General features: G+C 38.6%; 55 protein-coding genes and 1 pseudogene (2 of these 56 cut by a window edge). 29 read left to right on the top strand and 27 right to left on the bottom strand.

Going from position 1 to position 57,671, the window contains the following annotated elements:
* The 6 genes from LS48_RS11825 to LS48_RS11800 form a co-directional block, all read left to right on the top strand.
* Nucleotides 1–767 carry the 3' portion of a glycosyltransferase family 4 protein gene (locus LS48_RS11825; RefSeq protein WP_062622723.1) on the top strand. 370 nt of this gene lie to the left of the window's left edge, so only the last 767 of its 1,137 coding nucleotides appear in the window; its start codon lies off the left edge, out of view; it ends in the stop codon at nucleotides 765–767.
* A 2-nt stretch (nucleotides 768–769) separates the two neighbouring features.
* Nucleotides 770–1,909: a glycosyltransferase gene (locus LS48_RS11820; RefSeq protein ID WP_062622722.1), complete on the top strand. Its 1,140-nt coding sequence runs from the start codon at nucleotides 770–772 to the stop codon at nucleotides 1,907–1,909.
* Entirely contained in the window at nucleotides 1,906–2,928 is a 1,023-nt protein-coding gene (locus LS48_RS11815) for a glycosyltransferase family 4 protein (protein ID WP_062622721.1), read from the top strand. Before LS48_RS11820 ends, LS48_RS11815 begins: the two co-directional genes overlap by 4 nt.
* 400 nt (nucleotides 2,929–3,328) lie before the next feature.
* Entirely contained in the window at nucleotides 3,329–4,180 is an 852-nt protein-coding gene (locus tag LS48_RS11810; protein WP_062622720.1) for a class I SAM-dependent methyltransferase, read from the top strand.
* A 124-nt stretch (nucleotides 4,181–4,304) separates the two neighbouring features.
* Nucleotides 4,305–5,297 (top strand): glycosyltransferase, encoded by a 993-nt coding sequence (locus LS48_RS11805; protein WP_062622719.1) that lies wholly within the window; start codon nucleotides 4,305–4,307, stop codon nucleotides 5,295–5,297.
* Between the two features lie 29 nt (nucleotides 5,298–5,326).
* The gene (locus LS48_RS11800) at nucleotides 5,327–6,583 is read left to right on the top strand and encodes a glycosyltransferase (protein ID WP_062622718.1); all 1,257 of its coding nucleotides are present in this window, start codon (nucleotides 5,327–5,329) and stop codon (nucleotides 6,581–6,583) included.
* A gap of 7 nt (nucleotides 6,584–6,590) precedes the next feature.
* On the opposite strand, the gene LS48_RS11795 is transcribed toward LS48_RS11800, so the two are convergent.
* The gene (locus LS48_RS11795; protein ID WP_076692467.1) at nucleotides 6,591–7,394 is read right to left on the bottom strand and encodes a sulfotransferase family 2 domain-containing protein; all 804 of its coding nucleotides are present in this window, start codon (nucleotides 7,392–7,394) and stop codon (nucleotides 6,591–6,593) included.
* Nucleotides 7,395–7,601: 207 nt separating this feature from the next.
* On the opposite strand from LS48_RS11795, the gene LS48_RS11785 reads away from it, so the two are divergent.
* From LS48_RS11785 to LS48_RS11730, 12 genes are all read left to right on the top strand, one after another.
* On the top strand, nucleotides 7,602–8,543 hold the full coding sequence (locus LS48_RS11785) for a glycosyltransferase family 2 protein (protein WP_062622715.1): 942 nt from the start codon (nucleotides 7,602–7,604) through the stop codon (nucleotides 8,541–8,543).
* Between the two features lie 15 nt (nucleotides 8,544–8,558).
* Entirely contained in the window at nucleotides 8,559–9,941 is a 1,383-nt protein-coding gene (locus LS48_RS11780; protein WP_062622714.1) for an asparagine synthase-related protein, read from the top strand.
* Nucleotides 9,942–10,457: 516 nt separating this feature from the next.
* Complete coding sequence (locus LS48_RS11775; RefSeq protein ID WP_078056432.1) at nucleotides 10,458–11,567, top strand: glycosyltransferase; 1,110 nt, start codon at nucleotides 10,458–10,460, stop codon at nucleotides 11,565–11,567.
* Nucleotides 11,568–11,660: 93 nt separating this feature from the next.
* Nucleotides 11,661–12,842, top strand: coding sequence for a glycosyltransferase family 4 protein (locus LS48_RS11770; RefSeq protein ID WP_131807723.1), 1,182 nt, complete (start codon nucleotides 11,661–11,663; stop codon nucleotides 12,840–12,842).
* Nucleotides 12,839–14,008, top strand: coding sequence for a glycosyltransferase family 4 protein (locus LS48_RS11765; RefSeq protein ID WP_062622712.1), 1,170 nt, complete (start codon nucleotides 12,839–12,841; stop codon nucleotides 14,006–14,008). The genes LS48_RS11770 and LS48_RS11765 overlap by 4 nt, the downstream gene beginning before the upstream one ends.
* Before the next feature lie 582 nt (nucleotides 14,009–14,590).
* The gene (locus LS48_RS11760; RefSeq protein WP_235811032.1) at nucleotides 14,591–15,283 is read left to right on the top strand and encodes an FkbM family methyltransferase; all 693 of its coding nucleotides are present in this window, start codon (nucleotides 14,591–14,593) and stop codon (nucleotides 15,281–15,283) included.
* Entirely contained in the window at nucleotides 15,283–16,623 is a 1,341-nt protein-coding gene (locus tag LS48_RS11755; protein ID WP_062622710.1) for a glycosyltransferase family 2 protein, read from the top strand. Before LS48_RS11760 ends, LS48_RS11755 begins: the two co-directional genes overlap by 1 nt.
* A 118-nt stretch (nucleotides 16,624–16,741) precedes the next feature.
* The gene (locus tag LS48_RS11750; protein WP_062622709.1) at nucleotides 16,742–17,827 is read left to right on the top strand and encodes a glycosyltransferase family 4 protein; all 1,086 of its coding nucleotides are present in this window, start codon (nucleotides 16,742–16,744) and stop codon (nucleotides 17,825–17,827) included.
* A 293-nt stretch (nucleotides 17,828–18,120) separates the two neighbouring features.
* Nucleotides 18,121–19,260, top strand: a complete 1,140-nt coding sequence (locus LS48_RS11745) for a glycosyltransferase family 4 protein (RefSeq protein WP_062622708.1) — start codon at nucleotides 18,121–18,123, stop codon at nucleotides 19,258–19,260.
* Between the two features lie 98 nt (nucleotides 19,261–19,358).
* Nucleotides 19,359–20,624, top strand: coding sequence for an O-antigen ligase family protein (locus tag LS48_RS11740; RefSeq protein ID WP_131807722.1), 1,266 nt, complete (start codon nucleotides 19,359–19,361; stop codon nucleotides 20,622–20,624).
* Complete coding sequence (locus LS48_RS11735) at nucleotides 20,587–21,609, top strand: glycosyltransferase family 4 protein (protein WP_062622707.1); 1,023 nt, start codon at nucleotides 20,587–20,589, stop codon at nucleotides 21,607–21,609. Before LS48_RS11740 ends, LS48_RS11735 begins: the two co-directional genes overlap by 38 nt.
* Nucleotides 21,610–21,975: 366 nt before the next feature.
* Nucleotides 21,976–23,367 carry a sugar transferase gene (locus tag LS48_RS11730; RefSeq protein WP_062622706.1) on the top strand — a complete coding sequence of 464 codons (1,392 nt, stop codon included), beginning with the start codon at nucleotides 21,976–21,978 and terminating at the stop codon, nucleotides 23,365–23,367.
* Between the two features lie 645 nt (nucleotides 23,368–24,012).
* Here the strand turns inward: LS48_RS11730 and LS48_RS11725 are convergent.
* Together LS48_RS11725 and LS48_RS11720 are read right to left on the bottom strand one after the other, a co-directional pair.
* Entirely contained in the window at nucleotides 24,013–25,194 is a 1,182-nt protein-coding gene (locus tag LS48_RS11725) for a lipoprotein N-acyltransferase Lnb domain-containing protein (RefSeq protein WP_062622705.1), read from the bottom strand.
* Nucleotides 25,195–25,307: 113 nt separating this feature from the next.
* Nucleotides 25,308–26,375, bottom strand: a complete 1,068-nt coding sequence (locus LS48_RS11720; protein WP_062622704.1) for a putative type IX sorting system protein PorV2 — start codon at nucleotides 26,373–26,375, stop codon at nucleotides 25,308–25,310.
* A 229-nt stretch (nucleotides 26,376–26,604) separates the two neighbouring features.
* Between LS48_RS11720 and LS48_RS11715 the strand changes: the two genes are divergently transcribed.
* Nucleotides 26,605–27,357, top strand: a complete 753-nt coding sequence (locus tag LS48_RS11715) for a CDP-alcohol phosphatidyltransferase family protein (RefSeq protein WP_062622703.1) — start codon at nucleotides 26,605–26,607, stop codon at nucleotides 27,355–27,357.
* A gap of 104 nt (nucleotides 27,358–27,461) precedes the next feature.
* Here LS48_RS11715 and lptB read toward each other — a convergent pair whose 3' ends face one another.
* The 6 genes from lptB to LS48_RS11690 form a co-directional block, all read right to left on the bottom strand.
* Nucleotides 27,462–28,202, bottom strand: coding sequence for an LPS export ABC transporter ATP-binding protein (lptB, locus tag LS48_RS11710; protein WP_062622702.1), 741 nt, complete (start codon nucleotides 28,200–28,202; stop codon nucleotides 27,462–27,464).
* A gap of 66 nt (nucleotides 28,203–28,268) precedes the next feature.
* Complete coding sequence (locus tag LS48_RS15675) at nucleotides 28,269–28,373, bottom strand: GxxExxY protein (protein WP_317038843.1); 105 nt, start codon at nucleotides 28,371–28,373, stop codon at nucleotides 28,269–28,271.
* A 46-nt stretch (nucleotides 28,374–28,419) separates the two neighbouring features.
* Nucleotides 28,420–28,650 carry a GxxExxY protein gene (locus LS48_RS15670; protein ID WP_317038841.1) on the bottom strand — a complete coding sequence of 77 codons (231 nt, stop codon included), beginning with the start codon at nucleotides 28,648–28,650 and terminating at the stop codon, nucleotides 28,420–28,422.
* Nucleotides 28,651–28,728: 78 nt separating this feature from the next.
* Nucleotides 28,729–29,076, bottom strand: a complete 348-nt coding sequence (locus tag LS48_RS11700; protein WP_062622701.1) for a carboxymuconolactone decarboxylase family protein — start codon at nucleotides 29,074–29,076, stop codon at nucleotides 28,729–28,731.
* Nucleotides 29,077–29,104: 28 nt separating this feature from the next.
* Nucleotides 29,105–29,947: a twin-arginine translocase subunit TatC gene (tatC, locus tag LS48_RS11695; RefSeq protein WP_062622700.1), complete on the bottom strand. Its 843-nt coding sequence runs from the start codon at nucleotides 29,945–29,947 to the stop codon at nucleotides 29,105–29,107.
* Nucleotides 29,947–30,912, bottom strand: a complete 966-nt coding sequence (locus LS48_RS11690) for a KpsF/GutQ family sugar-phosphate isomerase (protein ID WP_062622699.1) — start codon at nucleotides 30,910–30,912, stop codon at nucleotides 29,947–29,949. The genes tatC and LS48_RS11690 overlap by 1 nt, the downstream gene beginning before the upstream one ends.
* Before the next feature lie 203 nt (nucleotides 30,913–31,115).
* Here LS48_RS11690 and recQ point away from each other — a divergent pair, with 203 nt between their 5' ends.
* The gene (gene recQ, locus LS48_RS11685) at nucleotides 31,116–33,308 is read left to right on the top strand and encodes a DNA helicase RecQ (RefSeq protein WP_062622698.1); all 2,193 of its coding nucleotides are present in this window, start codon (nucleotides 31,116–31,118) and stop codon (nucleotides 33,306–33,308) included.
* Between the two features lie 30 nt (nucleotides 33,309–33,338).
* On the opposite strand, the gene LS48_RS11680 is transcribed toward recQ, so the two are convergent.
* The 9 genes from LS48_RS11680 to LS48_RS11640 all read right to left on the bottom strand — a co-directional run bounded on the left by LS48_RS11680 (nucleotide 33,339) and on the right by LS48_RS11640 (nucleotide 41,742).
* Nucleotides 33,339–34,397 carry a nucleoid-associated protein gene (locus LS48_RS11680; protein ID WP_062622697.1) on the bottom strand — a complete coding sequence of 353 codons (1,059 nt, stop codon included), beginning with the start codon at nucleotides 34,395–34,397 and terminating at the stop codon, nucleotides 33,339–33,341.
* A gap of 107 nt (nucleotides 34,398–34,504) precedes the next feature.
* Complete coding sequence (locus tag LS48_RS11675; RefSeq protein ID WP_045081493.1) at nucleotides 34,505–35,020, bottom strand: IS1096 element passenger TnpR family protein; 516 nt, start codon at nucleotides 35,018–35,020, stop codon at nucleotides 34,505–34,507.
* A 78-nt stretch (nucleotides 35,021–35,098) separates the two neighbouring features.
* On the bottom strand, nucleotides 35,099–36,118 hold the full coding sequence (locus tag LS48_RS11670) for a COX15/CtaA family protein (RefSeq protein ID WP_062622696.1): 1,020 nt from the start codon (nucleotides 36,116–36,118) through the stop codon (nucleotides 35,099–35,101).
* 153 nt (nucleotides 36,119–36,271) lie between these two features.
* The gene (locus LS48_RS11665; protein ID WP_062622695.1) at nucleotides 36,272–37,699 is read right to left on the bottom strand and encodes a CCA tRNA nucleotidyltransferase; all 1,428 of its coding nucleotides are present in this window, start codon (nucleotides 37,697–37,699) and stop codon (nucleotides 36,272–36,274) included.
* 217 nt (nucleotides 37,700–37,916) lie between these two features.
* Nucleotides 37,917–38,279 (bottom strand): GxxExxY protein, encoded by a 363-nt coding sequence (locus LS48_RS11660; RefSeq protein WP_317038842.1) that lies wholly within the window; start codon nucleotides 38,277–38,279, stop codon nucleotides 37,917–37,919.
* A gap of 65 nt (nucleotides 38,280–38,344) precedes the next feature.
* Entirely contained in the window at nucleotides 38,345–38,905 is a 561-nt protein-coding gene (locus LS48_RS11655) for an L-threonylcarbamoyladenylate synthase (protein WP_062622694.1), read from the bottom strand.
* Complete coding sequence (locus LS48_RS11650) at nucleotides 38,895–39,806, bottom strand: glycosyltransferase family 2 protein (RefSeq protein WP_076692466.1); 912 nt, start codon at nucleotides 39,804–39,806, stop codon at nucleotides 38,895–38,897. Before LS48_RS11650 ends, LS48_RS11655 begins: the two co-directional genes overlap by 11 nt.
* A gap of 94 nt (nucleotides 39,807–39,900) precedes the next feature.
* Nucleotides 39,901–40,965, bottom strand: coding sequence for a glycosyltransferase family 4 protein (locus LS48_RS11645; RefSeq protein ID WP_062622692.1), 1,065 nt, complete (start codon nucleotides 40,963–40,965; stop codon nucleotides 39,901–39,903).
* 15 nt (nucleotides 40,966–40,980) lie between these two features.
* Nucleotides 40,981–41,742 (bottom strand): glycosyltransferase family 2 protein, encoded by a 762-nt coding sequence (locus LS48_RS11640; protein WP_062622691.1) that lies wholly within the window; start codon nucleotides 41,740–41,742, stop codon nucleotides 40,981–40,983.
* Nucleotides 41,743–41,801: 59 nt separating this feature from the next.
* Here LS48_RS11640 and LS48_RS11635 point away from each other — a divergent pair, with 59 nt between their 5' ends.
* Nucleotides 41,802–42,506: a polysaccharide deacetylase family protein gene (locus LS48_RS11635; protein WP_062622738.1), complete on the top strand. Its 705-nt coding sequence runs from the start codon at nucleotides 41,802–41,804 to the stop codon at nucleotides 42,504–42,506.
* A 3-nt stretch (nucleotides 42,507–42,509) separates the two neighbouring features.
* Here the strand turns inward: LS48_RS11635 and LS48_RS11630 are convergent, their stop codons facing one another.
* The gene (locus LS48_RS11630) at nucleotides 42,510–43,247 is read right to left on the bottom strand and encodes a glycosyltransferase family 2 protein (RefSeq protein WP_062622690.1); all 738 of its coding nucleotides are present in this window, start codon (nucleotides 43,245–43,247) and stop codon (nucleotides 42,510–42,512) included.
* A 55-nt stretch (nucleotides 43,248–43,302) separates the two neighbouring features.
* Here LS48_RS11630 and LS48_RS11625 point away from each other — a divergent pair, with 55 nt between their 5' ends.
* The 3 genes and pseudogenes from LS48_RS11625 (at nucleotide 43,303) to LS48_RS15605 (ending at nucleotide 45,941) form a co-directional block, all read left to right on the top strand.
* Complete coding sequence (locus LS48_RS11625; RefSeq protein ID WP_062622689.1) at nucleotides 43,303–44,262, top strand: class I SAM-dependent methyltransferase; 960 nt, start codon at nucleotides 43,303–43,305, stop codon at nucleotides 44,260–44,262.
* Between the two features lie 17 nt (nucleotides 44,263–44,279).
* Nucleotides 44,280–45,095 (top strand): annotated as a pseudogene (locus LS48_RS15610) (glycosyltransferase family 2 protein); the annotation flags it as partial.
* Nucleotides 45,087–45,941 carry a glycosyltransferase family 2 protein gene (locus LS48_RS15605; RefSeq protein WP_062622737.1) on the top strand — a complete coding sequence of 285 codons (855 nt, stop codon included), beginning with the start codon at nucleotides 45,087–45,089 and terminating at the stop codon, nucleotides 45,939–45,941. The pseudogene LS48_RS15610 and the gene LS48_RS15605, both read left to right, overlap by 9 nt.
* Nucleotides 45,942–45,947: 6 nt before the next feature.
* On the opposite strand, the gene LS48_RS11610 is transcribed toward LS48_RS15605, so the two are convergent.
* Nucleotides 45,948–46,529 carry a class I SAM-dependent methyltransferase gene (locus tag LS48_RS11610; RefSeq protein ID WP_062622688.1) on the bottom strand — a complete coding sequence of 194 codons (582 nt, stop codon included), beginning with the start codon at nucleotides 46,527–46,529 and terminating at the stop codon, nucleotides 45,948–45,950.
* On the bottom strand, nucleotides 46,526–47,599 hold the full coding sequence (locus tag LS48_RS11605; protein WP_062622687.1) for a glycosyltransferase family 9 protein: 1,074 nt from the start codon (nucleotides 47,597–47,599) through the stop codon (nucleotides 46,526–46,528). The genes LS48_RS11610 and LS48_RS11605 overlap by 4 nt, the downstream gene beginning before the upstream one ends.
* 48 nt (nucleotides 47,600–47,647) lie before the next feature.
* On the opposite strand from LS48_RS11605, the gene LS48_RS11600 reads away from it, so the two are divergent.
* On the top strand, nucleotides 47,648–48,397 hold the full coding sequence (locus LS48_RS11600; protein WP_062622736.1) for a lipopolysaccharide kinase InaA family protein: 750 nt from the start codon (nucleotides 47,648–47,650) through the stop codon (nucleotides 48,395–48,397).
* Between the two features lies 1 nt (nucleotide 48,398).
* Here the strand turns inward: LS48_RS11600 and LS48_RS15775 are convergent, their stop codons facing one another.
* From LS48_RS15775 to LS48_RS11580, 4 genes are all read right to left on the bottom strand, one after another.
* Nucleotides 48,399–50,825: an FIDD domain-containing protein gene (locus tag LS48_RS15775; RefSeq protein ID WP_062622686.1), complete on the bottom strand. Its 2,427-nt coding sequence runs from the start codon at nucleotides 50,823–50,825 to the stop codon at nucleotides 48,399–48,401.
* A gap of 60 nt (nucleotides 50,826–50,885) precedes the next feature.
* Nucleotides 50,886–51,722, bottom strand: coding sequence for an ABC transporter permease (locus LS48_RS11590; protein ID WP_062622685.1), 837 nt, complete (start codon nucleotides 51,720–51,722; stop codon nucleotides 50,886–50,888).
* Between the two features lie 7 nt (nucleotides 51,723–51,729).
* On the bottom strand, nucleotides 51,730–52,626 hold the full coding sequence (locus tag LS48_RS11585) for an ABC transporter ATP-binding protein (RefSeq protein WP_062622684.1): 897 nt from the start codon (nucleotides 52,624–52,626) through the stop codon (nucleotides 51,730–51,732).
* 266 nt (nucleotides 52,627–52,892) lie between these two features.
* Complete coding sequence (locus tag LS48_RS11580; protein ID WP_062622683.1) at nucleotides 52,893–53,651, bottom strand: hypothetical protein; 759 nt, start codon at nucleotides 53,649–53,651, stop codon at nucleotides 52,893–52,895.
* A gap of 217 nt (nucleotides 53,652–53,868) precedes the next feature.
* Here LS48_RS11580 and LS48_RS11575 point away from each other — a divergent pair, with 217 nt between their 5' ends.
* Nucleotides 53,869–54,801 carry a peptidylprolyl isomerase gene (locus LS48_RS11575; RefSeq protein WP_062622682.1) on the top strand — a complete coding sequence of 311 codons (933 nt, stop codon included), beginning with the start codon at nucleotides 53,869–53,871 and terminating at the stop codon, nucleotides 54,799–54,801.
* A 68-nt stretch (nucleotides 54,802–54,869) separates the two neighbouring features.
* On the opposite strand, the gene LS48_RS11570 is transcribed toward LS48_RS11575, so the two are convergent.
* Complete coding sequence (locus tag LS48_RS11570) at nucleotides 54,870–55,427, bottom strand: thioredoxin family protein (protein ID WP_062622681.1); 558 nt, start codon at nucleotides 55,425–55,427, stop codon at nucleotides 54,870–54,872.
* 223 nt (nucleotides 55,428–55,650) lie between these two features.
* On the opposite strand from LS48_RS11570, the gene LS48_RS11565 reads away from it, so the two are divergent.
* The 3 genes from LS48_RS11565 to LS48_RS11555 are packed head-to-tail and all read left to right on the top strand — an operon-like array spanning nucleotide 55,651 to nucleotide 56,845.
* Complete coding sequence (locus tag LS48_RS11565) at nucleotides 55,651–55,962, top strand: hypothetical protein (protein ID WP_062622680.1); 312 nt, start codon at nucleotides 55,651–55,653, stop codon at nucleotides 55,960–55,962.
* The gene (locus LS48_RS11560; RefSeq protein WP_062622679.1) at nucleotides 55,952–56,290 is read left to right on the top strand and encodes a tRNA-binding protein; all 339 of its coding nucleotides are present in this window, start codon (nucleotides 55,952–55,954) and stop codon (nucleotides 56,288–56,290) included. The genes LS48_RS11565 and LS48_RS11560 overlap by 11 nt, the downstream gene beginning before the upstream one ends.
* Nucleotides 56,291–56,335: 45 nt before the next feature.
* Entirely contained in the window at nucleotides 56,336–56,845 is a 510-nt protein-coding gene (locus tag LS48_RS11555) for a DUF6265 family protein (RefSeq protein ID WP_062622678.1), read from the top strand.
* On the opposite strand, the gene LS48_RS11550 is transcribed toward LS48_RS11555, so the two are convergent.
* Nucleotides 56,846–57,671: the 3' portion of a SulP family inorganic anion transporter gene (locus LS48_RS11550; protein ID WP_062622677.1), read on the bottom strand. It continues 794 nt past the right edge of the window; 826 of the gene's 1,620 nt are visible here — the last part of the coding sequence; its start codon lies off the right edge, out of view; it ends in the stop codon at nucleotides 56,846–56,848.

Below are 57,671 nucleotides of genomic sequence, written 5' to 3'. Positions count from 1 at the left end.
ACAAAAAGCAGTACATCGCAATGTTGGGCGGACAGCACTATACCGACACCCCCGCCAATAGGGAATATTACAAAAACGCCAATCATATTCTGGTGCATACCCAGCTGCAAAAAAGGGAAATGGAACGCTTGGAACTTTTTAAGGGCTTGGATATCCGAGTGTTTCCCTTGGGCGTAGATTGTGAGGTCTTTTCACCTAAGAAAACAAAAAATAGTTCGCCCCAATTGTTGTACGTGGGAAGAATTGTGGAGTTGAAACGGATCCATTTGGCCATTGAGGCCATTCGTCTTTTAAAAAATAACGGCTTCCCAAAGGCGCATCTAAATATTATCGGACCCATTTTTTCCGAAGCCTATTTTCGCGAATTGAAGAATTTGGTAAAGGATTGTAATCTGGAACCCAACGTTAGCTTTTTGGGCCATAAACCCCATTCCGAGCTTCCGACCTATTTTCAGGAAGCCGACCTCTTCACCTTGCCCAGCGATAAAGAAACCTTCGGAATGGTAATGATAGAGGCCATGGCCTGTGGCACTCCTGTAGCCGGGATAGATTGTCCGGGAGGGCCTGCCGATGTTATTGTCCATTTAAAAAATGGCTTATTGTCCACCCCTGAAAATTATTGCAAAACGGTTTTAGACTATTTCCTGAATCCCGAGCAGGCAAAAAACATAGAAAGCAATGCCCGCAAAAAGGTTTTGGACGAATACAGCATTCAAGCTACCTTTAAGGTTTTAAGGGAATCTGTGCAATCGGCCCTTAAAGTTTGAATATGCCACGCTATACCGTCATCATCCACACCCCTCAGGAACTAAACCATTCCTCCTACATCCAAACCGGCCTTTTCGAGCTGGAGCAGCAAGGGCTACTATTGGTAAAGGTCCAGCTGTCCCTTAAAAAAAACCGCGGAACCCTTACGGTTGATGAAAAAGGAACGATTTCTAAAACCACACGCGCCCAGCCCAAAACTTCTTTTTACACCTTGATCGATACGGCTTCCAAAAAAAGAATGCACTTCGCCACCGATTTATACGACTTTGCCGAACACTTTTCGGAACCGGCCCTGCAACAATGCGATTTTTATTTTAAACGGAATTATGACGAGCGGTACGCCAGTGCATTACGGCCAATAGTAAAAGCTCAAATCCTTCCCTCGGGTTTAACTTTTAGGGTTGCCACTACCCACATATTAAAAGAGAACAAATTTAAAATTGGATTATTTTTAACAACAATTTTGGGAAATATAAAATTTGATCGCTTATTATTAAGAAGACTTATAAATGCTATAAATACCAGCATTCGTCATATAAAAAAATCAAGGGAAAACCGAATTATCGCCCGTTTTGAGACTTTTACACCCTTTTTAGGAGAAATTATTATGTTCCAGACCCGCTGTTTCCTGCATGAAAATACGGCAGACGCAAAACAGATCCATCTGCAACGCTACCGGTTGATTAAATTGCTCAGAAAGCATTTTCCCGAAAATTTTATGGGTGGCTTCATTCCTTCCAAAGTAGCCCGGGAAAACTATGGCGACGCCCTGACCAATGTGCCCACCGAACCGGAGGCCTATCTGGATGCGATGAAAAAGGCAAGGATTGTGGTCTATACCCGCGGGCTGGCAAATTCGCCCGCTTGGAAAATGGCGGAATACCTCTCCCAGGGAAAAGTGATAATCGCCGAACCGCTTACCACCGAATTGCCGGTACCGCTTACGGATGGCAAGGAGGTCTTGTATTTCCACAACGATGCGGAACTGATTGATAACATACAGCGCGTGTTGGCCGACCGCCACTTGGCGGATAGCCTCTCCAAAAACGCCCGTAGCTATTTTGAGGACTACGTACACCCTGTTAAAAATGTAAAGCGTATCTTGGAGCTGATGTTAAACAAACCCCTTTCGCAATCGTGAACGTTTTTTTGGTCCATCATCGCTCCAAGCACCACGCCGCCAATTCCGGTTACGGTAGGGTGGCGGACTATATGGATGCACAAGTAGTTTTTGGCAAAATCCGTTTTCCCTTTCGGCTGGCCAAAGTGTTGGCGCGGCTTCATTCCCAAAAAAAAGGGGAATACAATGCGGGAAGCGTGTTAAAGTCCGTGGAGCTCTACGGCTTGCTCCGTAAACATAAGGAAGAACAAAATGTAGTGCATTTTTTAAACGGCGAGCGCGACATCCGGCATCTGGACTTTTTCAAACGCCGCTTTCCGAATACGAAATTTGTGGCCACCTTCCACAAACCGCCGTCAATTTTACAAGAACGTATCCCCAACCCGGCGGCCCTGCGCCACTTGGACGGGGCCATAGGGGTGGGGGAAAACCAGATTGCATTTTTAAGGTCCCGGTTAGGCTTGGATAGGGTAGCCTATATTCCCCACGGGGTGGACACCCATTTCTTTAAACCCGACCCCACGGTTAAAAAACCCAACACCCTCCTGTTCGTGGGCCAGCACCTGCGCGATTTTGACACTTTTAATAAAACCGTGCCAACGCTTGCCGAGAAAGTAAAGGATTTAAAAGTAAACGTTGTGATCCATCCGGCCTATACCCATAAAATATTTCCCCATAAATGTATCACTATTTTTACGGAGGTAAAGGACGTACAGTTGCGGCATTTTTATCAGGAAGCCTCCTTGCTATTTTTACCCTTGTTGGACAGTACCGCCTGCAACTCGCTGTTGGAGGCAATGGCTTGTGGCCTTCCTATAATAACCAGTGCGGTAGGAGGGAATAGGGCATATTTGAGCGATACCGGAAATGTATTGATTGAAAACAAGAATGTTGAAAGGTTTATTAATGAAACAGTTGCAATCTTGCAGGATGAAGCACGTTTAGAGACACTGGGAAAGGCTTCAAGAGAAAAAGCCTTAGCGATGGAATGGCCAGCTATTGCAGCTGCTATTCAAGAATTTTATAATAAAATAAGTTGATGGAAGCTATTCCGAAAACTTTAAAAAATAGGCATCTCCGAATTTAGTTTTAAATCCACACCCATTATTAAACGGTTTGTAAAAGCAAAAGTCACTAAACAGTAAATTTATATTTTAGAGTTTAATGCTGTCTCCGCATTCCTGTATTTCAAAACCCTTCCTCGCTAATTAATAATAGCTTTTAAATTGAAGATCCCGAAAATTATTCACATCCTTTGAGTATGCTGCTCACTTTATCAGGGTGGCATACTAATTTACGCAATAGGTTAATATGTAAAGTTGAAAAACTATAAGCCTAATTTTTCAAAAGCGAATAGCATTTTATTCAATAAAAAATCTTAATTAAATCCGAGGATTTTAATAATATTTTAATTTAGTTTTATGCAAAATAAATGTAAAAATGCTTTCACCGACTTCAGACGATAACACCACTAAAAATAAACAACATTACGATAAGCGCTATGCGAAAATCGATATTAGCAAAATCCTTAAAATTGTCGAAAATGTTGATAAATATCTCGATGAAGTCACTGTTGTTGATACCTCATGGGTTTGTATGTATTCGAGAAATTTTAGAGAAGAGGTTAAAGGTAAAAAGATATTAGAATTGGGATGTGGTAATTGTTACAATGCTGCTGTAATGGCAGCTTTAGGAGCAGAAGTATATGCTAATGATATCTCTGATAAAAGTGGAGCTATAATAGAAGCCTTGAATGCAAAAACAAATTTTAAATACCCTATTAAATACCTTAAAGGCGATTTTCTTAAAATTGAATTATTGCCTAACGATTTTGATTTGGTAGTAGGAAAGGCTTTTTTACATCATTTAACTCATGAGCAAGAGAGCGAGTTTATGAAAAAAATTGTTGCGAGCTTAAAACCTGAAGGTGGCGCTCGCTTTGTGGAACCGGCAGTAAATAATTTGATTCTCGATAAACTGCGATGGATGATTCCTGTACCAGGGCGGCCATCTTCTCTAAACATCAAAAAATTTAAAGAATGGCAAGCCAATGATCCGCACCCCATTAGGGATAATAGTGGTAAACACTATAAAGCTTTAGGGAATAATAGTTTTAAAGAGGTTGCTATTGAGTCTGTAGGCTCTATTGAGCGCTTACACCGCCTTTTTCCTAATGTTAAATGGAACAGAAAATTTAGATTTCACGCCTTAAAATTTGAACGGTTGCTACCAAAATTTATACTAAATAAATTTGCACGAACGCAAACTATTATTTATAAATTTCCGCGCTAAATACAATATTAGATTATATAAATACATCAAAAATTCAAAAATTCCGTTAATTTTTTTTAAGTTATGTTTTAAGAATAAGCGGATTGTATTTTCGGAACTTTATTAAAGAATCTTTGAGAGATAGATGGATAAAACAATAGATGGAATAAGTGTAATTCTCTGCTGTTATAACAGCGCCAAGCGTTTGCCAGAGACTTTAGCACATTTAGCAAGGCAACAGTTCGTTTGTGGTCTTGATTGGGAATTGATATTGGTTAATAATAATTCCACTGATAATACTGCTTTATTAGCAGAAGAAATCTGGAGCTCTCTTGGCTCACCCACATTGCTTAAAATTATTGACCAGGTAAAATCCGGTTTATCCCACGCTCGAGAGAAAGGTATGCAGATGGCAAAATTTGATTTACTTTTATGGTGTGATGATGATAATTGGCTCTGCGACAACTATATTCAAACTGCTTATACTATCATGAAAGATAATCCGAGCATAGGTGCTTTGGGAGGATGGTGCGAAGCTGCTTTTGAAAAAGAAAAACCTGAGTGGTTTGATGCACAGGCCAAATACTTTGCAGTGTCAAAACAAGGCAGACAAAGTGGTGATATTACAAATAAAAAAGGTTGCGTTTATGGTGCGGGTATGGTATTGCGAAAATCACATTGGATAGAATTAAAAAAACAAGGGTTTAAGCATTTATTATCTGATCGGGTAGGAAAGAAATTAAGTTCAGGTGGAGACACAGAATATTGTTATGCCTTAAGGTTGATGGGTTATAAAATTTGGTTTAATGAGGGGTTATACTTTCAGCATTTTATGAGTAATGAACGATTACATTTAGAGTATGTATCCAGAATGCGTAAAGCTATGGCTCATTCTAATTTTGTGCTTTGGCCTTATCTGGATTTGTTACAAGAACAGGCAAGGAAAAGAGCAGATTTATTAAAGTACACATTTAGAGGAGGTGGTGTTAGACTACTTAAAAAGACTGCAGCCCTATTAATAGGTAATTATGACCAGCGGGAAGTTGCCAAACGTTATTTTAGACAACTGTATTATTGTTTATTTCAATATAAAACATACAAACGAAATTTGGAATTTTTAAGGAGTTGGATACCTTAATCAAACGTTTTAGATTTAACTCTTTAAACATGAGCAACTCTATAAAAAATATTGCATTTGTAGTGAAAAACTTTCCCACTGTATCTGAAACGTTTATTGTTAACCAGATTAATGGAGTTATAGATGCAGGGTATCAGGTGAGTTTGTTTGCTTATAATCGTGTAAATACAAAAGTTATTCATGAGAGTTTAAAACAGTACGACTTGTTAGGCAGGGTTCAGTATTTTAAAAAACCACCAGTGTCAAAGTTAACACGTCTTTTGGTTTTTTTTGGATGGACGCTTAAACATATTTTCAGAATACAATGGCACAGGTTTTTTAAAAGCCTCAATATTTTTAAATACGGGAAGGAAGCTTATACTTTAAAACTGTTTTATGAATCGCAATGGTTCTTGTTAAGTAATGATTTTGATTTAATTCACGCGCATTTTGGAATGAATGGCGAGCGGATTGCTTATTTAAAAGCACACGGTATCATTCCTAAATCGGTTAAAATTATAACTACGTTTCATGGATACGATTTGGAACCCAAAAATTTAGAAGAATATAGAACCACTTATGCCAACTTATTTAAGTATGCCGATGCTTTTACCGTGAACACTCCTTATTTAGAAGGACTATTACAACAAGTAAACTTTTGTAATAAACCGCATTATATTTTGCCTGTTGGGTTGGATACTCAGTTTTTTAAACGCACGAATTCAAAGCTTGACACAGGTTTTTTCGACTTGGTATTTTGTGGCAAGCTTATACCTTTAAAAGGAGCTGACGTAGCTATTGATGTGGTAAGGAAATTACATGATATTGGATATATATCGGTCCGTTTGCATCTAATTGGCGATGGTAAATTACGCGAGCAAATAAAGCTGGAGGTTTATGAGGCTCAATTAGAGGATTATGTTATATTGTATGGAGCGCTATCGCAAGAGGCCATCAAAGTTCGATTTGAGCAAGCAGATGTTCTAATCATGCCCGGCCGTTACGACTCCGAAGGACGTGCCGAAACCCAAGGTTTGGTAATACAGGAAGCACAGGCTATGGAGTTGCCAGTGATGGTTTCAGGCGTTGGGGGGATGAAATATGGATTAATCCACAATGAAAGTGGTTTTGTTGTTGAATCCGAAAATGTGGATGGTTTTGTAAAGGCGGTTGAGATGTTAATACTTGATTCACATTTAAAAGAGGAAATGGGTAAAAGCGGGAGGGTTTTTGTTGAGCGAAACTATGATAATGATATTTTAGGTGCTAAATTATTAGTCATCTATAAAACTACTTTGTACAAATAGAAATTACCTACATTAACTTTCTCTTTATGTTTCCCGCTATTTTCCTTCCAAATTCATTTGAATATATTTTATTGAATAAGGCTAACTTAGCGAGATTCAGATACATATATTCTGTATTTTCTATTAGTTGTGTAATTCGCTTTGCCATTATTTCGTATAATTGATTATCTGCGTTATTATAATGGTTAATGGCAGCAATTGTTTTATCATCAATTTTATCAACCATTGGTCTATTAATTGTTTTATTTTTAACCATATAATATGGTGTTGACCAATGATAAAGATTTTGAAGCAAAATCAAACATTCATTATATTTTTCAGTGATACCCACAAATGAAAAATGTTTTTCAATATTTTCTAAAGCCTTTTCAAGCATTAGTTCTTCTTTATCATCAATACCACTAATCCATCTTACTTGACAATTATTTAAATCTATACTTTCCACTTGAGTGACAAAATCATATAATGTCATTTTATTATCTGTAATAGTTTTATATAACTTATTATTTGGTTTTCGTAAAACATAGTAATAAAATGATGGAATTCGATCTGCTGGTTTGCGAAGGAATGTTATATACTTTGTGTTTTCATTCATATATTCATGCAAGCCAAATAAAGTATGACCTTTCACCAAGTTAATTTTCGCTCTGTCATGAGCAGGCATGTTAACAAAAACTCGCTCATTTGTTTCTGAATTTGTAACAGATTCAATAGTAAATGTGCTGTCTTTTGAATATAATCTATTTAAAATTGAGTGGAATGTTGTCCCGCCATTTTTTGGTAAGTGGAGAAAAATTAGGTTATTGTTCATAAAAATTATAGCGTTGGATTCTAAACAGTATTTTATAAAAGCTAAATAAAAATAAGAAGTAAATATAAATTTAAAAATTTTTATTGTTTTGATATTTTAAGACTTTATATTGCAATTTAATTTTAGGTTGGCTAATCTATTTATTAGAGCAGTAGCTAGTGGTCTAGCATTATTTTAGTCTATTTATTACCTAATGAAAGAAGGCCAATGTCAATCAGTATAATCACCCCGCACTATAACGGACCTGATGGGTTGTTACAGGTTTATAAGTGTTTGTTAGCCCAGACTGAGGCTACTTGGCAATGGGTAATAGTTGACGATTTATCAGAACTAAGTATTCGCAAGAAAATTCAAGACTGGCACGAAGATATAGAGGACGATCGGGTAAAATTAATATTCAATACACATAAGAGAAATGCTTCGGTTTGCCGAAACATAGGAGTAGATTTTGCTTTATACAACCATATTGTTTTTTTGGATGATGACGATATTATTTCATCCAATTTTGTAGCCAATCGTCTAATTAAGTTTCAAGATTTTGCAGTTTTTCAAAATTATTCTATTATAGATAAACACGGAAATATTGAAATAAAAAAGCCTCTTGAAACAAGATATTTAAACTGTTTTTTACAAGCCAAATTTATTTGGCAAACTTCATGTATTCTTTGGAATCGTTCCTTTTTTAATTCCATTGGCCAGTTTCATTCTCAGCTGCCAAGGCTGCAAGATGTGGAGTTAGCTATTCGTGCATTACAACAGAGTTCAGACTATTTGGTTTTAGACAATACAGTTGATTTTTATTATAATGTAATACCTATTCGTGAACGGCAAAACATGCTGAAACCTGTTTGTGAGGCGGTCCATTTGTTTATTTCTGAACTACTAAATACTTCGAGTTTAAATAAGGAACAAATTTCTTTGTTATCTGGGTATTATTATTTGTGTGTGAAGTATTTGGAACGTTCAGGCAGTCTTGAGAATGTGGATTTAGTACAAAGGAACCTTATGCTGTTTTATAAAAAAGGGTATATTGGATTATTGAAGTGTATTTTTGGTCTTACAGTTTTAAAACTGTTTGTTTGGAAAATGCTTTCGCCAAGCTTGTTTTTACGAATTAATCGACGAATTTTTAAACCTTCGGGTACGTAATAATTCAAATGTCTAATGAAAACAATTAAAACCCCAATAATTCCAATTACAAAGACCTTTGCAAATGTTAAAGGGAAACACGAATTACATTTAGAGGCCATCTGTGTTTTTTCGGCAATTGGTTTCTTTTTGGACACAGATACTTATTGGAGAGATAAAATTATACTTTCACCTGGATCTGAATCTATTATAGATGATGAATCTTTTTTGGTGAGCTCTAAAAAATGGTTTGAATGGCACTCTGCTCCACGGGAAATTAGTTTTGAGAATACTCTAAAGGAATTTTCCGAACTCTTTGAGTCTATTATAGAGAAACAAACAACCGGTCAAAAAGTAGTTTTACCTTTATCGGGCGGGCTCGATAGTAGAACACAAGCGGTGGCATTGAGAAATCATCCCAATTTGAATACGTACAGTTATTCTTTTGATGGGGGTTATAATGAGAGTAAGATTGCAAAAAAAATTGCCGATTCTTGTCAATTTCCGTTTCAATCGTTTACCATTCAAAGGGGGTATTTATGGAATGTTATAGAAGAATTGGCTTCTATAAATGAGTGTTATTCCGAATTTACGCATCCTCGTCAGATGGCATTTATTGATGAATACTGCGCAATGGGCGACATTTTTTCGTTAGGACACATGGGCGATTTAATGTTTGATTCCTTTGGATTTCCCCAATTGTCTTTTGAGGAAGAAGTGCAAAAAGCTATTCAACTGCTTATTAAAAAGGGTGGTTTTGAATTGGCAACTGTATTATGGGCTGCTTGGGGTTTGAAAGGTTCCTTTGAAAGTTATTTTGAGTCCCGAATAAGAGCGTTATTAAAGGAAATTAAAATTGAAAATACAAATGCTAAATTACGGGCATTTAAAACGCAATTTTCTGTTGCAAGATGGTCTTCTAATAATTTATCTGTTTTTGAGAAAGTGTTGCCTGTTACATTGCCCTATTATGATTCTAGGATGTGTGAATTTATTTGTACCATTCCGGAGAACTATTTATCAAACAGACAGTTGCAAATTGCCTATATTAAAAAAAATGCTCCTGATTTAGCAAAAATCACCTGGCATGGGCAAAAACCGTTTAATTTAAATAATTATCATTTCAATAAGCCGCCATTTAATATCCCTTATAGAGTAACAGATAAGATTATACGTGAATTTAATGGCTTTATTGGAAAACCACATATCTCTAGGAATTGGGAATTGCAATTTGTTGGAGCGGAAAATGATAAACACTTAAAGAAATGGTTGTTTGAATCTAAACTAATGGAACTTGTACCGAAAGAAATTATCCAACTTTTCTATGATAATTTTAAAGAAAAGAACGCAGTTACTTATTCCCACCCAGTAAGTATGTTATTAACATTAGCCTTGTTTCAAGAGAAGTTTAATGCATAGGTTTAAATTTCATTCTATAAGTGTATACTTCCGGTTTAGGAGCTTGCTGTACAAGATTTGGGTCATTTTTAATGATTATACTCTGTTGCTGATTTCCTAATAGAATGGCCTTTTCAAATTTCTATCTCAAAAACCCCAGGGCTTTACTACATTTTAAATCATTGTTGTCAGATAAAATTGAAACGAATCTGTTAAACTCAAATAAATAAATGTTTTGCTATTTCTGATTAAGGAACTTACTTATAATTAGTATATATAACCAAAACCGAACCTTCGTTTTAACTATTAGTAGTTTTAAATATTTAATTTTCAGTGATTTTCGATTTAAGTCTTAGATCTTTGTTCTTTCAGCGTAGCGGTCTTATCTCTTTGTCCGACAGTATTGATTTAAAATTTTATATTTATTAAATTCCATTACTATAAAATTAGGGTCAAAAGTGTTTATAGATGGCATGAAAATTATTGCAAATAGAAACTTTCTAAGTATAGAATAACCTTATATTTATGGGCAGAAATATGATACAAAAGAAAATAAAAATATTATATACTATTCCTAATTTTGATACTGCCGGAAGTGGGAAGGTTGTATATGATTTGATTAATAATTTGGATCGAACAATTTTTGAACCAGAGATTTGTTGTTTTCATACTAAAGGTTCCTTCATGGAAGAGATTGAAAAACTACAGGTGAAAATCCATGTATTTCCATTTGCCATTAACTATAGACCCTTTTTTTCCTTTCCATTTCGATTGTTGAAAATAATTTTGTTTTTTAAAAATCATCAGTTTGATATCATACATTCTTGGCATTGGAGTTCAGATTTTTCAGAACCTTTAGCCGCCAAATTAGCTGGAATCCCTTGGATATATACTAAAAAAGCTATGGGGTGGGGGAATAAGGCATGGAAATGGAGAAGTGCTTTAAGCGCAAAGATAATTACCATTAATGATGATATGAAGTCATTCTTTGAGGATAGGATGCCTGATAAAATAGAGGCAATACCCTTGGGGGTCGATACACATTATTATGTTCCTCGATTAAAAAATGAGAATACATTATTGGAAGAATTAACAATTGATAAAAATGATTTTATAATTATTTCTGTAGTGAATCTAATTCCAAAAAAAGGGATCGAGATTTTAATAAAAGCTATTATTGAACTGAACAACCCCCAAATTAAACTTTATATAGTTGGAAATAATACAGGCGAATATGCACAAGGACTGCTAGAATTGACAAAGGGAAACCTAAACATCAAATTTTTAGGAAAGAAAATGGATGTTCGACCCTATCATGCCATAGCCGATTTATTTGTTATCCCAACCTTGGAATTAGCTGAAGGTTTACCCATCGCACCTTTAGAGGCTATGGCTTCAGGAAATATTGTAATTGGTTCGAATGTTAGCGGAATTAAGGATATCTTAGAACCTTTTCCTAGCTATTTATTTGAAACTAATAATGTAGAAAGCCTAAAGGCAGCTATTTTGAGAATTTTGAATATGAGTTTAGAAGAACGTGTTCAGTTAGCAAAAGATATGAGAACTCATGTAGAGAACGAATTTTCATTAGAACATTTTATTAAAATGAATTCTAAACTTTATAAGAAAATCTTGAAACGGGAATAATTTTTATTCCATTTGAAATATTGCTATTATAAATTTTTATAAGTAGGATCCATTTTCTAACCAAAACAATATAGTTTTCTACAAAAAGAAATCTTGAGCAAAAGGATTAAAATAGCTATCTATTCCGGTATAGTACCCAGTACAACGTTTATTGAACGATTGTCTCGGGGATTGGCTGCTACAGGTAGCCAGGTTTTTATTTTTGGTTTAAAAAAAGGAAGCGTTCCTTCTCTTCCAAATAGTACCTATATCACATATTCTAATAAGTTAAGTAAGTTGCTTCTATTAATTAGATACACTTTTTTGTTGTTTTTAATAAAACCGAAAGAAAAACGAAAGCTTGATAAGATTATCTCTAGGAGTAAAAAAAGACAATTAGTACTGAGGCTTAAATATTATCCCGTGTTATATCATTGCCCCGATGTTTTTCATCTTCAATGGGCCAAGAGTATAGAAGATTGGATTTGGGTGCAACAATTTGGAATGAAATTGATTATAAGTTTACGAGGTGCCCATATTAATTATTCTCCTTTGGCTGACTCCAAAATAGCTAAAACATATAAGGCCTTATTTCCCAAAGTAGATGGCTTTCACGCCGTTTCAAAGGCCATCTCTTTGGAAGCTATGAAATATAATGCAGCGTTGCATAAAATTAACGTGGTGTATAGCGGTTTAGAATTAGAAAAAATGCCATTTCAATTAAAAATAGTGGAGGTAAATACACCTTTAAAAATTCTTTCAATAGGAAGGGCCCATTGGAAAAAGGGCTACACATACGCTTTAAATAGTGCCTATTTTCTTAAAGTGGCGGGAGTAAATTTTCAATATACCATTGTTGGGGTTGGAACAGATGAAGAACTTATTTATCATCGGTCGCAATTAGAATTAGAAAATGAAGTTTTATTTTTGGAAAAATTGTCTTTTGAAGAGGTGATAGTATCTATACGACAAGCTGACGTTTTATTACTTCCTAGTGTGGAGGAGGGTATTGCAAATGTTGTGCTTGAAGCAATGGCCTTGGGAACCCTAGTGATTTCTACTAATTGTGGTGGCATGAATGAAGTAATTGTTGATAATGAGAATGGTTTTTTAGTGCCAATACGAAATGCTGAAGCTATGGCATCAGCATTAAAGAGGATATCAGAACTCCCTTTGCCTACGTATCAAAAGATTGCAACAAGTGCAAGAAATACAATTGAAGATCAGCATAATCACAAAAGGATGATAGTGGAAATGCTGGATTTATATCAAAAAGTTTTAATTACCGAGCAATGAGAATAGGTTTAGTTTTACCATCCCCCCCCGCCTATTCAGAAACTTTTTTTACCAATAAAATTAAAGGTCTCGAAGCCCATGGGCATACAGTTGTTGTTTTTGTAAATAATTCAAAAAAAGGAACATTTAATACTACAAAATGTAAAGTTGCTCCTAAACTTAGCGGGAGTTTATTAACGGTAGGCTCTATAAGTATATTTACATTAGTTTACTCATTAGTATTTCATTTCAATAAAAGTAAACGATTGTTTTTATTGGATAGAGAAGATGGGCTGGGAGTTATTCAAAGGATTAAAAATGTTATTGGCAATAGCCATATTATTGCTGAACCACTAGATTGGTTGCACTTTGGGTTTGGAACCATGGTATTTAACCGAGAGAATGTGGCTAAGGCTATTGGAGCAAAGATGGCAGTAAGTTTTCGAGGATTTGATATAGGAGTTTATCCTTTAAAAAACCCAGGATGTTATTTAAGACTTTGGGATAAAGTGAATAAAATTCATGTGATTTCCAATGATATTAGAGCTTTACTTTATACTCATGGATATAATGGAAAGGCTGAAATTATAAAAATAACTCCTGCAATTGATACTTTCTATTTTAAAAAAGAAGATTGCCAATTACCTTCCGTTAAAAATAGTTTTATTACAGTTGCCCGTTTGCATTGGAAAAAAGGATTAGAATATACTTTAGAGGCTTTTGCTCTTTTAAAAAAAGAGGGTATCGATTTTCATTATACTATCATTGGAGAGGGTGAAGAATATGAGCGATTGAAATTTGCAGTATATCAATTGGATCTTCTTGATTATATAACTTTTACCGGGAAAATCAAACACGAAAAAATTAAAGATGAATTAAATAATTCTAATATTTATATTCAATATAGTATTCAAGAAGGCTTTTGTAATGCGGTATTAGAGGCACAGGCAATGGGGAAACTTTGTATCGTCAGTGATGCGGAAGGCTTGTCTGAAAATATTCTCGATAACGAAACAGGCTGGGTAGTGCCTAAATATGCTCCAAATATGCTAGCAGAAAGAATCCAAAAAGTAATAGAATTGGATTCTGAACATAAGAAAAGAATAGCTCATAACGCTCAAAGGCGCGTGAGAGAGAAGTTCAATATAGAAAATCAACAAAAGAAGTTTGTTGATTTTTATACATAAAAAATATTGATACTATCCGCCTGAGATGGAAACTAATCCCGAGACTGAGATCAATGTCAATTCAAGTGTTTATTACTTTTGCGAAGCGAAAGGAAAAATAAGCTTTGCTGAGCGTTGTCGAGGTGCCGAAGTTTATCAACAATCAGATAGACTAACGGTTTAATATCCAGAAATATTTTAATTATTAAAATAGAACTCTACTGCCCAAAAATCTAGTATTACATCAACTGTCGCGGATTGCTATTTCAGCATAACATTATAGACTGGAAAAAGCACATGGTGTTGCTACTGACAAAGTGTGATGCCAAGTAGAAAAAAAAGTAAAAGATTTTCAGTAGGCATTATCTAAGAATGATTTAATAGATTTACAGAAATCAAACAAATTTATATGATACAAGATAATGACTTTAGAAGTTTGTTAAGAATTTTTAAATGGTAGGTAGTATTATAAGGAAGTTCTACGTCTGGATACCTAAAGGAGCGCAAAAAATTCTTGGAAAGTCCAAAATATTAAGACCTATCCGCGATTTAATTTTGCGTCCCAAAGGTGCATTTAGAGAAACCTCCGTGTGGGTGAAAAAAATGTATTTGGACTATAAAGTATCCTTTAAATTTTACGCCTCGTTAAAAGTGGCTTCAAAGGCGGAAAAAGCTGGTATTGAAAACACCTTGCTTCGTAATGCAATTACTCTGGTAAAAAGAAGCCCGTGGTTAAATGATACTATCGTGGTCCTGGATGTTGGAGCCAATTTTGGATATTTGAGTTTGGTATGGGCGCAAACAATTGCCCGAAATGGGAAGGTTATAGCGTTCGAACCTAATTTAAATGTCCACAACAGTTTTAAAAACTCCATTCAGGCCAATAACTTGGGAAGTCTTATTGATTTGCACAACCTTGCTGTGGGGAGGGAGGAAGGAAATATACAATTATATTTAAGCCCTACTACTTCAAATACCATTGATCCCGAATCTAAAAATATACACAGTACCAGTATTGAAATGGTCTCTCTCGATATTTTCTTCAAGAGAAATGGCATGGAACATTGTCATTTGGTTAAAATTGATGTGGACGGAATAGAAGTGGATATTTTGAAGGGAGCCGTTCAGTTAATTGAAAGGTGCAAACCAATTTTTATTGTAGAAACAAATGGAAATAAACAAATTCTCGATTTTTTTAGTCAGTATAATTATCAGATACTCGACATGGAATTGAAGACATTCCACATTGGAAATCAACTTCCAGAAAATATTTTTTGTATTCCAAAAACTACATAATGCTTTTTCAATTTCTAAAATACCTTCAACCCACCCACTATTTTCAGTTATATCGAAAAGACGGAACTTCTATTTTTCCAAAGTATATTCAACTTTCTGAAGAAATTTTAGCACAACTACAGCCAGAACCAAATTTCAAAAGTGAAAAAGCAAGCGAATACGATCTCTCTTGGCAGGCGGTTAATAAAGGATATATAGGAAATGCAGAGGTTTATACTTCCTTTGAAAAGGTTCCCCTCGTGGACGAATACCGTTTCCTGCGGAAATACTTCCATCCGGTCTGGGTTTTCTATGTTTTGATGTTGCGGCTCTTTTCTTTTAAAAATCCGTTACGTGAAATTATTGCTTGGAAAAAGAGTAGCGATGTAAAAAGAAGTAATTATCAACTGCATCCTATTATATATTCAGAATGGTATTCTTTTCAGTCATCTTTGGTGTCCCAAAATCCTTTGGTGAGTATCGTTATTCCCACTCTTAATCGTTATGAATATTTAAAGGATGTTCTGGAGGATTTGGAAAAACAGGAGTACACCAATTTTGAGGTAATCATAGTAGATCAATCCACTCCGTTTCAGGCAGATTTCTACAAAAAGTTTAATTTAGAAATTCAACTTGTACAACAAACCGAACGGGCGCTTTGGTTGGCGCGAAACCACGCCATTGAAATTTCAAAAGGGGAATACATTCTCCTTTTTGATGATGACAGTAGGGTAGAACCCAATTGGATTACCAATCACCTTAAGTGTCTCGATTTTTTTAAAGCTGAAATTTCCTCTGGCATTTCCATTTCTGCCGTCGGTGCTGAAGTCCCGAAGAATTATTCCTACTTTAGAATTTCAGATCAAATAGATACAGGTAACGTTCTCATACGAAAGCAGGTTTTTAAAGAGATTGGTCTTTTCGACCGTCAATTTGAAAAACAGCGCATGGGCGATGGTGAGTTTGGTTTAAGAGCCTATTTAAGCGGGTTTAGAAATATTTCAAATCCCTATGCCGGAAGAATACACTTAAAGGTAGGTTCTGGCGGCTTACGTGAAATGGGAAGTTGGGACGCCTTCCGTCCCAAAAAACTCTTTGCCCCACGGCCCATCCCCAGCGTGCTGTATCTCTATCGAAAATACTTTGGCAGAAAAAGATCCTTATTGGCCATTTTAAGAAGCGTGCCCCAATCCATAATCCCTTACCGCTATAAGAAAAACAAAAAAATGTTGGCCTTGGGGATGCTAATCTCCCTATTTTTGTTTCCATTCGTACTTTTGCAAGTCTATATTTCTTGGAGATTGGCGACAAAGAAGTTAAGGGAAGGGGCAATGATTGAAGAACTAAGTACCGATTCTTAACCGCAGAGGCGCAGAGGGCGCAAAGATATAGATGCCCTTAATTTTTTACTCTGCGTGCTCTGCGTCTCTGCGGTAAAAAAATACACGTATTAATAATGATTTTCAAACCCTAAATTTAATGCCTAAAATCCTTATACTCACCTCCGAATTTCCTCCCCAACCCGGCGGCATTGGCAATCACGCCTATAATTTGGCGAAAGGTTTGCAGGATAATGGATTTGAAATTCAGTTGGTATGCGATGCCCGGTCAGCCAATGGTGAGGCTGAAAAAATTTTCGATAAAAATCTTTCTTTTGAAGTAATCAGAATTGTACGAAAAAAAATAATTTTTCGCAGCTACCTTAACCGTATCGCCACTGCTTTTTCCCTGCTTCGCCACAACGAGCTTATAATTTGTTCTGGTAAGTTTTCACTTTGGCTAGGCGCCTTCCTCACTTTTTTCTCTAAAAATAAATTTATAGCCATCATTCACGGCAGTGAAGTGCAATTATCCAATAAAATACTTAGAAAGCTAACAGACCGCTCCTTAAAACGTTTTAATAAGGTAATTGCTGTAAGCAACTATACCAAATCCTTGATTTCTCATTTATCATTTAAGGAAATTGAAGTTGTTCCGAATGGATTCGAAATACAACTTCCGGTTATTGTTGCAACTAAAAATGACCCCGTTCCTGTGTTGATAACCGTTGGCAATGTAACCCAGCGTAAGGGGCAGCAAAATATTATAAACGCTTTACCACTTCTTTTAAAAAAGTATCCCGATCTCAAATATCATATAGTCGGCATTCCAACTGACAGGGATAGATTGGAGAAATTAGCTCTAAATTTAGGAGTAGAGGAGGCCGTGGTTTTCTTTGGAAAAGTTTCGGAAAAAGAAAAAATAGAATTGCTGCAGCAAGCCGATGTTTTTGTTATGTTGAGCGAAACCACAAAGTCAGGTGATGCAGAAGGCTTTGGAATTGCCATTTTGGAAGCCAACGAGATAGGAATACCCGCAATCGGATCTTTAGGCTGTGGCATTGAAGACGCAATAGACAATGGGGTTTCCGGCAAGTTGATTAACCCCAAGGACCCGAATGAATTTGCTGATGCATTGGAAGAAATATTAAACAATTATGAAACCTATTCCCAAAATGCAATAACCTGGTCCCAGGATTTTAAGTGGGATAAAGTGATTAAGTTATATTTGGATATTTTAAAATGAAGGAAACAAGAATAGAAACATAAGACAATAAAAAATACTAATAGCCATTATTAAAACGGAATTGGTTCCCTCTATCAAGAGCCTGTCCCGAGCTTAACTAGGGAGGATTAGGGGGATGTTTAGTAGGTTGTGGAAAATAACTATTGACACCATCCAAAAGCGACAACCACAAACAAACAACCGACAACAGAACAAAAATAAAATTAAGAAACCCACTTTGTGCCCTTTGTGATACTCTTTGTGCTCTTTGTGGTTAAAAACCGACAACTGCGAACAGACAACCGCCAACCGAAATGAAACTCGCCATCATCTCCCATACCGAACATTACAAAAGGCCTGACGGAGCAGTCGTAGGTTGGGGGCCCACTATTAGCGAGCTAAACCATCTGGCACAGGATTTTGAGGAAATATATCACATCGCTTTTTTACATGTCGGTCCGCCGCCGCCAAGTTCTCTGCCTTATACGGCACCAAATATAAAATTTGTTCCCCTAAAACCGGTTGGCGGAAAGGGGATGGGCAATAAGTTAAAAATTGTACAGCATATTCCGCAAATAATAGCCACGGTAAAAAAAACATTGCGGCAAGTGGATGTCTTCCAATTGCGGACGCCCACGGGCATCGGTGTTTTTTTGATTCCGTATCTCACGCTTTTCAGCAGTAAAAAAGGCTGGTACAAATACGCTGGTAACTGGAATCAAGATAATCCTCCATTGGGTTATGCACTACAACGTTGGATGCTAAAAAACCAAAATAGAAAGGTAACTATCAACGGTCGCTGGCCAAAACAACCCAAACACTGCTTGACTTTTGAAAATCCGTGTCTTACAGAAAAAGAGCGGGAGGAAGGCTTTCAAATAACAAATACCAAATCCTTTTCTCCGCCCTTTACTTTTTGTTTTGTAGGCAGGCTGGAAGATGCCAAAGGCGTACAACGAATTATCGATGCCTTTGGGGCCTTGGAAAATCTGGAACAAATAAAAACCATTCACTTGATTGGGGATGGGGCGAAGATGACCCATTATAAAAAGCAATGTATCGACCTTGGCCTTCCTGTTGAATTCCACGGATTTTTGGAACGGAAGGAGGTTTTTGGGATTTATAAGGAATCGCATTTTATTTTATTGCCCAGTGATTCTGAGGGATTTCCAAAGGTCATCGCGGAGGGAATGAATTTTGGCTGTATTCCTATAGTGTCTGATGTTTCCAGTATTGGGCAATATGTCTGTGATGACAATGGATTCCTACTAGATTCTATTAGCGAGCTCCGGTTGCGGGAAGTGTTACAGGAAGCATTCTCAAAAAAAACCGAGGAATTAACAAAAATGGCATCAGATTGCTATCTTGTGGCCTCCAATTTTACCTTTGGCTTGTATAGAAAAAGAATACTGGAGGAAATTATTAATTCCCATAGTAACAATAAAATTAATTGAGAGCTATTACGTCGAGCATATTCTCTAATATTAGACCATTCAGAGCTATAATCTTTCATATTTTGATTGGTTTTTTGGCCTATGTAAACCGTTCTTTAATGCTTGTCTATCTTGCGGCTGTCTTCGTATATTTTATTTTTCAGATACTGACAAAGAAAAATAAATTAGACTATGTACTTCTTGCTGCTGCATATATGACTGGTGCTGAAGTGTTTCTCAGAATGACTAAAGCCTTTATATTTTATGAGACAGGAAAATATGCGGTTATATTTTTTATGTTGCTCGGAATTATATATTTGGGTTTTAAAAAAAATGCACTTCCCTTTATAATTTATTTATTGCTCTTATTACCTGCGGTATTTGTATCGCTTGAAGCCATTAATTATACTGCGAATTTTAGAACTACGGTTTTATTCAATTTAAGTGGTCCACTGTGTTTAGCTGTTGCAGCCATTTTTTGTTATGGTAGAACCATTGAATTCCGAAAGTTTTTAAATGTTCTTGACTATATAGTTTATCCTATAATTGCTATGGTCATTTATATTACTTTATATACACCGAATATTCAAGACGTTGTTACGGGAACCGCTTCAAATGCAGCACTATCAGGAGGGTATGGACCCAATCAGGTAGCTACGGTATTGGGGTTGGGGGTGTTTATCCTCTTTACACGTTTATTGATCCCTTATAAAAACCTCTTGGTGCAAGGGACGATGATGTTTTTCATGATTTTGATGGCTTACCGGGCACTGCTTACCTTTTCACGTGGGGGAGTACTGGTTTCCTTAATATTGTGCCTGGCTTTTATTTTTATAATTTATTTCAGTACAGGTTTAAAAACCAAAGCTAAAATTTCCGTGAAAGTACTTGCTATTATTGGAGTTGCTCTTTTGGTATGGGGTTATACCATTATTCAAACTGGAGGTTTAATTGGAAATCGATATGCTAATGAAGATGCTTTAGGTAGGGAAAAAGAGGATGTTACTACTGGCCGTGTAGATTTATTGGCAGTAGAGATTGATGCTTTTAAGGAAAATCCTTTTTTCGGTATAGGAATAGGGCAGGGCAAGTTTCAATTTAGGGAAGAAATGGGAATCACGTCTGCCTCCCACAATGAAATCTCCCGAATGCTTTCGGAACATGGTGTATTCGGCATTTTAGCAGTATTAGTATTAATTTTTGCCCCTATGGTTACAAAATTGAATGGTCGGAAAAATATTTATTTTTACCCTTTCCTTATTTTTTGGTTTCTTACTATTATTACAACTTCCATGCGAATAGCTGCCCCAGCCTTTATATATGCCTTATGTTTGTTGAATATAGATTATGCGCCCAAGAAAAAATCTACTCTACATAGGAAATAAACTGGCGGTCCACGGCAAGAACCCTACGGCCATCGATGAACTTTCAACTAAATTGGAAGCAGAAGGATATGCAGTTATAACAGCATCTTCAAAACAAGATAAAATCTTTCGATTGCTGGATATGGTGTTTACAACTGTTCAAAATAGGAATCGAGTTGAACTAGTTTTGATTGACACCTACAGTACCCAAAACTTTTATTTTGCAGTTATTATAGCCGCCTTATGCCGCTTTTTCAAACTCCCTTATATCCCAATATTGCATGGCGGCAACCTTCCAAGCCGTTTAAAAAATAGGAAACGTCTTAGCAAAACCCTTTTTGGAAAAGCCTTGACCAATGTAGCCCCATCAAAGTATATGATGCGACAATTTCAAACTGCCGGCTTTCAGAATATAACATACATACCCAATACCCTCGAAATTAAAAAATATCCGTTTCAGCTTAGGAAGTCCATAACCCCCAAGCTATTGTGGGTGCGTTCCTTTTCAGAAATATACAACCCTTTGCTCGCTTTAGAAACTGTAGAAATACTTAAAAAGAAAGGGATGGATGTTTCCCTCTGTATGGTGGGCCCCGACAAGGACGGTTCCCTGCAGCGCTGCAAAAAAATTGCGGCGGAACTGCAGCTGCCCATTACCTTTACCGGAATGTTGAAGAAAAAGGAATGGATAGCGCTGTCAAAGGATTTTGACATTTTTATAAATACAACCAATTTCGACAATATGCCCCTAAGCGTAATGGAAGCGATGGCTTTGGGAATGCCCGTAGTTTCTACAAATGTGGGCGGCTTGCCTTTTTTGATTGAAAATAATGTGAACGGCCTTTTAATCCCTCCAAACAATCCGGGGGCTTTTGTAAACGCTATCGAGGCCATTTGCTCAAATGATGTAATGGCACGGGAGCTGGCAAAAAATGCCCGCCTCCAAACGGAAGGGTTTGATTGGGAAAAAGTAAAACAGCGTTGGATAAAACTTTTGAACGATTGAAATTTAAGTAAATTTGAAAATTGGTGGTAGTAGTTAGTTTGAAAGATTATGAGGTTCTATTTACAAACTTCATTCAGTTTTAACCACTAAGAACACTAAGAAGACACAAAGTTCACAGAGATTCTTTGCGTTCTTTGTGGAAAACTTTGTGACCTTTGTGGTTAAATAAATATCATCAAAAACAGAAATTAGATATCGCAGAAACAAAGACGAAATGCAAAACCCTTAAACCACACACCTCATACCTCATACCTCATACCAACACCTGAAACCTGAAACCAGAAACAAGAAACCAGAAACAAGAAACAAGAAACAAGAAACAGCAAACCCCAAACCCCAAACAACAAACAAAAAACCCCAACCCCAATGCCCAAAACCAGCATCCACTTTGATATCTCAGAAAGAAAGATACTCCTTCGTATCCTGGATATAGTATGTGTGCTGTTGTTGCTTTATTTGGTGGGGATAGTTTTTAATTTTGATTATTTCAAAATAAATTCCGAACATTGGGTGTGGTCTATCGTTCTGGCTATCTACCTAACAATTTTTGCAACAATTTTTGAACTTTACAATCTTCAGAAAGCCAGTAAGTTTGATGTGGTGGTAAAAAACGTAATCATCACTTCTTCGGTAACAGTGCTTTTTTACCTGCTCACTCCTTTTTATACGCCCATGCTGCCTTCCAACCGTTTGCAGATAGTCTATTTCTTTTTGGCTATTAACGTTGCAATGCTGGCGTGGCGTTATGCATACATCATCCTTATTTCCGCTCCACGTTTCTACAAACGCGTACTGCTTATTGCCCATGCCAGCGATGTGGAAGCTATAGTGGCCTCCCTCCAAAAATCCGATCCTAATTATCGTGTTATCGGCTATTTTAATACGGGGCCAAATGACGGAACTATCATTAATGCCCTGGAAATTGACTCCATCACAATTGCCGATATTTCCTTGCTTACACAAGAAATGACCATTTCTGAAATAGTTGTGGGTACACCGCTTTCAGAAGGTATGACAGTGGAATTGAACAATCAGCTAATAAAATTACTGGAAAATGGAATCCCCATTCGGGAGTATACGCAGGTTTACGAAGAATTGACACACCGTATTCCGGTGCAGCACGTAGAGAAGGATTTCTATCGCTATTTCCCTTTTAGCCGTAGCAATCAAAACAAACTTTACCTTTTTTTCAATAGAATCTTGGATTTGTTTTTTTCGATTTTGGGCCTAACCTTCGGCATCATTTTGCTTCCTTTTTTATTGATAGGAAATTTGTGTGCAAATCGCGGCCCCTTGTTTTATAGCCAAACCAGAGTGGGGAAGAATGGCAATCATTTCAAAATATACAAATTGCGCAGTATGGTAAAAAATGCCGAAAAGAATGGCGCCCAGTTCGCGTTGGCAAAAGATACGCGGGTTACAAAGTTCGGTAGGTTTTTAAGGAAATCCCGTTTTGATGAAATCCCCCAATTCATTAACGTTATTAAGGGTGAAATGAGTGTTATTGGCCCCCGTCCCGAACGTCCGGAGTTTGTGGAAGGCCTAATAGAAAAAATACCCTTTTACGAAGTAAGGCACCTGGTTAAACCGGGAGTAACAGGCTGGGCACAGGTAAATGCCAAATACGGCTCTACCGAAGAGGACTCCCTTGAAAAACTGCAGTACGATCTTTATTATATTAAACACAGAAGCCTCTTTCTGGATGTTACTATCATTATCAAAACCCTAAGTACGATTATTTTCTTTAGGGGACAGTAATTAGCATGTTTTCAGTTATTCTGATACGGTTATTCGTTATCCGTTATTAGCAATTTTTTGATTGTATTACGTCTCACCAATTCACGATTCAAGTTTCTAGACTCCAAATCACACATTAAGATTCACATTATATTTTAGTATAAAGTGTATATATAGCGTATTTATAGTATATATATAGTATGTTTATAGTATATATAAAGCGTATTTTACTTAATAAAACCTCAGTACATACTCAATAAACCGCCACCTCACACTTTCCCTGTCTTTATCATTAAAGCTACAATGTTGAGTTTTTTAAAAGCTTCTTACAAACACAATCAAGCTCCCTCCCTTTGAAGGGAGGGCCGGGGAGGGATGTTCTTCAACCGGATACATATAAACTCCGCCCAATACCACCCCCTCCCTTTGAAGGGAGGGCCGGGGAGGGATGTTCTTCAACTGGATACATATAAATTCCGCCCAATACCACCCCCTCCCTTCAAAGGGAGGGCCGGGGAGGGATGTTCTTCAACCGAATAGCTATAAACTCCGCCCAATACTACCCCCTCCCTTTGAAGGGAGGGCCGGGGAGGGATGTTCTTCAACCGGATACCTACTCCATCCAGTACCACCCCCTCCCTTCGAAGGGAGGGCTGGGGAGGGATGTCATTCCTTCTTCCCAATAAAATAAATCAAATAAACATAACGCACCGCCAATGCAATTAATAGGGGTAACAAACCAATTGCAAATACCTGTACTCCGGTAATCCAATGGATTGCCAAAAGAATTAAAAGAAGTAATAATAACAAAGCGTATCTTTTAAATTTCGGAGAAACCTTCTTTTTTGCGATTGCCCAAAACACCAAAATTGAAATAGGAAACGCCCACAAAAGGTTGTAATTGTTTGCAGTTGCGGTATGGTCTGTCGCAAACCAAAGTAATAAAAGGAAGATGCCGATAAGCCCTGTAAAAAAGAATATAGTAGTGTCAAGATATCGGCTTCGGCAACTATTTTTATAATTGCGATATGTTAAAAATATTATCAATAAACCCAATAATCCCAATGTAAAAATCGGACTTAAAAAGAAATTATTTGCAGTGGGTTGAGGTGAATTTTCAAAAAGAACTTTTGTGTTTTTTACCAATGGCTCAGTCTCTCCGTCCCGGTGTATGAAGGCATTGGCGGCGCCCTTAAAAACATAATCTGGCAAAAACTGGTATTCTATGGGTTTTGCATTCCTGTCAATTACAGCGCCCAAAGCAATGTCTATGCCCAAACTTCCCCAGCTATTAGCTTTAAGGTTTTGCTGAATGAGTTCCCGAAATGTATAGGTTTCTGTTATATGATCATCCTTAAATTCCAGTTTATTGCCCAATACCTCTTGTGTCACGTCACGAATCTTGGTAGCGCAATTGTCAAAAAAGAAATCGTATTTATATTTTTTGTTTTCGGGCTTGGCGTTGTTCCAAAGAAAATCGGAAACCGCCTGTTTTTCCGCTTGACTAAGATTAAGGGTCTGTTCCTTTATCCAGCGGTTTTGGGCTACATAGCTATTGTAAAAAGATTCGTAATAACTTACCCCTAATTGATAGAGCAGTTTGCCTTGTGCGAATTTTAGATAAAAGTTGGGAGTGTCAAAGTCGTAAACCCCATAATTGAAAACCACATCCTGCCCTGTGGCGGGATCGTTTATTCTAAAAGCGCTATGCCCAAACTTGTCGTAAAGCTCAGCACCTGGGCCAATGGTCAAAATACTTATTTCTGAAGCTTCAGAAAGTGGAACAAACTGTGCCTTCGCGGAAACAGTGGTAAACAAAAGAAGGAGAATGAAGTATTTTTTTGCCACGAATTAAATTATTTTTTTCAAAAACTTATTTTCCGATTCCGATTCCGATTCCGATTCCGATTCCGATTCCGATTCCGATTCCGATTTCGATTTCGATTTCCTTTCCGATTTCCCTACCTAAAAATCTCCCAATCCAATTTCAACGAAAAAACATTGGAATACAAAGCTGCACTTTGGTCGCCAATATCAGTCAACGCATAATCCACTTGAATGCCTTTGTACCTAAAGCCAACGCCTATGTTGGGTTGAAAACCCACGGAATCACTCCCGTCCAGCTGTTTTATATTCTGAAAATTTCCAACCCCACCACGCACATAAACCATATCGATATATGCAAATTCAAGTCCTAAAGAAGGTGTTATACTTGCGAAAGAAGTAGAAATTACATCATTGGTCTCAGCAAAACGAAAATTGAGATCTACTTCCGCCAATAGTGAAAAATCATAGCGATAAACAAATTTACGCGCCATTCCTAGTTGAAGTTTTGGAATGGTAATCTCGGTAGTTTCGGGCAATTCTTGATTCTGTCCTTCCACTGCTCCCTGTATTTCAGCAAACTTTTCTTCGTCTATGCTCCAGGCATTGAAGGTAGTGGTAATATCGCGGGCCATGACCCCAAACATCCATTTGTCGGTTCGGAATTGTATGGCTGCATCCAGACCGAAACCCCAAGACGAGGCGAAATCGCCAATTACCCTTCGGATTACCTTGGCGTTTACCCCGTAGTTCAATCCGTCTAACGGCAGCCGCCGTGCATAGGAAAAGGTAACGCCGTAATCGGCGGTAGAAAATTTACTGATGCGGTCGTAATAGATGTTCCCTTCGTCGTCTATAAGCTGGGTGGTGTTCAAAATATCATCTACCCCAAAACGGATGACCGATAGCCCAACGGCACTTCTATCGTCCAAAGGCATTGCAAAGGCCGCATAATCATAATTTGCAATATTCGCAAAATAGGAAGCGTGCATCAATGAAATCTGCTTGTCTTCAAGATTCACCAAGCCTGCAGGGTTCCAATACCCAGAATTTACATCTCCAGAGGAAGCCACCACCGCGTTGCTCATCCCGAATGCTGCGGCATCTACACCAATATTCATAAATTCATTGGAATATTTACGTACGGTCTGGGCTCCCAGCGTAGCCGAAACAAGGAATAAAAGGAGCAGTAATTTCTCTTTCAAGTTTTAAAAAATTTTGGACAAATATGGCACTATTTTACAGAATACTAAACTTTAAATTTTTGTACATATTGTGTTTGAATGCCTTTGGACGGAAATACTTTGTTATTTTTACACATAATCTTAATAGATATTATAAAATCCACTCCTATTAGGCTCCTCCCCTTTGAAGGGGAGGCTGGAAGGGGATGTTTTGCCTAAATCATAAATTCCAAATTGCGCTATAAAGAATATGAATATATCAAAACAAATTCCAAACATCATTACCTCCCTAAACATCCTTTGTGGATGTGTTGCCATTCTCTTCGCCATTTCGGGCGATCTTATAACGGCTTCCTTTTTTGTTTTTCTCGGAATTTTCTTCGACTTCTTTGACGGGCTGGCCGCGCGTTTGTTGAAAGCGCAAAGTGAAGTTGGCCTTCAGCTCGATTCTTTGGCAGATGTTATTACAAGTGGCGTAGCACCGGGAATTGTAATGTATCAGATGCTGAATTTGTCTTATTTTCATCAAATGCAGACGCTCACCGAAACATTTTCATTGGATGGATGGAATGTAAGTTTTAAAAATTATCTGCCGCTTATTGGTTTGTTAATTGTTGTTGCCTCAGCCTACCGCTTGGCAAAATTCAACGTAGATACCCGGCAAACTTCGGGTTTTATCGGTTTGCCAACACCTGCAAATGCTTTATTGATATTAAGCTTACCGCTAATTTTACAGTTTCAATATTCTGAACTGGCAGAAAGTATAATTCTGAATAACTGGTTTTTAATTGGCTTAACGCTTCTCAGCTGCATACTTTTAAATGCCGAAATTCCCCTTTTCGCCCTAAAATTCAAAACTTGGGATTTTAAGACCAATGCCATCCGCTATATATTTTTGATTCTTTGTGTGTTGCTTTTGGTACTGCTGAAGTTTTTGGCGATACCGTTTATAATTCTACTTTATATATTGCTTTCGTTTTTTTGGAAAAACACTGCGTTATAAAGTCTTCAGTAATGTACAAATGTTTTTCTAATTAAAGGGATAAAAGCATTTCTCAGAATTACTACAATCCAAAACAAAATTATTCGTGAATTCGTGGTAAAAAATTAAAACTCCAATTTCTTCTTCCGAAGCTCAAAATTCTGCCCCAGATATACCTTCCGCACCATTTCGTCTGCGGCCAGTTCTTCCGGTACTCCGTGTTTTAGGATGCTTCCCTCAAACATCAAGTAGGTTCTGTCGGTAATGGCCAATGTTTCCTGTACGTTGTGGTCGGTTATAAGAATCCCGATATTTTTGTTTTTTAGCTGGGCCACGATGCGCTGGATATCCTCCACTGCAACTGGATCAACTCCCGCGAAGGGTTCATCGAGAAGAATAAAATGCGGGTCGGTGGCAAGGGCACGTGCAATTTCGGTTCTACGTCTTTCCCCACCGCTCAAAAGATCGCCACGGTTTTTGCGGATGTGGCCCAAACCAAATTCCTCAATAAGCGATTCCATTTTGGCGCGCTGCTCTTTTTTGGAAAGTTTCGTAAGCTGCAAAACGCTCAAAATATTGTCCTCAACGCTAAGTTTCCTAAAAACCGAAGCTTCCTGTGCCAAATAGCCAATACCGTTCTGTGCGCGTTTGTACATAGGATATTTGGTGATTTCGGTGCCTTCCAAATAAATATTGCCGCCGTTGGGTTTTATCAATCCCACAATCATATAAAAGGAAGTGGTTTTGCCCGCCCCATTCGGTCCAAGCAAACCCACGATTTCTCCTTGGTTTACTTCCACGGTGATGCCCTTAACGACCTTTCGGCCTTTATAGGATTTCATTAAGTTTTCGGCTTTTAGCTTCATTCTAATATTTCTTTTAAACTTGGCATACTATATAATTTTACCACAGAGGCACAAAGGCCACAGAGCTTAAAGTACGCCATTTATAATTCTTTTTAGACCGTCAATAACCTTTATTTCGTTAAAGTTGATCAAGAGTCCGAGTTTTAAATCTTTCAATTTTAAATAGGTCAATATTTGGGCAGTATGTATTGGAGCCAATGCATCAACTGATTTTATTTCAATAATAACCTTGATTCTCCACAATCATATCAATACGATAGCCGGCATTAAGTTTAACGTCTTTATAGATTACAGACAGTGGAACTTGTTGCTTTACTTCCAATCCCATTAATTTTAATTCGTGACCTAAGCAAATTTCGTAAGTGCTTTCTAACAAACCAGGCCCTAATTGTTTATGAACCTCAATACTCGCACCTATTATTTTTGAAGAAATTTCGTTTTCGGTCATTATTTAATTTCTTTCTTTGTGCCCTCTGTGCCTTTGTGGTTAAAATATTTTGAGCTTATAAGGTAAAGCTAGCAATTATTATTTTGCTTCCAAAGCTTCCCAATATTCAAAAGCCCTACGCAGATGGGGAATTACAATTGTTCCGCCAATTAAAAGTGAAATGCTCATCCCTTCCACCACTTCTTCCTTGGTCAAGCCCAGTTTGTGGCACTCTTCCAAATGGTAACGGACGCAATCATCGCAACGAAGCACCAACGAATTTCCCAAGCCCAGCAATTCCTTTGTTTTCTTCGGAAGCACTCCTTCCATATAGGCGTTGGTATCCAGATTAAAGATGCGTTTGATGATTTTATTATTGTCATCAAGCATTTTCTCGTTCATCTTTGCGCGATAGGCATTAAATTCTTCTACAATATTTTCTTTCATAATTTTTATTTTTTCAAAAGCCAAAAGCCTAAATATTACCCTCTTTTTTCCTTCTTCTTTCCTCTCTTTTCTGATTCCTGATTACAATTCTTGAAATATAGATACTCACTTCATAAAGAATAAGTATCGGGATGGCTACAATTATTTGGCTTACAATATCCGGTGGGGTGATTACTGCTGAAAGAATTAAAACGATAATTAAAGCAAATTTGCGGTATTTCCGAAGGATTTCAGGGGTAACCAATCCAATTTTTGTAAGGATGTACATAATGATTGGCAATTCAAAAACAATTCCGCAGGCCAATACTGAAGTACGCACCAATGAAATATAGCTGTCCAAATCAAAATCGTTGAAAACTTCCTTGCTCACTTGATAATTGCCCAAAAAGTTGATGGATAGCGGAGTGATAAGATAATACCCAAACAATACGCCCAAAAAGAAAAGTATAGACGCAATAACGATAAAACCACGGCTGCTCTTGCGTTCTTTTTCTTTTAGTCCCGGACTTATAAATCGCCAAAATTCATATAGTATATATGGGAAAGCTATAATGATTCCTGCATAAATGGAAGTCCACATATGTGCGGAAAACTGCCCGGCCATTGTTCTGCTTTGAATACGGAATGGCATTTCCTGAAAACAGAAGGTGTCCATTCCCAGCGAGCGCGAAATATTACAGAACATTCTATAGGTTGGAAAATCGGGACGCTTGGGTCCGAAAATAAGGGTGTCAAAAATAAAGTCCTTGAAAATAAATGCCAGCAATGCCAGAACCACCACTGCAATGGTGGAACGTATAAGGTGCCAGCGCAGTTCTTCCAAGTGGTCCAAAAAGGACATTTCTTTTTCTGGGGAACCTATTTTCTTCATTATATAATTCCCTCTTTGGTGAGATTGTGGATATGTACCACGCCACTGTATTTGCCTTTATCTTCTGCAAGAATCTGGGTAATACCGTATTTGTCCATCATTTCCATTGCCTCTACTGCCATAGCGTTGTTGGCTATTTTTTTTGGATTATGGGTCATAATATCTTTTGCGGTTAAACCTGCAAAATTATCGGTTTTGGTTAACATGCGCCGCAAATCGCCGTCGGTAATAATACCAATAATTTCATCATTTTCCACAACGGCAGTTACACCTAGCATTTTTTCAGAAATTTCTACAATCACCTTTTTTACATCGGTATCGGGACTTACCTGTGGCTTTTCATTTAGCGACGTAAGGTTGCTTACACGCAAATATAATTTTTTACCCAAGGAACCGCCTGGATGGAACTTTGCAAAATCCTTGCTCGAAAACCCGCGGAGATCCAATAGGCACATTGCCAAGGCATCACCAATAACCAATTGTGCGGTAGTACTGGTGGTGGGCGCAAGGTTATTTGGGCAGGCTTCTTTTTCAACGTAGGCATTTAAGACAAAATCAGCTTGCTGTCCCAAAAAGGATTCTCCGTTGCCTGTAATGGCAATTAATTTATTATCAATAGCCTTTATTAACGGTACAAGCACTTTTATTTCAGGGGTGTTTCCGCTTTTTGAAATGCAGATTACGGTATCGTTTTGTTGAATCGTTCCTAAATCGCCGTGGATGGCATCTGCAGCGTGCATAAAGATTGCGGGAGTTCCGGTAGAATTTAATGTAGCGACAATTTTAGTGGCGATATTGGCGCTCTTGCCTATTCCGGTAACAATCACCCGACCTTTGGAATTGTATATATAGTCAACCGCTCCGGCAAACTCATCGTTCACCAAATGGGCCAGATTTGCAATAGCTTTACTTTCAGTTTCTATGGTGTTTTTCGCTACGGAAATGATTCTCTCTTGTTTGTTCAAAATATTAATGCTTTTGAATGTTTGTAACTGTTTCAGAAATTAGTATATTTAGAATAGAATTTAACACAATTCAGAAATCTTAATATAGAAACCTTTTCTTTTAAGATGCAGTCAACTTAATACGGTTGCAAAATTACAATTGTTAATCTGTAAAACAATGTATTGTTGGCTAAAACTGAAGTATCCCTAAAAACCCAAGCAGCGTGGCAGAATTTGATATTTACGCAGCCCTGAAAAAATATTTTGGATTTACAAGATTTAAAGGCTTGCAGGAGGAAGTGGTCAAAAGCATCCTCAATGGCCATAATACCTTTGTGGTCATGCCTACAGGCGGAGGAAAATCGCTTTGTTACCAGCTTCCGGCACTTATGCAGGATGGTACAGCTATAGTAGTTTCCCCACTTATCGCACTTATGAAAAACCAAGTGGACGCACTGCGTTCCCTTTCTTCCGAAGAGGGCATAGCACACGTATTAAATTCTTCCCTCAATAAAACCGAGGTAAAAAGAGTGAAAAACGACATTGCCAACGGAGTAACTAAGTTACTTTACGTTGCACCCGAATCATTGACAAAAGAAGAATATGTAGATTTTCTGCAAACCCAGAAAATTTCCTTTATGGCAATTGATGAAGCCCATTGTATCAGCGAATGGGGTCACGATTTTAGGCCGGAATACCGAAATCTTAAAAGCATTATCCAGCGTATTGGCAGTGATATTCCTATTATCGGCCTTACCGCTACGGCAACACCCAAAGTGCAGGAAGATATATTAAAAAATCTCAATATGCAGGATGCTAATACCTTTAAAGCATCTTTTAACCGTCCAAATCTTTATTACGAAATACGGCCCAAAACCAAAAATGTTGATTCAGACATTATTCGTTTTGTAAAACAGAACGAAGGCAAGAGTGGTATTATATATTGCCTAAGCAGAAAAAGAGTAGAGGAGTTGGCACAAACACTACAGGTTAATGGCATAAAAGCTGTACCCTATCACGCTGGCCTTGATGGGAAAACCCGCGTAAAACATCAGGATATGTTCTTGATGGAAGATGTAGATGTGGTGGTTGCGACAATCGCTTTTGGAATGGGGATTGACAAACCGGATGTTCGTTTCGTTATTCATAATGATATTCCTAAAAGTATTGAAAGCTACTATCAAGAAACTGGACGTGCGGGACGCGACGGTGGTGAAGGACACTGTCTTGCATTCTATAGTTATAAAGATATAGAGAAACTTGAAAAGTTCATGAGCGGAAAGCCCGTTGCCGAACAGGAAATAGGCCACGCTCTTTTGCAAGAAGTGGTAGCTTTTGCCGAAACCTCCATTTCCCGCAGAAAATTCATCCTTCATTATTTCGGGGAAGAATTTGATAATGAAACGGGGGAGGGTGGTATGATGGACGACAATATGCGCCATCCCAAAAAGAAGCACGAAGCAAAGGAGGATGCCAAACAACTTTTGGAAGTGGTTTCAAAAACCAACGAACAATATAAAAGCAAGGAAATAGTACATGTTTTGGTGGGCAAAGTAAATGCGCTCATAAAATCCCACAGAACCGATGCCCAGGAATACTTTGGCTCTGGTGCAAAGCATGACAGCGCCTATTGGATGGCATTGCTGCGTCAGTTATTGGTAGCTGGATATCTGAAAAAAGATATTGAAACCTATGGTGTAATTCATCTAACGGATGAAGGAAAGAAATTTATAAAATCTCCCACTTCCTTTATGATGACGGAAGACCATTCATTTAAGGATGCCAATGACGATGTGATTGTTGGAGCCAAAAGAGGAGGCGATGCTGCAGATGAAAACCTTTTCAAGCTTTTAAAGGCCGAATTAAAAAAAGTAGCACACGACTTGGATCTACCGCCATTTGTAATTTTCCAGGAACCATCCTTGGAGGACATGGCGCTTAAATACCCCGTAACTATGGAAGAACTTTCCAATGTTCACGGAGTAGGGGAAGGAAAAGCCAAAAAATACGGCAAACCGTTTTTAACGCTTATCCAAAATTATGTGGAGGAAAACGACATTATACGCCCCGAGGATTTTGTTGTAAAATCAACGGGCAGTAATAGTTCCCTCAAACTATATATAATTCAGAATGTGGACCGCAAGCTTGCCTTGCCAGATATAGCAAACGCCAAAGGTCTTGAAATGCCAGAGTTTATTAAAGAAATGGAAGCCATAGTGTACAGCGGTACCAAGCTGAATATAGATTATTGGATTGACGAGGTGCTTGATGAAGACCAACAGGAGGAAATTCATGAATATTTCTTAGAAGCAAAAACTGATAAAATTGAAGAAGCCCTCGAAGAATTTGACGGCGACTATGATGAAGAGGAACTGCGGCTGTACCGTATTAAGTTTATTAGTGAGGTTGGAAATTAACCGAACGTAGAGACGCACGGCCGTGCGTCTCTACGATTTCTGTTCCTTGTTGAAATAAACCAAATAATAATACATCTGCTTTTCCTCGTCCCAACCTTTTTCAACAAATTTTTCCGCACTTTCCGGATTGATGAAATCCAGCTTTATCTGAATATTGGTGTCGAGATTGATAACGTTTTTAATTTTTTTACGCGCAGCGGTTACTGCGGTATTGGCAATAGGGAAGGTTGTTAGGTCCTCGATGCTGTACTTGGGGGCCTTTTCGCTTTTGTAATGACGGAATTCCGGCATCAAATCGGGATTGTCTATCACCTCGTTCATAAAGGCCGTTTCCTCAAATTGGTCATTTTTCGCAAAATGGTTCACGGCGCGGTTCATAAACATAACCTCCTGTTTTTTATCTTCGGCAGGAAGGACCACGTCCTTTGCAAAATCCTGGCAGAACTTTAAATATTTTTTGGTGTAGAAATTATCATCTGCAAGGGCTTCCACGCCCAAAAAGCTTTCCAGCCAATAACGCGCGTCATAACGGTTGCTATCTACGGAGAGAATTTTATAACCCTCCTCTTTTTTTGAATTGAAAATAATGCAGCCCTTGTCCAATTTGTTCAAGCTAACCCCATGCTGCAGCATGGCTTCCAACTGGTTTCCCTCTTCGGCAAACTGAAGAAAATCCTGTTTCAGTTCACTTTTAAAAATACCGATGGCATCCATTTTTATATTGTCCAATTGTACATTTTCAAGATAGGCCACATACACCTCGCCGCTTTTAATATGCGGATGTTCGGACTGGTTGTATAAATAGGTAGCTATTTTTCGGCTCTCTTCGTGAATGTTGTCGGGATTGTCAAAAATCTTGGTGGCACTGTTATAAAGCTCGTGAAATTCCAAATCTGCCTCGTGGGAAAACTTAAAATAGTTTTCCTCCTTCTCACGAAATGGTTTTAGGAAAAATTCTTTCAGCAATGGCGTTATCTCATCGTCCATTTTATACGGACTTTCCGAAAGAAAAATTGCTTCATTCCTACTTTTATTACCCACTCGGTGGATGGAAAGGGAGGCAATGTGGGTATTGAAAAGGTTGATCATTGGGGTTAGGAGTTAAGGGTTAGGCGTTAAGCGTTAAGGTTTAAGCGTTGGGTAATTTCCTCTACTTTTTCGAAACTGAAAACTGAGACTGCGACTGATCACTGAACCTAATTCCAGTTTTCGTCAAAATCAAGATTGTCGTAATCTTCCGGATCTAGGTCAAATTCCTCATCGAAATCTTCTTCGCCTTCTATGGGTTCTGAAGTAAATTCCTTTTCGGGTGCTTCTTCGGGGATTTGTCCGTGGGAGTACATCAAGTTCGGGTAAATCTGTCCAGCTTCGGCCTCGGCAATATCGGCAAGTTCCACCATAAATGTCCACATATTCAGAAAGTCGTAAACATATAAAAGCCGCGTGTTTTCCTTATCTACCACGGTCTCTAAACTGGTTTCACCCATAACACGGATGCTTCCGGGTTCGTCGCTCACGTCAAAAAGCGGTATTTCCTCGTCTTCTTCCCAGAATTCATTGGTGGTGTAAAACGAAGCCATTTCCTGCCCATCAAACCCAAAGGCCTGGGTGATGGCGTTGTGAAAATCTTCCAAAGTATTTGAAGCTTCTATTTCGATGTCGCGGAAAACGTCTTCGTGGGTGTCGAGGATAATTCTGAAACGGTAAATCATTTTCTTAATTTCTTAGGGTTGCAAAGGTATCAAAAAGTACGCGGTTTTTGGTGGTAGTTTTTAGTTTTGACTTTATATTTATTTCGAAAACCGATGTAGCACAAAGGTCATTCCGGCCAAAAGGAAAAAAGCCGTTACTTGGTGCAAAACGCCCAGAACCACAGGTACTTGGAGGATTAGGGTAAACACGCCCAAAATAAATTGCACCAAAATCAATATCATAAGCAAATTGACTCCGTTTTTTTGCGGGACGGTAAGCTGCAATTTTCGGGCTTTGAACCAAATATAGAAAATAACTGCCACCACCACATAGGCCATATAGCGGTGCACAAACTGAACGCCGCTCTTTCCTTCCACAAAGTTTCGCCATAACGGAACCTGTTCGGTGTAAACGGTTTCGTGGATCAACTTGCCCTCGTTCATCAAAGGCCAATGGTTGTGAATCCAGCCCGCGTCGAGCCCGGCCACAAAGGCGCCCCAGATAATTTGGATCAACAATACGGCCATTCCCACCCGAATGATATTCCGGAAATGTCCGTTGATTTCCTTTTTCACGGGATACCATAGATCCAGCGCAACCCATAAGGTGTAAGCAAATGTTATAAACGCGGTAGTGAGGTGCATGGCAAGCCGATAATGGCTCACGCTGGGCCGGTCCACCAGGCCGCTTTTCACCATATACCAGCCCAGAAATCCTTGGAATCCACCCAAGAAAAGCAGAATCAAGGCTTTTTTTATTGTGGGTTTGGTAAGCTGTTTTTTAATAAGAAAATAGAGGAAGGGGATAATAAACACAATACCCAGCAACCTGCCCAACACCCGGTGGATATATTCCCAGAAATAAATATCCTTAAAATCCTCCAGATCGAAGTGATTGTGCAGCTTCTGATACTCGGGGAATTGCTTATAATGCTCAAACTCGGCTATCCATTCGGCTTCGTTTAATGGCGGAATGGTGCCGGAAATTAACTTATAACTGGAAATTGAAAGGCCCGAATGGGTCAGGCGCGTAATTCCGCCTACTACTACCATTACAAAAATCAGGAAACATCCCGTTAACAGCCAGTAGATTACTTTTTTATTGTCTTTCTTTGCCACTAATTCTCGAATTATTTTTTAATACTGATATTCTTTTTACTACAAAGTTCGTCGTGATTATTTTTGACCACGAATACTCGAATTGTTTTTTATATCAATTTGCACGCGACGAATCGCGAACCTACACCTGAAAACTGCAACTGCGACTGTCAACTATTTAATCGCCTTTAATCCAATTTCAGTTCCTTTTTTCAACATAAATTCCCGTGCCGCTCCGTATTCATTCGGAATTTCCCCTTCAAGAATTGCTTCCTTTATCGCGTCTTTTATGATGCCAATTTCCCGAGAAGGTTTTAGATTAAAAGTCTCCATAATTTCCTCGCCGGTAACGGGCGGTTGAAAATTCCTGACGTGGTCACGTTCTTCAACTTCCACAATTTTATCGCGTACCAACTGAAAATTGGCGTGGTATTTTTTAAACTTCTTGGGATTTTTTGTGGTAATATCGGCTTCGCAAAGTGTCATTAAATCTTCCACATTTTCGCCAGCGTCAAAAATCAAACGGCGCACGGCACTGTCCGTTACTTCCTCGTCGGCAAGCCCGATGGGGCGGGAGCTCATCAAAACCATTTTTTGAACAAACTTCATTTTATCGTTCAAGGGCATTTTCAAGCGTTTGAAAAGCTTATAGACCATCTTTGCACCCACAAATTCGTGCGTATGAAACGTCCACCCCAATTTTTTATCAAAACGTTTCGTTGGCGCCTTGCCAATGTCGTGCAGTAATGCGGCCCAACGGAGCCAAAGGTCGTCCGTAGCTTTTGAAATATTGTCCACCACCTCCAGCGTATGCCAAAAATTGTCTTTATGCGTCTGTCCTTCCTTTTCGTCTATGCCCTGTAATGCTACCAATTCTGGTAAAATAAAGGGAAGCAACCTTGTCTTATGTAAAAGTGCAAATCCTTTGGAAGGCACATTGGCAAGTAGAATTTTGTTCAGTTCATCCACAATCCTTTCCTTGGAAATTATTTTTATGCGCTCGGCATTTCGGGTAATGGCTTCCAACGAATCCTTTTCAATAGTAAAATCCAACTGAGTCGCAAACCGAATGGCGCGGAGCATTCGCAGCGGATCGTCGCTATAGGTAATGTCTGGGTCGAGCGGGGTGCGGATTATTTTATTTTGAAGATCTTCAACACCGTTAAAGGGATCCAGCAATTCGCCGAAATTATCATCGGAAAGACTGAGAGCGAGTGCATTTATTGTAAAATCCCTTCGGTTTTGATCGTCTTCCAAGGTGCCATTTTCCACGGCGGGATTTCTACTTTCTACGGAATACGATTCCTTGCGTGCGCCAACAAATTCGAGCTCAATACCTCCGCTTTTTAGCATGGCCGTGCCATAGGTTTTAAAAACGGAAACTTTCGGTTTTCCCGGAAGCAATTTTGAAACTTCCTGCGCCAATTCAATACCACTTCCAACCGCAACTATATCAATATCCTTGGCTTCCCCGCGTTTTAAAAGGAAATCGCGTACGAAACCACCAATAACATAACTTTCCAAGTTTAAGTTTTTGGAAGCTTTTGAAATGGTTCTAAAAATTGGGTTTTTTAAAGCGGATATGTAGGATGGGTTTACCACGGATAATTTTTAAAAATTGATAGAGGAGGTTTTTACCACGAATGCACGAATGTTTTTATATGTTTAATGCGGTGAATTTTTACCACGAATAGACAAATTGTTTTTTAGTTCGCACGCGATAAATCGCGCGCCTACGATGGTTTAAAATCATTACTTATACTATATTTTTATTTGTGGATTCGTGGTGGATTTTTTTGCCACGAATGCACGAATGTTTTTATAGAACTATTCTTTTGTATTCTAAGCCTTCTCCTTTGAAATTAGCTAAAATGGCTAACTTGTTTTTTGAAACTTTCAAATAATTAATACATTGACCAAGATGCATATCTGTAAGTACTTCAACAGTTTTTACCTCTAAAATTATTTTATTAAAAACTACGAAATCAGCATAGAATTTATGTTTAAGTACAATGTCCTTATACGCCACTGAGAATTCTTTTTCTCTCTCGAAAGGGATATTTCGTTGGGTAAACTCATATTCCAAAGCGTCTTTATACACAATTTCCGATAAACCATTTCCCAAGCAATTAAATACCTCGTATAAACAACCAACAATGTCGTAACTTTCCTGTCTATAGATGATATTGTCAATGCCTAAGTAAACAAAACAACTACATAAATATTCGTGTATTCGTGGTAACCTTTTTATTGCCGAATTACCTTCACCGAACCATCATTTTTCAACTTAATAATAGCCGAAGGTTTTCCTGATTTTTTTTCGTGCTGCAAATTTACAACATAGTCCACGCCTTCCAAAATTAAAGGGTCTATTTCGGCGTAACTTTGTGGGGTTTTTTCCCCGGAAATATTTGCTGAGGTAGAAACCAAGGGTCTGCGAAATCGCTGTATCATTTTTTTGCAGAATTCATCCTTCGTTACACGAATGGCAAGCGAGTTATCTGCGGCAATAATATTTTCCGCCACTCGAATGGGGTCATCGTAAATAATTGTTGTGGGCTTTTTGGCGTATTTCAAAATATCGTATGCTACTTCCGGTACGTTTTCCACATATTCATTCAGCATTTTAAAATCGTGTACCAAACAAATCAGCGATTTCTCATCACTTCTTTGCTTCAGCTTAAAAACTTTGTCCACGGCATCGGGGTTGGTGGCATCGCAGCCAATTCCCCAAACGGTATCGGTGGGGTAAAGGATTAAGCCGCCTTTCTTTAAAACGGCGATGCAATTTTCAATTTCAGTCTTCATTTAAAAAAGTGATTTTTTGTTTCTGTTTTAACGATTGGGTTTGGTTGTTGCTTTTCAGAATAATGGGCAGCAGATACCATTTTTTCGGTTTGATTAAAATGGCGATTGTAAGATACATTCTAATGAGCAAATATTTTCCAAAGCCGTGATTTTTCCGAAGTACATACAAATACGAAATATAACTTTCCCTGTTCATCACTTTGGAAGTGCCCGTGCTCACGCCCTGATGGTGCAGGATTTGCGCTTCGGGCACCAGCCAACTTTCATAACCAAGTTTTTTTAGGCGGTGGCAAAGGTCCATTTCTTCCCAATACAGAAAAATGTTGGTGTCAAAACCGCCCACCGCTGCAAATGCCTTGCTATCAAAAAATAGAAATGCGCCATTTATCCAGTTTGCTTGTACTGGTTGGGAATATTCCTTTTTACGTTTTGGATATAATTCTGGATTGTTTTTTTCGAGAAAACTTCTTCCAAAAAGCAATCTTCGCAGGCCCTTGTTATGGTCAAATGACGGCACGAAATTGTTGTTTTCGTCAAAATTCTGCGCCGTTGAAACGCCTACCTTTGGATTTGCTTTCATAAATCTGAGCAAAATGCTCAAACAGTCGTTCAGCAACATGGCATCGTTGTTCAGAAAAAGCAGATAATCTGCATTCGCGAATTGCGCGCCGAACATATTCCCGCCGCCAAAACCCGTATTGATAATGCTTCGGTGTAAAGAAACGTGTGGTTTTATCGGAAAATTATCTCTTAAAATTTTATATTCCGAAGCCGTTGAATTGTTATCCACCACAATTATTTGATAGCTGATACCTTCCGAAGTCTTTTCAATTACAGTGTTTATGCACTCCAAAGTATATTTTGAAGAGTTGTAATTGACAATGATAATGGCTACATCCATCAAATTAATTTTAATCGGGAAACTTTTTTGACTGCTTTTGGCAAAGATACAATTACTGTCCGTGGGAGTTTGTCCAAAGTTTTAATAAAGTTGGTTAGAGCAAGCTTTTATAGACTTCAATATACTTTTCGGCCGTGGTTTTCCAATTGAAACTTTGGGCGCGCGCCGTGTACCAGTTTTCATAAAACGGTCTATTGTTGTTGAATTTTTCCATTCCCGCTTTTAGCGTTTGCGCCATATATTGGGGGTCGTAATGGTCCCAAAAGAAACTGTGCTCCCCGCCAATTTCGGGGAGCGAAGTGTTGTTTGAAAGAAAAACAGGTTTCCCAAAACGCATGGCTTCAATGGGAGGAATGCCGAAACCTTCACGATGCGATGGAAAAACAAAGGCTTCGCAATTTTGAAGGTAGTATTGTTTTTCCAAATCGGCTATTTTCCCAGTTTGAAATACCCTGTTTTCAAAACCGTACTGTTTCACTTTTTCAGTAAGCTTTTCGGCGTAACTTGAACTATTACTTCCCGCCAGGACCAAATTATATTCGGGCAGAAAACGCAACATTTCCACCAGGCTCATAAAGTTTTTGCGTTCGCTGAAATCGCCAATCGAAAAAAGATAGGGTTTTGGCGACAAAAGCGAAGGTTTATAATCCTTCGGAAGTGTGATTTCGGTAATTGTATTGCCGTTGTAAATTACGTATTCCGGAATGTTGGGGACTTCAAAATGTGCGTGCGTATCCTGTTTTGCAAACTCTGAAATATAGGCGATGGCGCTGCTGCGCTTCAGTTTTTCGTTGAATTGTTTTTTCAGTTTTTTCTGCAATTCCACAGAGCCTTCGGTTACAAAATGCACGTCGTGAACCGTCAATAAATACGGAATGTTGAAGAAAGGTTCAATCTTTATATTTTGATTTAAACAATGCCAAAGATTGTATTTTTTCTTTATTCGAAAAGGCTTGTGGCGCGTTAACGAATTGTATTTTCGATATTTAAATGTGTCGCCAAATTCTTCTTTCAGTTCTGAAATATTTTTCGCATTCAAAACTATTTCAAAATCGTTCTGCGGCAAGGCTGCCAACGCTTTTATGAAATGGTAATTAAACTGCCCAAAGCCCGAATAACGGTTTTTTAAATTATGCGATTCTAAAAAAACTTGTTTCAAAGTAGCGATTTAAGATTAGTCAATTTTTCGGTATAAAAGCCAAAGGTTGACGTACCGTTTAAACACTGAAAAGGCGCTTACGTAGGCGAGAATGAAACCTTCTTTTCCGTCTAAAATACCCAATCCAAAAATAAACTGGTTCCAAAATCTATAAAACGGACGGAACAGAAAATGGTAATAATTTGGTTTCTTCCCTTTTTTATAGAGCATTCGGGCCTGTAGCGCACTGTATTGGTGCATTTTTGCGGTGTAATCGTCAAACGATTTATAGGTGTGGTGCGGCAGGCTGCTTTTTAAATTTTCAGTTTTGCCGTCGGCTTCCAAGGTTTCGTGGACTAAATTTGCATTGTATCGGCAATGGTTTTTGTTAAAAAAACGAATGATATAATCATTCTGCAAACCGCTGTATTTAATGCGTTTTCCCATAAAATAGAAATCGCGTTTTACAAAATAGGCAACGGCTTTTGGGTTTTTGAACTTTTCAACGATTTCATTTGCAAGCTCGGGGGTTACTTCTTCGTCCAAATCAAAAAAAGTGACCCAGTCGTTCTTCGCTTTTGAAATAGCGAAATTTTTCTGTGCCGAAAAATTGTCGAAGGTTCGTTGATAAACCGTCACTTTTTCGTGTTTCGAAGCCAAAGCCACCGTATCATCGCTACTAAAGGAATCCACAATCACAATTTCGTCCGCAAACCAAAGGCTCTTTAAATAGCCTTCAATATTGTGGGCCTCGTTGAGCGTGATGGCAAGGGCGGTGATTTTTACAGGGTTTTCCAAAAACGGCTTGTAGTTTGCGTAAAAGTAATAATTTTACGGGTATAAAATTGAAAACCGTTATGGCGAAACTTCCTATTTTAATGTACCACCACGTTACGGCTGAAAAGGGTGAAGGTTTGACCATTTCCGTAGAAAAGCTTGAAAAGCAGTTTAAACATTTGGCTGAAAACGGCTATAAAACCTACCATTTTCGGGAGTTAGACAAGTTGAAGACGCTGCCAAAAGGCAAAAACATCGTTATTACTTTTGACGATGGCTATGTGAGCCAAATGGAACTGGCGCTTCCGTTACTGAAGAAATACAAACTGAAAGCCACCTTTTTCGTGCCTTTAGATTTTTTGGGAAAAACTGACAGTTGGAACACTTCTTCTTTGCAAATTATGACTTTGGAACAGTTGAAAAGTCTCGATCCAAAAATTGTGGAACTCGGTTTTCATTCCTTTTACCATAAAAAATATACGGAACTTTCCAATGCCGAAATTGAAGCCGATACCCGCCGTTGCCTGGAATTCGTTTCAGAAAATGAATTGAATTTTTCGCCCGTTTTGGCCTATCCGTACGGCAAATTCCCAAAGGAAAAAAAGCTGAATGAAATCTTTAAGAAAATACTTTCACAAAACGGCATTGAATACGGGCTGCGCATCGGCAATAGAACAAATACGTTTCCCTTTAAAAAACCTTTTGAAATTCAGCGGATTGACGTAAAAGGAGAATTTTCAATGTTAAAGTTTCGACAGAAAATTCGGTTTGGGAAGCTATTTTAAAAGTTATTTCATTCCTTTTTGAAGTAACATCAACTTCACATATCTTTCAAAAACGCCATAGGCATTAACGGCTGCAACTGTCATTCCGGGCACTCCGTCGAGGAACCCACCTTTTAAGATAAAAGAACGAAAAAAGCGATAGCTGGGCTTAAAAAAAAGAGCGAACCACGTTACTTTTTTTCCTTTGTCAGACTGTTGTTGCGCCTGAAACCACGCGTATGATTCCTTTTTTACAATATAATTCTCCAAACCCTTATAGGTAAAATGGAGCATTTTGTTTTTCAATTTCCCGATACTGCCTTTGCAGATAAGTTTTTCATGAACACTACCGGAATATTCAGCGCCTTCCCGTTTTACCAATCGAAGCACATCATCACTGTGATGGTAGAGAAAACGGTTCATATAAAAATGCGGAAAATTTATCTTGTACCCGCCGTGTTTGGGGTTTTGGAGGGTTGCTTTTATTTCGGCTTCCAAGGAATGGGTTACGCGTTCATCGGCGTCCAAAAATAGCACCCAATCGCCAGTGGCTTCTTTTAAAGCGAAGTTTTTTTGGTTTGAAAAATTATCGAACTTTCGCTGAAGAAATTTGGTGGCGTATTTCTTTGCTATTTCAGGGGTTTTGTCTGTGCTGAAAGAATCTATCACAATAATTTCATCGGCGAAAGCTACTGAAAACAGGGCATCTTGTATGTATGCTTCTTCGTTGAAAGTCGGGATGATTACAGAAAGTCTCGCCATTGAAGCAAAATTAGTAAATAACTTTATCTTTGGAGCTTAAAGCAATTTTCAATTTATGGGAAACACTTGCAGAATTTGTGGCAATTCCGAAGAAAACGAAACTTTTACAGCAAAAGAAATGATGTACGGCTTGCGCGAAACTTTTGAATATTTTCAATGTTCCAGTTGTGGTTGCTTGCAGATTGTGGAATTTCCAGCGGATATGGGCAAGTATTATCCCGGCGATTATTACAGTTTTGACACTTATGACGGCAAGAAATTTACTGGAACAAAAGGCGCGATTAAAAAGAAACAATACGAAGCTGCGGTTCTTGGCGGACCTGTTTACCAAAATACCTTGGGGAAAATTTTAGGGAAAAAGGAATACGCAATCTTTATAGGATTAAACGTAAATAAGGAAACCCGCATTCTTGATGTTGGTTGTGGCAATGGTAGAAATTTCCTGTACCCCTTGGCCGAAGTGGGTTTTAAAAATGTTATGGGCTGCGACCCCTATTTAAAGGAAACAATTAAATATGAAAACGGGCTCACCATAAAGAAAAGCAGTGTTTACGACATGGATGGTAGTTACGATATTATCACCTATCACCACGCCTTTGAACATTTGCCCGATCCTTTGGAAAACCTTCAGAAAGTGCACGAACTTCTTGCCGTAGATGGAGTTTGCATCATTCGTATCCCGACGGTTTCTTCGTATGCCTGGGAGCATTACGGCGTTAACTGGGTACAATTGGACGCACCACGGCACTTTTTTCTGCATTCAAAAAAAAGTATGCAACTGCTGGCAGACAAGACCAATTTTGAATTGTATAAAATTGAATACGATTCCACGCACTTCCAGTTTACCGGCAGTGAAAAATATATAAAGGATATTCCGCTTTCCGCACCCAAGGAGAAAGGTTTTTCAAAATCATTAAAAAGAAAGGCTGAAAATTTTAAATACGGTCAAAAGGCCAAACAGCTCAATAAAGAGGAGCGGGGCGACCAAGCTGCTTTTTATTTACGCAGGAATTAGCCGTATCTTTGCCCCGTATGACTGCCATTGATACGTCCGTAATTATCAGTACCTACAATTCCCGCGAATGGCTGGAGAAGGTGCTCTATGGGTATAACAACCAAACCTACAGGCAGTTTGAGGTTGTAATTGCGGATGACGGCTCCAATGACGAAACGCGGCAGTTGCTTAAAAGAATGGAGGCCGAAGTTTTCTATCCCATCATCCACGTATGGCATGAGGACAAAGGGTTTCAGAAATCGCAGATTCTCAACAAGGCCATCTTGCGGTGCAGCACCGAATACATTATCATGAGCGACGGCGACTGCATTCCGAGGAAGGATTTTGTGGAGCAGCACGTTAAATTTCGGGAAGAGGGTTATTTCCTCTCTGGCGGCTATTTTATGTTGCCCTTGGATATTTCAAAAAGCATAACGAAAGAGGATATTTATTCTGAAAAATGCTTCGATGTTTCCTGGTTGAAAAAGCACGGACTGCAATCTTCCTTTAAGAACAACAAGCTGTATTCTGGGCCCTTCAAGGCGTACCTCCTCAATAGGTTTACACCCACCAATGCCAGTTGGAATGGCCATAATGCTTCAGGGTGGAAAAAGGATATCATTGCAGTAAACGGGTTTGATGAACGCATGCAGTACGGTGGGCAGGACCGCGAACTGGGCGAACGCTTGATAAATTACGGTCTGAAAAGTAAACAGATTCGCTACAATGCGGTAGTGCTTCATTTGGACCATCCACGTGGCTACAAGAACCAGGATTCCATCAATAAAAATTTGGCCATCCGAAAGCAGACGAGAGGCAAAAAAAAGAAATGGACGCCTTTTGGAATTGTAAAAGATGATAATATTGCTCCATTTGTTTCCGTAATCGTTAGCACCTATAACCAACCGGAATGGCTTAAAAAAGCACTTTGGGGTTTTGAACAGCAGTTGGAAAAGAATTTTGAAATTATAATTGCCGATGATGGTTCTACTGAAGAAACAAAAAAATTAATCGATTCCTTTATAGTAAACTCTTCTCTGAAAATCACTCACGTTTGGCAGGAAGATCACGGCTTTCAGAAAACAAAAATTTTGAATAAAGCCATAAAAGCTTCCAAAGGAGAATATTTAATCTTTACAGATGGGGACTGTATTCCGCGAAATGATTTGGTTGCAACCCATTTGGGATTGAGCCGTCCAGGTTGCTTTCTCTCCGCAGGATATTTTAAGCTTTCGATGAAGATTTCAAAACAGATTACTAAAGATGACATTGAAACCCAGCGTTGCTTCAATGCAAAATGGCTTTTGAAGCACGGTCTGAAAAAAACTTTTAAACTAAACAAACTAACATCTTACGGCTTGAAGGAAGATATTTTAAACACCTTTACGCCCACCAGCGCTACCTGGGACGGCAACAACGCCTCTGGATGGAAAAAAGATATTTTGGCGGTAAACGGATTTGACGAACGCATGCAGTACGGTGGCGAGGACCGCGAAATGGGTGAACGTTTGATGAACTACGGCATTAAACCATTGCAGATTCGCTATAGCACGGTTACACTGCATTTGGACCACGAGCGCGGTTATGTTCGGAAGGAAATGTTTATAAAAAATAAGGCGATTCGAAGAATAACAAAGAAGGAAAAAAGAGTCTGGACAGATTACGGTATTGTTCCGAAGAAAACGGAAGTTGCCAATTAAAACAGTTTAACTCTTTTTGTAAACCCCGATTTTCCAATAGCGAAGCTCTTCATCTGTAGTTACAGTAGTAAAATCAAGTTCTTTTAACCTTTTATCTTCCTTGAAATATTGCCAACAGCCGTGTCCTTCCCGATATATTGAAGTTATTATAATTCCATCTTCTGTAAGACTCTTTAGCATTCGGTTTAAAACATTTTGCTTTTCAGTTTCGTGAATGTAGTAGAATGCTTCGTTGAAAATGATAACATCAAATTTTTGTTTTGGGTGGAATTTTACAGCATCGGCAGTAAGAAATTCTGCTTTTGGCAATCTCTTTTCAGAGGCTATTTTTATGGATTCATTTGAAAAATCCAAGCCCAAAAAAAAGGAGTAGTCTTCGGGACTGATGCGTTCGGTGAGCAAACCATCGCCACAGCCAATATCTAAAATACTTGGGTTCTTAAGTGAAAAACGATTTATATATTCAATGATTTTTTGGTAGCGCAAAGCTTCCTTTTCGCTACGCAGGCTTTGCCACCGTCCCTGTTTATATTGTCGGTTCCAGCGTTGTTTTCTTCGCCAGTTATGAAATTTGTCCAGTAAATTCAAGTGCCGTGGTTGTTAAGATGATGCGCCAAAAACGGCTTTAATTTTTCAAAAATCATTTCGGGGGTCAATTGTTTGTAAAGTGAATGTGGGTCCTGCTCAATTCGCCTTCGTTCCTCTAAAGTAAAACTGCTGAAAAGATCGGGCTTTTCTTCCAATAAATGAATTGAATCGTGATGGTCGCCATCCTCAAAACTGCACCAATGCTCTTTGTTTACATAAGGCGAATAAATAGTGAAGGTAGGTTTTTCAAGCGCTTTGGTAATATGAACACTTCCGCCTTCGTTAGAAACCAACAGGTCGCATTGGTTCATCAGTTTAATGAACCCACGGATGGAGTCTTCGTAAATATCGAGGTTTATTTGGTCTTTATTTTGGCACATTTCATAAACCTTCTGCGCTTCGTCTTTTTGATGGGGAGCATAGTTAAAGAGAATGGTGCCCTTGTAATTTGAAGTGATAAAGTCAATTATTTCAACCATATATTCGTAAGGCATCGATTTTTGGGGCGTACTGCCCAAAATGCCCAACATAATTACCGGTTTTTGAAGGGAATCAATCCTGTCGTAATTTTTTTCAGCTTCCGTAAGAAATATTTTTGGAGCGTACTCAGGTTCTTTTAAGTCGAAAACCGAAGCAATCATATTAATTCTATCTTCAATTGCCTTGCCGCAGTTTTTGGAGCGATGTTCCAAAAAACTGATTGGGTGGGTGTAGAATGGAAGCTTCAATTCTTTGTGCGCCCGTTTTAGTCCAATTCTGTATTCCGCGCCAGAAAATAAGCAAATCATTCTACTTTGAAACTTGGAATACGGGTCGAAAATAATATCGTATTTCTCCTTTCTAATCTTCGCAATAGTCTGTAAAAGTTTCGGAAATTTTTTGAGTTCCTTTTCCTTTACTGAAATAATCTTGGCAATATTAGGGTTGTTTTCCAAAACCCCCGTGGTATAATCATAGACAAAATAAGTCACTTCGCTTTGCGGGAAGACTTTTTTAATATTATTGGCAATGACGGAGCTAATTAGTACATCGCCAATTCTTTTGTTTTGTATAACGAGAATTTTCTTCATATAGATTACCTTCGCAAAATACCTTTTTTGGTTTTATCTTCTTTCAAAATGCAGGAAAATTTTGTTATTCACCCAGATTATTCCCAAATGGCCGCAAAGCTACGCGATGTGCTACATAATTTTTCCAAAACGGGTGAATACGTGACCAAGGGCGAACGCAATATTATTAAAACCGTGCAGCTTGAAGGCCGTTCCCTAAATATAAAAAAGTTTAAAACTCCCAACGCCTTTCAGTCGCTCGTGTATCAATATCTGCGGAAAAGCAAGGCCCGGCGCTCTTTTGAATACGCTACAAAATTAATTGACTTTGGTATAAAAACGCCTTTTCCAGTAGCATATCTTGAGATTTTTTCGGGAGGCTTGAAGGAAAGTTATTATGTAAGTGAACACGTAAATTATGATTTTGATTTTCGGGAATTGATACATAATCCCCGATTTAAAAAGCGTAACGAAATTTTAAGGCAGTTTACCCAATTCACTTTTAAGTTGCACGAAAACGGCGTGAATTTTTTAGACCATTCCCCGGGAAATACCTTGATAATGGACAACGGCAACGACAATTACGATTTCTATTTAATTGATTTGAACCGAATGCGTTTTGAGGAAATGTCTTTTGAAAAGCGCATGCGCAACTTCCGCAGGTTGTGGCTTTCAAAAACCATGGTGAAAATAATTGCTGCCGAATACGCGAAACTTTACGGTAAAAGTTACGAAGAAACGCATGCTTTAATGCTTAAACACAGCAGGGCCTTTCAGAAAAAAATAAACAGCAAAAAGATGCGAAGACGAAGGAGATAGCTTAATAATTCACATAAACCCATCCAATAAAAGCCTCGGGATATTTGGGGTCGTTTAAAACCAAAACGTAATAATACGTACCCACGGGAACGGGGTTTCCGGTAAAGAGTAACCCTTTTGTAGCCACCCCATCCCAAAAACCATCGGCGTTGTAGGCGGTATGGATTAAATTGCCTTCGCGGGAGTAAATATTCAACTCAAAATTTTCGTAAATGTTGAGGAGGTTGCTGATTTCAAATGTATCATTAATACCATCGCCATTGGGCGAAAAGCCTTGGGGGATAAAAGGCGCGCAATTTTCCGTAGTTAATAAAAAGGACGCGGTTGCGAAGCAGATTTCGTTTTCAAGCCGCACATAAATGGTCTGTGGATCTGTAGTATTTTGATATTCAGAAGGATTGGAGATGGGGTTAGTATTTTGCAAAGCATGTTCAGAAGTAGTGAAATAATTCACCACATCATTGGGTCCTGTTCTTATAAAATTATCTTGCTGGGTTAAATCGTAAATTGCCGTGTCAAAACCTTTGTCGCATTCCAAAAGGTCAGGCAAATTCGGAATGGGGGGGATGCTTTCAAACGTAATGCTTTGCGTAAAACTGTTGTTATCCTCCCGGAGTTCTTCTACTGCACCGTTACCGTTACCGTCATCATCTACTACAGCTGTGATAGTAAAAGTATTTGGCAAACTATCGGACAAAAGGAGTTCTATTTCACCATTTTCACTGCCGCCAATCGGAATGGTTTGTCGCGTTTGCGAAAGCCCAAGTAAAACCTCCTCCGTATAAAACGCTATGGAAGTATTGGCAGGCAGCGGTGCCGTTGCTTCCAAATTATAAACCGTAAAGGGAAGCAATAAAGCCCGATCGCGACAGGCTGAAATTTCCGGCAATTCAATGTTAGCGTCGGGTAAGGGGCAGGGAATTACTTCCACCGTAAAACTATCAATCAAAAAACAATCTGGATTGGAAACCCGGATGTAAATGGTCTGCGGATTTTCGGTATTCTGAAAATTTTCGGGATTGATGATTGGGTTCACATTATTTTCGGCATCCGCTTCCGAAAGGTGAAAACTCAATTCATAAATAGGGTCTATTTGTGAAGTGGCTTCGGTTAAATCGAAAAATTCCTCGCCAATAACGTCACAGGTTTCCAGATTGCGCAGTCCCGTGATTACAGGGTTTAACAATAAATGAATAGGCGCTTGGTCTTCGTTATTGTCTTCGTTGGTTTCATTGACAATCCCCGTACCGTTGCCGGTATCGTCCACTACCGCTTTCAGAATAAAATCTGCTTCAATATTGTTGGGAACCGTGAACGTAATGCTTCCGTTTTCCTGTCCGTCAATGGGAATTACGGCCACGGTTGCACTTTGGGCCACCAGCGTTTCATCCGCATAAAAAGCGATGGGCGTTCCTGCCGGGAGTACGTCGGTGCTGTTGAGGTTGTAAACCGTGTAATCCAGCCTTAGTTCGCGATTGCCACATTCGGTACCGCCGATAATATTGTCTATGGAAATGGTTGCATCGGGCAACTCCGTGTTTAAAACGGTAATAATATTGTTGACCATCACAAAATCCTGGCCGCTGGTAAGTTGAATACTTGCAGAGGTGTCTCCCGGACTTATATAATTTGAAATGGGATAAACATCAATATCCATATTGTAGAGCACATTGCTGCCCGTAAAACTGTTGGTACCGTTAAAGGCATTGTCGGGAGGGTTTAGCGGTGGATTGCTTAGAATGTTTCCGTTGATGCGAAGGGTTTCGTTAACCGCAAGCCCGCGATCGCCTTCCCAAGCCAGGAAACCTATTTTGGCGCCTTCGGTATCCAAAACCATCAAATTATCCAAGGTTATATCCAAAGTTTGGTCAACGCGCGATACACTTTCCAAACCATCAAATATATTTACTTGATTGTTGGGAAGGGTCACATCCTCATAAACCACAGTAACCGCCCAACCCCCGAAGTTGGTGCCCGAGCCTGGCGGACTGCAATATGCAGGAATTACAAGCGTAAGGTCTAAATCAGAAAGTGTATAGTTGCCATTTCCTGTGGTTTGAATTTGCTCGGTAACATCTGCAAATGCTGAAAAATAAATATAATCCTGTCCGCCGCTGTTATAACTTTCAGTAAAGGTGCGTTCTGCAGTTATCGGAACTTGATTGAAGGTTACGTTGAAATCCCCAGGACCAGACCCTGCCCAATATAAATAGGCAGCAACTACCTCTTGATTGGGTTCTAGTTGAAAGTTGGCACTGCTGCTGGTAAGAATGAAGCATTGTCCGCCTTGACCATTTTCTTCAACATTTAATGTATTGCCAAAAGCAGTGTAATCGTAATGCCCATTAAACTGTTTAAACAGCTCAATGTCTTGCGGAAAGACAACTGTGGAAATTAAAAAGCAAAGTATAAAAAGGAAACGCTTCAAAAAAATAAGGGTTGATTGCTTGCTAAATATAGGCAAAAAATCAACGGGACGATTCCTTTTTTACAAGTCTCTTTTCTTTAGAATGGCATAGGACCAGTAGATAAAAAGGGCTGTCCACACCAATACAATGAGTACATTCAACCAACTTACGCCATAATCTTTGTTGAAATTTTCGCCCAATTGATTGGCGGCAGATTGTATCGCGCCCAAGCGACTCATAGGTTCCTTGATAAGATTTGCCATTGCATTCAGCGGAAAAAATTGCGCAACATTGTCAGCAATTTCAGTGTCTTTAAAAAACTGCCATTTCATCAAACCGTAAGATAACCATTCTACAATTTGCCATACAATCAGAAAGCCAAGCGCGAAGGCGGAACGTTTCACCAAAACCCCCAGGAATAGACAGAAAGAGAAAAAGGCTACCAATTTTATAAAATAGGCGCCTATGTATTCCATATCGCTGAAAATGATTCCTATTTCATTGTAATCTGAAAAGTAACCCCCCAAAATCAACGAGACACTAAAAATAAAAACCGTTGATATCACTGCGAAAAGCAAGACGGTCAAAAACTTTGAAAGTACAAATTCCTTTTTGCTAAGGCCGTCAATCAAGTTTTGTTTTAAGGTTCTATAACTGTACTCGTTACTCATCATAGAAACAATTACGATGGCCAAAAACAATTTCAAGATGGCCGCCACATAAGTATTGAAATGCCAGATATACGGAAAATTGAAAATTCCTTGGTCCGCCACCCGAAAGTGAAAGTCACCAAAATTAAATTCGATGGAAGCAATCAAGGCAATGAAAGTGATAAGCACAAAATAAATAATGGAAATAACCTTTGCCGAACGGTTATAGCGCAGTTTCTGAAGTTCTATATTTAACAATCGTAGCATCGGGTGGTTAGTTTTGTTTCGTGAGTTCAAGGAATTGTTCTTCAAGGCTTTCCTTGCGTTTCACAAGGTGGCTAAGGGTGATGCCTTTTTCAAAAAGCAGTTTGTTCACTTCCGAAGCGTCCATGGGATTGTTGAGGTAAGCGATGATAAAATCGCCCTCGCGTTTTACGGTGCCAAAGGCCGTGTTTCCTTCCAAAGCTTTTTGCAACTTTTCCATATCGTTGCTCTGCATTGTTAAAAAACCGTGGCTGGCGTTCATCCCGTCCACGCTGCCGGAATAGAGACTTACGCCTTTCCGAAGAATTACAACGTGCGTACAGACTTTTTCAACCTCGTCCAATAAATGCGAGGCCAATAAAATGGTAGTTCCCTGTGAAGCAATTACTTTTATGATCTCCCGAATTTGGTGTATTCCCTGCGGGTCCAAGCCGTTTGTGGGTTCGTCGAGAATCAGTATTTCGGGGTCGTTCAGCAGTGCCGAAGCGATTGCCAAGCGTTGTTTCATTCCCAGGGAAAAGGTGCTGAACTTGCTGTCCTTTCTATCCAAAAGTCCTACGAGCTCCAATTTTTCAGAAATCTTTTCTTCCGAAACTTCCTTTATTTTACACACCAGTTGCAGGTTTTGCACGGCGGTCATATACGGGTAAAAGTTGGGGCGCTCAATGATGGCGCCCACTTTTTTTAAGGCATTGTGCGTATCGATGTTACCGTCAAACCATTTAAAGTCGCCCGCGGTTTTGTTTACCACATTAAGCACAATGCCCAGTGTGGTACTTTTACCACTGCCGTTTGGGCCGAGGATACCGTACACATTGCCTTTTTCAATTGAAAAGGAAAGATTGTCCACGGCAGTTAGTGCGCCAAATTTCTTGGTTAGATTATTTATGGTGAGAATATTTTCCACGGAATTGTTTTTGGAAGTTGGTTGTTTGTATGACGAATGGGTTAGCGTTTTGTTACATTTTAGCGAAAAGCGAAAAGAGAGAAGTGATTTGGAGTCTGGAAATTTTTAGGATGAAAGAATTAGTTTCTTATGTACTGGCTAAGGTTGTTTTTTTGGATTAGTTTTAGGTATCCATTGTGTCTTATTAAGTAAGGAGTAAATATGAAATTATTAATATATAAATTTATAAAATTTTCATCACCATAACGCTTAAACGCTACATATTTCTATGGATTGATATATTCATAAACCTTGTATCTATTTTCGTCTTTTATAGATTTTATAATGCAGCTATTGTTTTCAAATTCAATATTTAAATCTGTCATTCCTACTGTTAATGGGGTGCTTGATGAAAGTCTCAATTTAAAGATTAAAAGAATATTGGGTAAATCATTAATAATTCCAATTCCAACTAAATCATTGTTTTCTCCATTAACGTGATTTGAATAGGAATATGTATTTCCAAATGCTGTATTAGAAATAATTTGATTTTGACCGTTTCTACTAAAAGTCTGCTCACTAAAACTTGGAGGATTTTGGGAATAATACTCTTTAGTTTTATTTACGTATATATCTGTATAATTTATTTCAATTTTTCTTTCACTATTACTTGAGTTGAGAATAATATTTGAATTTGTAATGTCAATATCATCGTACACTATCACTTGGTCTAAAGTAGGATTAAAATTATAAATAATTTCATGTTGTATTTTAGATATTACATTTTCCTCATAGCTTACTTTATAATGTATAGAAACATCTGTAGTAACATCAAATTGAGAGATTGAATCTATTCTTGAGGCACTATCATAAAAAACTTCGTTTATAAACGTGGGAGACCCTAGTTCATACAATGTTTGTTTTTTATAAAGTTTTTCGCAGGGATTTATTATTTCTTGTTCCTGTTTTGGGTTATCATCCTCATTGTTACAAGAGATAAAACTAGATATTATCAGTAGAACTATAAATATTTTATTTGATTTCATAAAAATAATTAATGTGTAATTTTTAAAAGCCGTGGTGTTGTGTATATCCCACTTATTTCATAAATCTCAAATATACAGCTTTCCTCTTTCTAAAAACCTTCGCTTTTCGCTCTTGGCTATAGAATCAGATTTTAAAAATTCCAACTTCCCATTTCCTATTTCCAATTTCATACTTCCTATTTCCTTACCTTTGCATTTCAATTTAAAAAAACAAAAAATGCAAGACGGTATTTACGCAAAAATAACGACCGAAAAAGGAGAAATTCTTATAAAACTTACACACGACAAAACCCCGGGAACGGTTGGAAACTTTGTGGCTTTGGCAGAAGGGAACTTGGAAAATTCAGCAAAACCACAGGGAACACCCTATTATGATGGGTTAAAATTTCACCGTGTAATCCCAGATTTTATGATTCAGGGCGGCGATCCCAATGGTACGGGCGCTGGTGGACCAGGCTATAACTTTGACGATGAGTTTCACCAAGACCTTCGCCACGATACCCCGGGGGTGCTTTCCATGGCAAATGCTGGGCCTGCGAGCAATGGCAGTCAGTTTTTTATAACGCACGTTGCCACGCCTTGGTTGGATAACAAGCACACCGTTTTTGGAAATGTAGTGGAAGGGCAGGACGTTGTTGATAGTGTTGCGCAAGGCGATACTATGCAAAAGGTTGAAATAATCCGCGTAGGCGAAGAAGCCAAAAAGTGGAATGCTGTAGAAGCTTTCAGAAGTTTTACTGGTGAAAGGGAGCAGCGAATTGCAAAAATGAAAGAAGCTCAGGAAGCCGAACTGAAAAAAATTTCAGAAGGTTTTGATAGAACCGATAGCGGACTTCTTTACAAAATAATCCAAAAAGGAAACGGTAAAAAAGCTGAAAAGGGAAAAACGGTTTCCGTGCATTACAAAGGCGCCTTAACTGATGGAACCGAGTTTGATTCATCATACAAAAGAAAGCAACCCATCGACTTTCAACTGGGCGTTGGGCAAGTAATAGCTGGGTGGGATGAAGGCATCCAATTATTGCAAGTAGGCGATAAGGCCCGTTTTGTAATTCCTTCGCATCTTGCCTATGGCGAGCGCGGAGCTGGCGGGGTTATTCCTCCAAGTGCGACCTTAATTTTTGATGTGGAATTAATGGACGTGAAGTAGTGATTCGGGATTCGGGATTCGGGATTTGTGAATTCGAACCCCGAATCCCCAATTAAAGAATCCCGAATTTATTCCTTCCACTTAATATTACACCCAATACTCGGTTTTTGATCCTTCCTCTGCGGATTGTTGTTTAGGATATTATCCAGCGCTTCCCTGAGGTCTCTACCGTTTACGGGAATACCGTTCCCGGGACGGCTGTTGTCCAATTGGCCTCTGTAAACCAGTTTCAGTTCATCATCAAAAAGATAGAAATCCGGTGTGCAGGCTGCGTCGTAGGCTTTCGCTACCTCTTGTGTTTCATCATATAAATATGGAAAAGGGTAACTGTGCCTGCGCGCAGTTCGCCACATTTCGGCAGGGGAATCCTCGGGATATTTGATAATATCGTTACTGTTTATGCCCACAAATCCAAAGCCGGTTACCCGATAATCGTTGCAAATACGCACCAGTTCGTCATTTACATGTTTCACAAACGGGCAGTGATTGCAGATAAACATCACTACCGTGCCCTTTTCGCCGCGCACGTCCTTTAAGGAAACGGCATTGTTGGTTACTGCGTCAATCAATGTAAAATCGGGGGCTTGCGTTCCCAATGGAAGCATTTTGGATTCTGTTCTGGCCATTTTTTCTTTTCAGTAGTGGTGTGAAAATATTTTTAAAGTTACGATTTTGTGAATTCTCTCGCAAAGGCGCAAAGGCGCAAAGTTTTTTTATTTTGAATAATAATATTGGCGCGCGATAAATCGCGAGCCTACGGACTTGCTGCATACTGATTTTCCTAAAGAAACTATAAAACTTTGCAGTTGCAAATTATCTCCTTTAACTTTAAAATCTAAACCAAAAATTATGAAAAACTCATATTCATCGCTCTCCGTGGCAATCGCAGATTTGCAAAAACACGGCTATACAGAAGACTTTAACCTTGTGGGCGAGGGCATAGAATCCAAAAACCTTAAAAAGAAATGGAAGGCTGGCGAATTGGACGTTGTAAAGTTCTACCGTTTTGAGGGAATGACCAATCCCGGCGACAACACCATCCTTTACTTAATAGAAACGAACGATGGCATTAAAGGCTTATTGGTTGATGCCTATGGCGCTGACCAAGGTGAAGTTTCACCAGAAATGATTCAGAAGTTAAAGTTGCATCATGACGAATAATTTATCCTGGTCTGATTTTGAAAAGGTCGAAATGCGCGTGGGTACTATTATTGAAGCCAATGATTTTCCCGAAGCACGAAACCCTTCCTACCAACTTTTAATAGATTTTGGAAGTGAATTTGGGCAACGGAAAACTTCGGCGCAGATTACTTCACTTTATTCAAAAAAAGAATTGCTTGGCAAACAAGTGGTTGCCGTGGTAAATTTTCCGAAGAAACAGATTGCCAATTTTATGAGCGAATGTCTTGTTTTGGGCGCTGTGGAGGGTAAAGATGTAACGCTCTTGCAGCCCGGAAAAGAAGTACGGAATGGTCTAAGAATTCTATGATTAATTGTTTTTTGTGATACCTTCGCCAAAACAAAGCTGTCAATTATGAAGAAACTCCTATTATTTTTAGCCCTTCCATTATTTTTAAATTCCTGTAAAAACAATTCCGAAGAAAAATCCAAAACTGAAATTACTTCCGGTAAGTTTGAGCAAATTGAGCAATTGCAGTGGCTGTTAGGAACTTGGGTGAACGAGAACGACGAGGAATATTCCCAAGAAACCTGGTCGCAGGAAAACGACAGTACCTTTACGGCTTATAGTTTTGTGGAGATGAATAAAAAGGAAATAGTTTTTGCAGAAACGATGGCTCTTGAAGAAAAGTTTGGAAATTTATTATTAACGGTTGCAACCGCAAATCAAAACGATTCAAAACCGGTTACTTTCAAGATGATTTCTTTGGAAAATGGACAAGTTGCCTTTGAAAATAAATCAAACGATTTTCCGCAGCGCATTACCTATTCAACTCCAGCGAAAGATTCACTGCATGCTTGGATTGAAGGGACTGTAAATGGCGAATCAAAAAAGGTTGATTTTCACTTTTCCAGAAAAAATTGATTAAGAAACTTCGGCATCCAAAGTATCAGTAACCACATAATAGCGCGGATCTTCAATGGAATCCTCAATAATGGTTTCAAACTCTGGGTTCCATTTTAATAGAAGTGCTTTGCAATCTGGGCTCAGGTGTGTTAGCTTGATTTGCTTCCCGCTGTTCAAATATTTATTTGCAATGTTTCGCACCGCTTCAACTCCCGAATGGTCTGAAATTTTTGATTCTATAAAATCAATTTCAACAGAATCGGGGTCGGTGGAAACATCAAATTTACTGTTGAATGCTGTAGTGGAACCAAAGAACAAGGGCCCCCAGATTTCGTAAACTTTTGTTCCGTCTTCTTTAATCCGCTTTCGGGCGCGAATCATCGTGGCGCTTTTCCATGCAAACACAAGCGCGCTCATAATTACACCTACAAACACCGCAATGGCCAAATCCTGCCAAACAGTTACTGCCGAAACGGTAATTAAAACAATGGCATCTGAAAGCGGAATTTTATGAAGAATCCGAAAACTGCTCCACGCAAAAGTGCCAATTACCACCATAAACATAACGCCCACCAAAGCGGCGATAGGAATTTGTTCTATTAATGGTGCGCCGAAAAGCACGAAACACAAAAGCGCAATTGCTGCCGTAGCACCCGAAAGCCTACCACGACCGCCAGAGCTCACGTTGATGATGGATTGCCCGATCATGGCGCAACCACCCATTCCGCCGAAAAATCCGTTTAGGATATTTGCCCCGCCCTGTGCAACACATTCGCGGTTGCCGCTTCCGCGGGTTTCGGTCATTTCGTCTATTAAATTTAAGGTCATCAAAGATTCAATCAAG

The organism is Aequorivita aquimaris (assembly GCF_001573155.1).
GTDB lineage: Bacteria > Bacteroidota > Bacteroidia > Flavobacteriales > Flavobacteriaceae > Aequorivita > Aequorivita aquimaris.
Note: the sequence above shows the minus strand (reverse complement) of the source record. Positions and strands in the feature narration are given on the sequence as shown.

Bases quoted from the DNA above. Each gene is read 5' to 3' on its own strand.
- LS48_RS11820 (WP_062622722.1), top strand. From the start codon at position 770: ATGCCACGCTATACCGTCATCATCCACACCCCTCAGGAACTAAACCAT.
- LS48_RS11810 (WP_062622720.1), top strand. From the start codon at position 3,329: ATGCTTTCACCGACTTCAGACGATAACACCACTAAAAATAAACAACAT.
- LS48_RS11805 (WP_062622719.1), top strand. From the start codon at position 4,305: ATGGATAAAACAATAGATGGAATAAGTGTAATTCTCTGCTGTTATAAC.
- LS48_RS11800 (WP_062622718.1), top strand. From the start codon at position 5,327: ATGAGCAACTCTATAAAAAATATTGCATTTGTAGTGAAAAACTTTCCC.
- LS48_RS11795 (WP_076692467.1), bottom strand. From the start codon at position 7,394: ATGAACAATAACCTAATTTTTCTCCACTTACCAAAAAATGGCGGGACA.
- LS48_RS11785 (WP_062622715.1), top strand. From the start codon at position 7,602: ATGTCAATCAGTATAATCACCCCGCACTATAACGGACCTGATGGGTTG.
- LS48_RS11780 (WP_062622714.1), top strand. From the start codon at position 8,559: ATGAAAACAATTAAAACCCCAATAATTCCAATTACAAAGACCTTTGCA.
- LS48_RS11775 (WP_078056432.1), top strand. From the start codon at position 10,458: ATGATACAAAAGAAAATAAAAATATTATATACTATTCCTAATTTTGAT.
- LS48_RS11765 (WP_062622712.1), top strand. From the start codon at position 12,839: ATGAGAATAGGTTTAGTTTTACCATCCCCCCCCGCCTATTCAGAAACT.
- LS48_RS11760 (WP_235811032.1), top strand. From the start codon at position 14,591: ATGTATTTGGACTATAAAGTATCCTTTAAATTTTACGCCTCGTTAAAA.
- LS48_RS11755 (WP_062622710.1), top strand. From the start codon at position 15,283: ATGCTTTTTCAATTTCTAAAATACCTTCAACCCACCCACTATTTTCAG.
- LS48_RS11750 (WP_062622709.1), top strand. From the start codon at position 16,742: ATGCCTAAAATCCTTATACTCACCTCCGAATTTCCTCCCCAACCCGGC.
- LS48_RS11745 (WP_062622708.1), top strand. From the start codon at position 18,121: ATGAAACTCGCCATCATCTCCCATACCGAACATTACAAAAGGCCTGAC.
- LS48_RS11740 (WP_131807722.1), top strand. From the start codon at position 19,359: ATGCTTGTCTATCTTGCGGCTGTCTTCGTATATTTTATTTTTCAGATA.
- LS48_RS11735 (WP_062622707.1), top strand. From the start codon at position 20,587: ATGCGCCCAAGAAAAAATCTACTCTACATAGGAAATAAACTGGCGGTC.
- LS48_RS11730 (WP_062622706.1), top strand. From the start codon at position 21,976: ATGCCCAAAACCAGCATCCACTTTGATATCTCAGAAAGAAAGATACTC.
- LS48_RS11715 (WP_062622703.1), top strand. From the start codon at position 26,605: ATGAATATATCAAAACAAATTCCAAACATCATTACCTCCCTAAACATC.
- lptB (WP_062622702.1), bottom strand. From the start codon at position 28,202: ATGAAGCTAAAAGCCGAAAACTTAATGAAATCCTATAAAGGCCGAAAG.
- LS48_RS15670 (WP_317038841.1), bottom strand. From the start codon at position 28,650: ATGACCGAAAACGAAATTTCTTCAAAAATAATAGGTGCGAGTATTGAG.
- LS48_RS11700 (WP_062622701.1), bottom strand. From the start codon at position 29,076: ATGAAAGAAAATATTGTAGAAGAATTTAATGCCTATCGCGCAAAGATG.
- tatC (WP_062622700.1), bottom strand. From the start codon at position 29,947: ATGAAGAAAATAGGTTCCCCAGAAAAAGAAATGTCCTTTTTGGACCAC.
- LS48_RS11680 (WP_062622697.1), bottom strand. From the start codon at position 34,397: ATGATCAACCTTTTCAATACCCACATTGCCTCCCTTTCCATCCACCGA.
- LS48_RS11675 (WP_045081493.1), bottom strand. From the start codon at position 35,020: ATGATTTACCGTTTCAGAATTATCCTCGACACCCACGAAGACGTTTTC.
- LS48_RS11655 (WP_062622694.1), bottom strand. From the start codon at position 38,905: ATGAAGACTGAAATTGAAAATTGCATCGCCGTTTTAAAGAAAGGCGGC.
- LS48_RS11650 (WP_076692466.1), bottom strand. From the start codon at position 39,806: ATGGATGTAGCCATTATCATTGTCAATTACAACTCTTCAAAATATACT.
- LS48_RS11635 (WP_062622738.1), top strand. From the start codon at position 41,802: ATGGCGAAACTTCCTATTTTAATGTACCACCACGTTACGGCTGAAAAG.
- LS48_RS11630 (WP_062622690.1), bottom strand. From the start codon at position 43,247: ATGGCGAGACTTTCTGTAATCATCCCGACTTTCAACGAAGAAGCATAC.
- LS48_RS11625 (WP_062622689.1), top strand. From the start codon at position 43,303: ATGGGAAACACTTGCAGAATTTGTGGCAATTCCGAAGAAAACGAAACT.
- LS48_RS11605 (WP_062622687.1), bottom strand. From the start codon at position 47,599: ATGAAGAAAATTCTCGTTATACAAAACAAAAGAATTGGCGATGTACTA.
- LS48_RS11600 (WP_062622736.1), top strand. From the start codon at position 47,648: ATGCAGGAAAATTTTGTTATTCACCCAGATTATTCCCAAATGGCCGCA.
- LS48_RS11590 (WP_062622685.1), bottom strand. From the start codon at position 51,722: ATGCTACGATTGTTAAATATAGAACTTCAGAAACTGCGCTATAACCGT.
- LS48_RS11580 (WP_062622683.1), bottom strand. From the start codon at position 53,651: ATGAAATCAAATAAAATATTTATAGTTCTACTGATAATATCTAGTTTT.
- LS48_RS11575 (WP_062622682.1), top strand. From the start codon at position 53,869: ATGCAAGACGGTATTTACGCAAAAATAACGACCGAAAAAGGAGAAATT.
- LS48_RS11570 (WP_062622681.1), bottom strand. From the start codon at position 55,427: ATGGCCAGAACAGAATCCAAAATGCTTCCATTGGGAACGCAAGCCCCC.
- LS48_RS11565 (WP_062622680.1), top strand. From the start codon at position 55,651: ATGAAAAACTCATATTCATCGCTCTCCGTGGCAATCGCAGATTTGCAA.
- LS48_RS11560 (WP_062622679.1), top strand. From the start codon at position 55,952: ATGACGAATAATTTATCCTGGTCTGATTTTGAAAAGGTCGAAATGCGC.
- LS48_RS11555 (WP_062622678.1), top strand. From the start codon at position 56,336: ATGAAGAAACTCCTATTATTTTTAGCCCTTCCATTATTTTTAAATTCC.